54 protein-coding genes, 2 tRNA genes and 2 pseudogenes (1 of these 58 cut by a window edge) are annotated in these 56874 nt (G+C 61.6%); 30 read left to right on the forward strand and 28 right to left on the reverse strand.

Annotated features, from left to right (window positions below; all coding sequences use genetic code 11):
* The 6 genes and pseudogenes from mobB to moaA all read right to left on the reverse strand — a co-directional run.
* Window positions 1–26: the 5' end (the start) of a molybdopterin-guanine dinucleotide biosynthesis protein B gene (gene mobB, locus FJ973_RS18995; RefSeq protein WP_140557185.1), read on the reverse strand. 484 nt of this gene lie to the left of the window's left edge; only the first 26 of its 510 coding nucleotides appear in the window; its start codon is at window positions 24–26; its stop codon lies off the left edge, out of view.
* Window positions 27–102: 76 nt separating this feature from the next.
* A pseudogene (locus FJ973_RS31770) lies at window positions 103–195 on the reverse strand (molybdenum cofactor guanylyltransferase MobA); the annotation flags it as partial.
* 42 nt (window positions 196–237) lie between these two features.
* On the reverse strand, window positions 238–1158 hold the full coding sequence (locus tag FJ973_RS19005; protein WP_140557186.1) for a DMT family transporter: 921 nt from the start codon (window positions 1156–1158) through the stop codon (window positions 238–240).
* Window positions 1159–1277: 119 nt separating this feature from the next.
* Window positions 1278–1637 (reverse strand): hypothetical protein, encoded by a 360-nt coding sequence (locus tag FJ973_RS19010; RefSeq protein WP_140498628.1) that lies wholly within the window; start codon window positions 1635–1637, stop codon window positions 1278–1280.
* A gap of 117 nt (window positions 1638–1754) precedes the next feature.
* Complete coding sequence (locus tag FJ973_RS19015; RefSeq protein WP_140557188.1) at window positions 1755–2228, reverse strand: hypothetical protein; 474 nt, start codon at window positions 2226–2228, stop codon at window positions 1755–1757.
* A 54-nt stretch (window positions 2229–2282) separates the two neighbouring features.
* Window positions 2283–3278 carry a GTP 3',8-cyclase MoaA gene (gene moaA / locus FJ973_RS19020; protein ID WP_140557190.1) on the reverse strand — a complete coding sequence of 332 codons (996 nt, stop codon included), beginning with the start codon at window positions 3276–3278 and terminating at the stop codon, window positions 2283–2285.
* 197 nt (window positions 3279–3475) lie between these two features.
* Between moaA and FJ973_RS19025 the strand changes: the two genes are divergently transcribed.
* Together FJ973_RS19025 and FJ973_RS19030 are read left to right on the forward strand one after the other, a co-directional pair.
* A complete protein-coding gene (locus tag FJ973_RS19025; protein WP_140557192.1) occupies window positions 3476–3829 on the forward strand; it encodes a DUF971 domain-containing protein in 354 nt (117 codons plus the stop codon).
* 63 nt (window positions 3830–3892) lie between these two features.
* Window positions 3893–4504 (forward strand): pyridoxamine 5'-phosphate oxidase family protein, encoded by a 612-nt coding sequence (locus FJ973_RS19030; RefSeq protein WP_140498624.1) that lies wholly within the window; start codon window positions 3893–3895, stop codon window positions 4502–4504.
* A 21-nt stretch (window positions 4505–4525) separates the two neighbouring features.
* On the opposite strand, the gene FJ973_RS19035 is transcribed toward FJ973_RS19030, so the two are convergent.
* On the reverse strand, window positions 4526–4978 hold the full coding sequence (locus FJ973_RS19035; RefSeq protein ID WP_140548466.1) for a MarR family transcriptional regulator: 453 nt from the start codon (window positions 4976–4978) through the stop codon (window positions 4526–4528).
* 47 nt (window positions 4979–5025) lie between these two features.
* Here FJ973_RS19035 and FJ973_RS19040 point away from each other — a divergent pair, with 47 nt between their 5' ends.
* Window positions 5026–5937 carry an alpha/beta fold hydrolase gene (locus tag FJ973_RS19040; protein ID WP_140557193.1) on the forward strand — a complete coding sequence of 304 codons (912 nt, stop codon included), beginning with the start codon at window positions 5026–5028 and terminating at the stop codon, window positions 5935–5937.
* 7 nt (window positions 5938–5944) lie between these two features.
* Here FJ973_RS19040 and FJ973_RS19045 read toward each other — a convergent pair whose 3' ends face one another.
* A complete protein-coding gene (locus FJ973_RS19045; RefSeq protein ID WP_140498621.1) occupies window positions 5945–6346 on the reverse strand; it encodes a rhodanese-like domain-containing protein in 402 nt (133 codons plus the stop codon).
* Window positions 6347–6418: 72 nt separating this feature from the next.
* Window positions 6419–6598: pseudogene (locus tag FJ973_RS19050) on the reverse strand (TetR/AcrR family transcriptional regulator); the annotation flags it as partial.
* A gap of 224 nt (window positions 6599–6822) precedes the next feature.
* On the opposite strand from FJ973_RS19050, the gene FJ973_RS19055 reads away from it, so the two are divergent.
* The gene (locus FJ973_RS19055) at window positions 6823–8718 is read left to right on the forward strand and encodes a murein L,D-transpeptidase (RefSeq protein ID WP_140557195.1); all 1896 of its coding nucleotides are present in this window, start codon (window positions 6823–6825) and stop codon (window positions 8716–8718) included.
* A gap of 4 nt (window positions 8719–8722) precedes the next feature.
* Here FJ973_RS19055 and FJ973_RS19060 read toward each other — a convergent pair whose 3' ends face one another.
* The 4 genes from FJ973_RS19060 to FJ973_RS19075 form a co-directional block, all read right to left on the reverse strand.
* Window positions 8723–9199, reverse strand: coding sequence for a hypothetical protein (locus FJ973_RS19060; protein ID WP_140557197.1), 477 nt, complete (start codon window positions 9197–9199; stop codon window positions 8723–8725).
* 166 nt (window positions 9200–9365) lie between these two features.
* Window positions 9366–9623, reverse strand: coding sequence for a PepSY domain-containing protein (locus FJ973_RS19065; RefSeq protein ID WP_140557198.1), 258 nt, complete (start codon window positions 9621–9623; stop codon window positions 9366–9368).
* Between the two features lie 153 nt (window positions 9624–9776).
* Window positions 9777–9851, reverse strand: a tRNA-Val gene (locus FJ973_RS19070).
* Window positions 9852–10102: 251 nt separating this feature from the next.
* The gene (locus FJ973_RS19075) at window positions 10103–10786 is read right to left on the reverse strand and encodes a phosphoglycolate phosphatase (protein WP_140557200.1); all 684 of its coding nucleotides are present in this window, start codon (window positions 10784–10786) and stop codon (window positions 10103–10105) included.
* A 387-nt stretch (window positions 10787–11173) separates the two neighbouring features.
* Between FJ973_RS19075 and rpiA the strand changes: the two genes are divergently transcribed.
* From rpiA to gor, 3 genes are all read left to right on the forward strand, one after another.
* Entirely contained in the window at window positions 11174–11869 is a 696-nt protein-coding gene (gene rpiA, locus FJ973_RS19080) for a ribose-5-phosphate isomerase RpiA (RefSeq protein ID WP_140498616.1), read from the forward strand.
* A gap of 21 nt (window positions 11870–11890) precedes the next feature.
* Entirely contained in the window at window positions 11891–12487 is a 597-nt protein-coding gene (locus tag FJ973_RS19085) for a DUF2059 domain-containing protein (protein ID WP_140525199.1), read from the forward strand.
* A gap of 118 nt (window positions 12488–12605) precedes the next feature.
* Window positions 12606–13997 carry a glutathione-disulfide reductase gene (gene gor / locus FJ973_RS19090; protein ID WP_140557202.1) on the forward strand — a complete coding sequence of 464 codons (1392 nt, stop codon included), beginning with the start codon at window positions 12606–12608 and terminating at the stop codon, window positions 13995–13997.
* A gap of 52 nt (window positions 13998–14049) precedes the next feature.
* Here gor and mgtE read toward each other — a convergent pair whose 3' ends face one another.
* From mgtE to FJ973_RS19115, 5 genes are all read right to left on the reverse strand, one after another.
* Window positions 14050–15414 (reverse strand): magnesium transporter, encoded by a 1365-nt coding sequence (gene mgtE, locus FJ973_RS19095; RefSeq protein WP_140557203.1) that lies wholly within the window; start codon window positions 15412–15414, stop codon window positions 14050–14052.
* A gap of 290 nt (window positions 15415–15704) precedes the next feature.
* Window positions 15705–17609, reverse strand: a complete 1905-nt coding sequence (locus FJ973_RS19100; protein ID WP_181170926.1) for an ABC transporter ATP-binding protein/permease — start codon at window positions 17607–17609, stop codon at window positions 15705–15707.
* Between the two features lie 372 nt (window positions 17610–17981).
* A complete protein-coding gene (locus FJ973_RS19105) occupies window positions 17982–18251 on the reverse strand; it encodes a hypothetical protein (protein WP_140498611.1) in 270 nt (89 codons plus the stop codon).
* Entirely contained in the window at window positions 18226–18906 is a 681-nt protein-coding gene (locus FJ973_RS19110; RefSeq protein WP_140498610.1) for a DsbA family protein, read from the reverse strand. The genes FJ973_RS19105 and FJ973_RS19110 overlap by 26 nt, the downstream gene beginning before the upstream one ends.
* 61 nt (window positions 18907–18967) lie before the next feature.
* Window positions 18968–20788, reverse strand: a complete 1821-nt coding sequence (locus tag FJ973_RS19115; protein ID WP_140557207.1) for an extracellular solute-binding protein — start codon at window positions 20786–20788, stop codon at window positions 18968–18970.
* A 225-nt stretch (window positions 20789–21013) separates the two neighbouring features.
* Between FJ973_RS19115 and FJ973_RS19120 the strand changes: the two genes are divergently transcribed.
* The gene (locus FJ973_RS19120) at window positions 21014–21643 is read left to right on the forward strand and encodes an invasion associated locus B family protein (protein WP_140498608.1); all 630 of its coding nucleotides are present in this window, start codon (window positions 21014–21016) and stop codon (window positions 21641–21643) included.
* Window positions 21644–21735: 92 nt separating this feature from the next.
* Here FJ973_RS19120 and hspQ read toward each other — a convergent pair whose 3' ends face one another.
* Entirely contained in the window at window positions 21736–22059 is a 324-nt protein-coding gene (gene hspQ, locus FJ973_RS19125; protein ID WP_181165343.1) for a heat shock protein HspQ, read from the reverse strand.
* A gap of 159 nt (window positions 22060–22218) precedes the next feature.
* A complete protein-coding gene (locus FJ973_RS19130) occupies window positions 22219–23433 on the reverse strand; it encodes a UbiH/UbiF family hydroxylase (protein WP_140557209.1) in 1215 nt (404 codons plus the stop codon).
* A gap of 112 nt (window positions 23434–23545) precedes the next feature.
* On the opposite strand from FJ973_RS19130, the gene FJ973_RS19135 reads away from it, so the two are divergent.
* From FJ973_RS19135 to FJ973_RS19170, 8 genes are all read left to right on the forward strand, one after another.
* Entirely contained in the window at window positions 23546–24442 is an 897-nt protein-coding gene (locus FJ973_RS19135; protein WP_181165344.1) for a DUF2182 domain-containing protein, read from the forward strand.
* A gap of 14 nt (window positions 24443–24456) precedes the next feature.
* The gene (locus tag FJ973_RS19140; RefSeq protein WP_140498606.1) at window positions 24457–25071 is read left to right on the forward strand and encodes a DUF1326 domain-containing protein; all 615 of its coding nucleotides are present in this window, start codon (window positions 24457–24459) and stop codon (window positions 25069–25071) included.
* Window positions 25068–25886, forward strand: coding sequence for a phosphatidylcholine synthase (gene pcsA / locus FJ973_RS19145; RefSeq protein WP_140498605.1), 819 nt, complete (start codon window positions 25068–25070; stop codon window positions 25884–25886). The genes FJ973_RS19140 and pcsA overlap by 4 nt, the downstream gene beginning before the upstream one ends.
* Window positions 25887–25913: 27 nt before the next feature.
* Window positions 25914–26891 carry a quinone oxidoreductase gene (locus FJ973_RS19150; protein ID WP_140557210.1) on the forward strand — a complete coding sequence of 326 codons (978 nt, stop codon included), beginning with the start codon at window positions 25914–25916 and terminating at the stop codon, window positions 26889–26891.
* Window positions 26892–27106: 215 nt separating this feature from the next.
* A complete protein-coding gene (locus tag FJ973_RS19155) occupies window positions 27107–28684 on the forward strand; it encodes an ABC transporter ATP-binding protein (protein WP_181165345.1) in 1578 nt (525 codons plus the stop codon).
* Window positions 28681–29811, forward strand: coding sequence for an ABC transporter permease (locus FJ973_RS19160; protein ID WP_140498602.1), 1131 nt, complete (start codon window positions 28681–28683; stop codon window positions 29809–29811). Before FJ973_RS19155 ends, FJ973_RS19160 begins: the two co-directional genes overlap by 4 nt.
* A complete protein-coding gene (locus FJ973_RS19165) occupies window positions 29811–30731 on the forward strand; it encodes an ABC transporter permease (RefSeq protein ID WP_140498601.1) in 921 nt (306 codons plus the stop codon). The genes FJ973_RS19160 and FJ973_RS19165 overlap by 1 nt, the downstream gene beginning before the upstream one ends.
* 51 nt (window positions 30732–30782) lie before the next feature.
* Window positions 30783–31850 carry a BMP family ABC transporter substrate-binding protein gene (locus tag FJ973_RS19170; protein ID WP_140498600.1) on the forward strand — a complete coding sequence of 356 codons (1068 nt, stop codon included), beginning with the start codon at window positions 30783–30785 and terminating at the stop codon, window positions 31848–31850.
* A gap of 45 nt (window positions 31851–31895) precedes the next feature.
* Here the strand turns inward: FJ973_RS19170 and FJ973_RS19175 are convergent, their stop codons facing one another.
* Both FJ973_RS19175 and rimO read right to left on the reverse strand, forming a co-directional pair.
* Window positions 31896–33002, reverse strand: coding sequence for an acyltransferase (locus FJ973_RS19175; protein ID WP_140557212.1), 1107 nt, complete (start codon window positions 33000–33002; stop codon window positions 31896–31898).
* A 98-nt stretch (window positions 33003–33100) separates the two neighbouring features.
* Window positions 33101–34414: a 30S ribosomal protein S12 methylthiotransferase RimO gene (gene rimO, locus FJ973_RS19180; protein ID WP_140557214.1), complete on the reverse strand. Its 1314-nt coding sequence runs from the start codon at window positions 34412–34414 to the stop codon at window positions 33101–33103.
* A gap of 311 nt (window positions 34415–34725) precedes the next feature.
* On the opposite strand from rimO, the gene FJ973_RS19185 reads away from it, so the two are divergent.
* On the forward strand, window positions 34726–35151 hold the full coding sequence (locus tag FJ973_RS19185) for a hypothetical protein (RefSeq protein WP_140498597.1): 426 nt from the start codon (window positions 34726–34728) through the stop codon (window positions 35149–35151).
* A gap of 29 nt (window positions 35152–35180) precedes the next feature.
* Here FJ973_RS19185 and FJ973_RS19190 read toward each other — a convergent pair whose 3' ends face one another.
* From FJ973_RS19190 to FJ973_RS19205, 4 genes are all read right to left on the reverse strand, one after another.
* Window positions 35181–35867 carry a TerC family protein gene (locus tag FJ973_RS19190; RefSeq protein WP_140498596.1) on the reverse strand — a complete coding sequence of 229 codons (687 nt, stop codon included), beginning with the start codon at window positions 35865–35867 and terminating at the stop codon, window positions 35181–35183.
* A 185-nt stretch (window positions 35868–36052) separates the two neighbouring features.
* Entirely contained in the window at window positions 36053–36460 is a 408-nt protein-coding gene (locus tag FJ973_RS19195) for a DUF930 domain-containing protein (protein WP_140498595.1), read from the reverse strand.
* A gap of 45 nt (window positions 36461–36505) precedes the next feature.
* Window positions 36506–37204 carry a DUF2161 family putative PD-(D/E)XK-type phosphodiesterase gene (locus tag FJ973_RS19200; RefSeq protein ID WP_140557216.1) on the reverse strand — a complete coding sequence of 233 codons (699 nt, stop codon included), beginning with the start codon at window positions 37202–37204 and terminating at the stop codon, window positions 36506–36508.
* 48 nt (window positions 37205–37252) lie between these two features.
* A complete protein-coding gene (locus FJ973_RS19205; protein ID WP_140557218.1) occupies window positions 37253–38809 on the reverse strand; it encodes an FAD-dependent monooxygenase in 1557 nt (518 codons plus the stop codon).
* Between the two features lie 794 nt (window positions 38810–39603).
* Here FJ973_RS19205 and FJ973_RS19210 point away from each other — a divergent pair.
* From FJ973_RS19210 to FJ973_RS19225, 5 genes are all read left to right on the forward strand, one after another.
* Window positions 39604–40839 (forward strand): glycosyltransferase family 4 protein, encoded by a 1236-nt coding sequence (locus FJ973_RS19210; RefSeq protein ID WP_140498592.1) that lies wholly within the window; start codon window positions 39604–39606, stop codon window positions 40837–40839.
* Complete coding sequence (locus tag FJ973_RS19215; RefSeq protein WP_140498591.1) at window positions 40836–42413, forward strand: glycosyltransferase; 1578 nt, start codon at window positions 40836–40838, stop codon at window positions 42411–42413. Before FJ973_RS19210 ends, FJ973_RS19215 begins: the two co-directional genes overlap by 4 nt.
* Window positions 42414–42501: 88 nt before the next feature.
* Window positions 42502–42648: a hypothetical protein gene (locus tag FJ973_RS30975; RefSeq protein ID WP_181170927.1), complete on the forward strand. Its 147-nt coding sequence runs from the start codon at window positions 42502–42504 to the stop codon at window positions 42646–42648.
* A gap of 169 nt (window positions 42649–42817) precedes the next feature.
* Window positions 42818–43966 carry an acyltransferase gene (locus FJ973_RS19220; protein ID WP_140557220.1) on the forward strand — a complete coding sequence of 383 codons (1149 nt, stop codon included), beginning with the start codon at window positions 42818–42820 and terminating at the stop codon, window positions 43964–43966.
* Between the two features lie 303 nt (window positions 43967–44269).
* Window positions 44270–45388 (forward strand): acyltransferase, encoded by a 1119-nt coding sequence (locus FJ973_RS19225; RefSeq protein WP_181169988.1) that lies wholly within the window; start codon window positions 44270–44272, stop codon window positions 45386–45388.
* Window positions 45389–45722: 334 nt separating this feature from the next.
* Here FJ973_RS19225 and FJ973_RS19230 read toward each other — a convergent pair whose 3' ends face one another.
* Both FJ973_RS19230 and FJ973_RS19235 read right to left on the reverse strand, forming a co-directional pair.
* On the reverse strand, window positions 45723–47507 hold the full coding sequence (locus tag FJ973_RS19230) for an FkbM family methyltransferase (protein ID WP_140557223.1): 1785 nt from the start codon (window positions 47505–47507) through the stop codon (window positions 45723–45725).
* Window positions 47508–47964: 457 nt separating this feature from the next.
* A tRNA-Ser gene (locus tag FJ973_RS19235) sits at window positions 47965–48054 on the reverse strand.
* A gap of 328 nt (window positions 48055–48382) precedes the next feature.
* On the opposite strand from FJ973_RS19235, the gene FJ973_RS19240 reads away from it, so the two are divergent.
* From FJ973_RS19240 to FJ973_RS19275, 8 genes are all read left to right on the forward strand, one after another.
* Window positions 48383–49600, forward strand: coding sequence for a septal ring lytic transglycosylase RlpA family protein (locus tag FJ973_RS19240; RefSeq protein WP_140557224.1), 1218 nt, complete (start codon window positions 48383–48385; stop codon window positions 49598–49600).
* 83 nt (window positions 49601–49683) lie between these two features.
* Window positions 49684–50850, forward strand: coding sequence for a D-alanyl-D-alanine carboxypeptidase family protein (locus FJ973_RS19245; RefSeq protein WP_140557226.1), 1167 nt, complete (start codon window positions 49684–49686; stop codon window positions 50848–50850).
* A gap of 183 nt (window positions 50851–51033) precedes the next feature.
* Window positions 51034–51708, forward strand: a complete 675-nt coding sequence (gene tmk / locus FJ973_RS19250) for a dTMP kinase (protein WP_140557228.1) — start codon at window positions 51034–51036, stop codon at window positions 51706–51708.
* Window positions 51705–52760 carry a DNA polymerase III subunit delta' gene (locus FJ973_RS19255; RefSeq protein ID WP_140557229.1) on the forward strand — a complete coding sequence of 352 codons (1056 nt, stop codon included), beginning with the start codon at window positions 51705–51707 and terminating at the stop codon, window positions 52758–52760. Before tmk ends, FJ973_RS19255 begins: the two co-directional genes overlap by 4 nt.
* 83 nt (window positions 52761–52843) lie before the next feature.
* Window positions 52844–54397, forward strand: coding sequence for a methionine--tRNA ligase (gene metG / locus FJ973_RS19260; RefSeq protein WP_140557231.1), 1554 nt, complete (start codon window positions 52844–52846; stop codon window positions 54395–54397).
* A complete protein-coding gene (locus tag FJ973_RS19265) occupies window positions 54397–55191 on the forward strand; it encodes a TatD family hydrolase (RefSeq protein ID WP_140557232.1) in 795 nt (264 codons plus the stop codon). Before metG ends, FJ973_RS19265 begins: the two co-directional genes overlap by 1 nt.
* 3 nt (window positions 55192–55194) lie before the next feature.
* Complete coding sequence (locus FJ973_RS19270; RefSeq protein ID WP_140557234.1) at window positions 55195–56016, forward strand: MBL fold metallo-hydrolase; 822 nt, start codon at window positions 55195–55197, stop codon at window positions 56014–56016.
* A 277-nt stretch (window positions 56017–56293) separates the two neighbouring features.
* Window positions 56294–56779: a heme-binding protein gene (locus FJ973_RS19275; RefSeq protein ID WP_140498580.1), complete on the forward strand. Its 486-nt coding sequence runs from the start codon at window positions 56294–56296 to the stop codon at window positions 56777–56779.
* The last annotated feature ends 95 nt before the right edge of the window (window positions 56780–56874 follow it).

Genomic DNA, 56874 nt, shown 5'->3' on the forward strand with positions numbered 1-56874 from the left:
GTGATGCCGAAGAGGCGCTTGTTCATCTCAGATGCTCTGCAGCAACCGCGCCGCCTTGGCAAGATCGTCGGGCATGTTGATGTTGATCGGCCGCCGTGGCCAGCCGCTTTCGAGCCGCAGCAAGGTCTTGTCGCCGCCGCCCCTGCATCTGGATTGAACGCCGGCCAGCATCAATCCCGCAATATCTCTCACCATCATCGAGCCCGTGCGCCTTCGCGAAAATTCCCCGCGAGCCTCTTATATGCCGTCCGGGGCCATGGCAGGACCAGTGCTTTCCGCGACGATCCTGCGCCGGCCGACGACGCGCTCACGATAAAGCGCGTAAAGGCCGGAGCCGACGATTGTGCTGGCGCCGATGATCATTGTCATGTCGGGGACATCGCCGAAGACCAGCAGGCCGAGCACAATGGACCAGAGCAGCGCCGTATAGCGGAACGGTGCTATGAAGGAAATCTCGCCCGAGCGCATCGCCATGATGATGAATTGGTAGCCGATGAGCACCAGCACTGCTGCGAGCGCCAGCAGCGCAGTGGCTTTTCCCGTCATCGGTGTCCAGCCGCCCATCGGCGACAGCAGCAGCGCGCCGACCACCGTCATGGCCAATGCCGTTGCGGTGGAGACCAGCAGCGTGGGGATAGCCTGCGGAATCCGCTTGGTGGCGAGGTCGCGCACTGCGCAGCAGGCGACGCTGGCCAGCGCCACGAGCGAAAACATGCTGAACCCCTCGAAGCCCGGGCGCACCACGACCAGCACGCCGGCAAATCCAACGGCGATCGCCAGCCAGCGGCGCCAGCCGACCGCCTCGCCGAAGACAAGGGCCGCGCCCATTGTCACGGCCAGCGGCAGTGCCTGCAGGACGGCCGAGACGCTGGCGATCGGCAAATGGGCAAGCGCGACTAGGAAGGTCACCGTCGCGCCGGCCTCGGCAAGGACGCGCAGCGCCACCAGTGGCTGCAGCATCGAGCGCGGCCGGACCAGCGCGCCGCGCTGCCAGGCAAGCAGGCCGACGAAGAGCGAGGCAAATGCGCCTCTGATCAGCATGACCTGCGCCATGTTCATCGACTGCGACGAATATTTGGTGATCGCGTCATTGAGGGTGAAGCCGGCCATCGCCACCACCATGAACAACGCACCGCGAAGATTGGGAGAAAGGGGCAAGATCTCTACCGGTTCTGCTTTGAAAAAAGCCTGTAGCAGCCGGGACCGAAACAGCAACGACAAAGGGCTGGGCCACGGCCTTGATCGCGGCCCAGAATTTCAACCGCGGATGACCGGCCTTACTTCTTCGGCGTTAGCACCTCGGTGCCGCTGCCGTCTTTGCCGGCGATCGTCCACAGGCCGTGCAGCGAGCCGTCGTCATCCATCTTGTAGACGACAAGGCCGATCTCCTTGCCCAGGACATAGCCGGCCGAGAAGGCGTTGTCGTTGCGCATGCAGATGCCGTCCGAGGACGAGCCGCCGGTTTCCCAATGGATCGTGCAGGTCGTGCCGCTTGTCAGCGTGATGGTTGCTTCGCCGCCATAGGCCGAACCATCGAAATTGGTGCCGGCGACATCGTAAGTGCCGCCGATGGATTGCGCCGCCGCCGGCATGGCGGCGAGGCCGAGCAAGGCAACAGAAAAGATGAATTTGCGCATAATGTTTTCCCCACGGAGCGAAAGCCGCTACCGGATGGAAGGCTAGGCGCGAAAACGGCTGGGGTAAATCAGGCGGGCATCCGCCGGCGGAGATTTATTGCGGCATGGCCGCAATAGTCACGGTCCCTCGAGGCTGGCGGCGATGGCGCTGACCAGCGGGTCGTATTTCGACTTCACGGCCGGCGGATATTCGATCCAGACGGTGCGGATGACGCCGTCCTTGCCGAACAGGCGGCGCTCATAAAAGATGTTCCCGGCCTTCAGCCCCGAAAGCACGGCCCAGTTCTTTCCCGTCCTGCTGTAGGTGACCTTGTAACCCGCCTCCGTGCTGGCTTTCTCGGTCGCGACGAAGTGTCTCGGCGTGTCGTTGTCGATATTCAGGATGCCGGAACAGATCAGGCTGGCGCCGTCGGGCGCGAGCCATTGCTGGCCGTCACCGTTGTCCGGTTCGGGCTGGCGGTCGGTGAAAACATCATCGGGAAAGGTGCAGACCGTGCCGAATCGCTCGTTGGTGTAGGTGAAAGGAGCGGCGGCCGAGGGGATTGCCGCGATCGCCGCAACGAATGCCAATACCGAGCGCGCGCACTTCATTCCATTCCTCCAGCAGTCAGCCGGAAGCGATCCTGCACCAGATCCGTGGGAAAATCAGCCGCCGGTGACGCTCATATGCCGCGACACGGAGGGGCGGCTGGTGCGGCGGTCGATGATGAAATCATGCCCTTTCGGCTTGCGCCCGATCGCCTCGTCGATCGCCGCGCCGACCAGATCGTTGCCTTCGGACGCACGCAACGGCTCCCTGAGATCGGCGGCATCCTCCTGGCCCAGGCACATATAGAGCGTGCCGGTGCAGGTCAGCCGGACGCGGTTGCAGCTCTCGCAAAAATTATGGGTCATCGGCGTGATGAAGCCGAGCCGGCCACCGGTTTCCGCGACATGGACATAGCGGGCCGGACCGCCGGTCTTGAACGGGACGTCTGTCAGCGTGAACTGGCGCTCCAGCGAGGCGCGCAGCAGCGACAGCGGCAGGTACTGGTCGGTGCGGTCGGCGTCGATCTCGCCCATCGGCATGGTTTCGATGACGGTCAGGTCCATGCCGCGGCCATGCGCCCAGCGCATCATCTCAGGCAATTCGGCGTCGTTGAAATCCTTCAGCGCCACGGCGTTGAGCTTTAGCTTCAGCCCCGCCGCCTGCGCCGCATCGATGCCGGCCATGACCTTGCCGAGATGGCCCCAGCGGGTGATTGCGTGGAACTTGTCGGCATCAAGCGTGTCGAGCGAAACATTGATGCGCTTGACGCCGCAATCGGCGAGCTCGGCAGCAAAACGCGAAAGCTGCGAGCCGTTGGTGGTCAGCGTCAGTTCTTCCAGCGCGCCGCTTTCGAGATGACGCGACAGCTGACGGACCAGGTGCATGATGTTCTTGCGCACCAGCGGCTCGCCGCCGGTGAGACGCAATTTGCGCACGCCCTTTGCGATGAAGACGCTGCACAGCCGGTCGAGTTCCTCGAGCGACAGCAGGTCCTTCTTGGGCAGGAAAGCCATGTCCTCGGCCATGCAATAGGTGCAGCGGAAATCGCAGCGGTCGGTGACCGACACGCGCAGGTAGCTGATCGTGCGGCCGAAAGGATCGATCATGTCCATGCGTGAAGCGTTTCCCGTGGCTGTGAACGACGGCGTTATATATCGCTATGTGATACGATCCGGCCTGTCGTTCAAGATAGCCGCTCTCGATCTTTGGTAACATTCCCCGACCGACACCGGATGTCGGCTGCCTGGTACGGGCTTTTCCAATCCGGCGAAGCGGCGTAGGGAAGGGCGGTTCGAAACGGAAAAACACCATGACGGCGCCGAAGGAACTGCGGGTCTCCAAAGACCGCAAACTGCTCTCCGTGACCTTTCCCGGCCACCAGCCATTCGAGCTGCCGGCCGAGCTGCTGCGCGTCGCCTCGCCGTCGGCCGAGGTGCAGGGCCATTCGCCGGACCAGCGGGTGACCGTTCCGGGCAAGCGCGATGTCGCCATCCTCAAAATTGAACCGGTCGGCAACTACGCGGTGCGCATCACCTTCGATGATTTCCATAACACCGGTATCTTCACCTGGAATTACCTGCACACGCTGGGCCACGAGAAGGATGCGCGCTGGAATGCCTATCTTGCCGAGCTGGCACAAAAGGGTCTCAGCCGCGACCGTTAGCCGGCGGGCGTCGTCAAGATGTCATGGAGCGGGAGTAGGGGCGGCGGATCGGGAGACAAGACAATGTCCATCATAACCACCGTCGAACAGCTTGAAGCGTTCTATGGCCTGCCCGGCGAAGCCTCGGTGGTCAAGGAACTCGACCACGTCATTCCCGAATACGCCGCCTTCATCGAGGCCTCGCCCTTCGTCGCGCTGGCGACCAGCGGGCCGGAAGGGCTGGATTGCTCGCCGCGCGGCGATCTCGCCGGCTTCGTGCGCATCGTCGATCCGAAAACCCTGATGATGCCGGACCGGCGCGGCAACAACCGCGCCGATTCGCTGAAAAACATCATTCGCGATCCCCGCGTCGGGCTGCTGTTCCTGGTGCCGGGCTCCGGAACGACGCTGCGCATCAACGGCCGCGCGCGCATCACCACGGATGCCGCGCTTTGCGCGTCGTTCACGGTCGACAGCAGGCCGGCACGCTCGGTGAGCGTCATCGATGTCGATACGGTCTATTTCCAATGCGCCCGCGCCATCGTGCGGTCGGAACTGTGGAACCCGGAAAGGCATGTCGATCCGAAGTCCCTGCCGACGCCAGGAAAGATCCTGGAGATCACCAGCCGCAGGAACATCGACGGCGAAACCTATGACAAGGAATGGCCGGAGCGGGCAAAAAAGACGATGTGGTGATCCGCTGGACCGCAATGGCGGTCAGGCGTCCTTCAACACCTCGTAGATCTTGCGCATCTGCTCGCCGATCATGTCGCACTGCTCCGGCGTCGACTGGCTCATCGCTTTCTCGATCAGCGCCATGTGCACCTTCAGCGCCTGCATCAGCAGCGCCTCGCCAGCTTCGGTGAGGGCCAGCCGCAGGATGCGCTTGTCCTTCTCGTCGCCTTCGCGGCGCAGCAGGCCGCGTGCCTCGAGCTGCGGCAACAGCATGGTGATGTTGGAGCGGCCGACGAGCAGCTTGCGGGCGAGATCGTGCTGCGACATGCCGGGATGGCGATAGAGATTCATCAAAACATCGAGCTGCGCGGGCTTCAGATCGAGCGGCGCGAGCTTCACGGCAAGCGTGCGCTCCAGCACATGGCAGGCGCGCGCAACCGCGACCCAGTTGCGAAACCGCGGGTTGTCCCAGGGCAGCTCTTGTTTATTGTTCATCTTTGAACTATTATGTTCATGCTTGAACGTATGGATGGAGTCCCACTATGGCATCATTCGGACTGAAGGTCATCCGGGGTGTATTCGGGGCCGCCGAACACGTCGCCCCGCGCCTTACGGGGCGCGCCGCATTCGAGCTGTTCTGCCGTACGCCGAACGCCAGGGTGCTGAGCGAGGGCGAACGTCGCGCCGTCGACCGCGCGGCCGATTTCATGGCCGAAGCGCGGCATCACCGGCTGAAGGCCGGATCCGGCTGCATCATGGCGCATGAATTCCGTCCGGAGCCGGGCAGGGCGTCCGCCGGAACGGTTCTCGTCGTCCATGGCTGGCGCTCGCGCACCGAATATATGCGCATGCTGATCGAGGGCTACCGCGCCGCCGGCTACAGGGTCGTCTCGCTCGACCTTCCCGGCCACGGCCAATCGCATGGCCGGCGATTGAACATGGTCAATGCCGTGGATGCGGTGCGAATCGCGGGCGAATGGTTCGGCCCGTTCGCGGCGGTGGTCGGTCATTCCTTCGGCGGCGCCGTCGCCGCCAATGCAATCGCCGGATCGATCAGGAACATTGCGCCGCTGGCGGCCGGGCGCCTGGTGCTGATCGCCGCGCCCAGTTCATTGCCGGCCATCTTCGCCGACTTCAGTCGCATGCTCAATGTCGGTCCGCGCTCGCAGGCCGCCATGGCGGACCGTGTCGAACATCTTTCCGGCCGGCCGCTGCACGAATTCACCGGCGATCGCCAGCTTGCCCAGGCGCCGGTGCCGACGCTGGTCATCCACGCACCCGACGATCGCGAAGTCTCGGCCGATCATGCCTGGCGTTATGCCGGCGCCGGTGACCATGTGTTGCTCCACTGGGCCGAAGGGCTCGGCCATCGCCGCATCCTGGCGGACAAGGGCGTGGTGGAACGCGCCGTCAGCTTCGTGGCCGCGCAACGGGAGCCGTCGCTGCTCCATTGAACCGCAATCAGGGCTGTTTCTTCTTCTCGCCGGGTTCCACCGGCAGTCCGGCCGCCTTCCAGGCGGTGTAGCCGCCAAGGATATGCTTGACCCGCGACAGCCCCATGTCCTGCGCGGTCTTGGTGGCGAGCGCCGAACGCCAGCCGCCGGCGCAGAAGAACACGAAGCTCTTTCCCGAAGCGAAGAACGGCTTGTGATAAGGGCTCTCGGGATCGATCCAGAATTCCAGCATGCCACGGGTGACATGTTTGGCGCCGGGAATCCTGCCGTCGCGTTCAATCTCGCGAGGATCTCGCAGGTCAACAAAGATGGTGCCTTCGTCCTCGATCAGGGCTGCCGCTTCCTCGGGCGAAAGCACTTCGATCTCGGCATTCGCCTCGTCCAGAAGTTCGCGATAACCCTTTTTCACCGTTCGATCCTCCCGGCCCGTTTAGACTGGCGCTCCGTCCGTTCGGATTTCGAGCACAACGCCCGGCGTTTGTCATCCCGCGTCGGGACCGGCTATCGTCTTCCAGGCCGCCAATGCCCCCTCCGCGGTCGCCAGCAGGGCCGCATGCGAAGCACCGTCGCGCGCCTGGATCGACATGCCGTGTTGAGCCGTCGCGAAAAAGGTCGCAGCGGCTTCGCAGTCGAAACTCCTCGGCAATTCGCCCACGGCCATGCGCCGAGGTCTGACGACGCCCCTGGGCTTCGACGGCCGGAGCGGATTGTGTCCGCTCCGGCCGTCACGATGTTGTGAAACCGTTCTGCCACAGCCGCCCCAAAATTTATGAAAGCTTAACGAAATCGGTATGAATCGGTATAGTCGCGTCTTACATCCGCCATGCGGTGGGCAAGACGCACGAGCGTGCGGAACGGAGCCGGTTGCGGCTGGAGCGGGTGACCATGAAATTGCCGGGAAACAAAGCTACCGCGTTGCCGCTTGCAGCGCTCGTGGCGACGCTGGCCCTGGGAACGCCGCAAGCAGGCGCGCAGGGGCTTTTCGACATGCTTTTCGGCGGCGGCGTAAGGCACGAGCCGCGAGGTGAGTTTCCTCCTCCGCCACCAAGGCGCAAGCCGAACCCCAACGTATCCGCCGGCGGTGGTGGCGGCGGCAGCGTGAAGATCAGCAGCCCTTCCTACTACACCTACAAAGCCGACAAGCTCGTGCGCGTCGACTTCTCGGCGCTTACGGCAGCGCCGCAGCCGGCGACGCCGCAGGACGCCGCCTTCGTGCCCTCAGCCACCGGCAACGCCTTTCGCGAGGCAATCGCCGGACTGAGCGACTACGAGCTCTATGCGGAGCCGGATATCGCCAAGGCGCTGATCGCCTATTATTTGGCCAATCCGGATTTCATCTGGGTGACCGGAGCCAACGCCAACAGCCGCGCGCAGGACGCGGTGCGGGTGCTTGGCGAGGCGGCGAGCTACGGCCTGGCACCGTCCGACTACACGGTCGACGTGCCGACCGCCGCTGCGTCGACTGGTGACGCCGCTGCACGTTTGAAGGAGTTCGTGCGCTTCGAAATGGCGCTGTCGGCCCGCGTGCTTCGCTATGTCCATGATGCCCAAAGCGGCCGCGTCGAACCCAACCGCATGACCGGCTACTATGATTTCCCCGCCAAGCCGCTCGACATGGAAGGCGTTTTGAAGACGCTGGCGCATACCCAGGAAGTGCGCACCTATCTCGAATCGCGGCATCCGCAGAACCCGGAGTACCAGGCGCTGCGCGTCGAGCTGGAGTCGCTGCAAGCGAGCGCCGAAAACGAGATCGTCGTCGATCCCAAGCTGTTGCTGAAGCCGGGCGAAACCAGTCCCGAGCTTCCCAAGCTGCTGAGCCTGATCGCGCGCGATCTCGACGACGAGATGGGCGGCGCCTACGGCGAAGTGCTGTCGCGGCTCGCCACCAGCGACGTCTACCTCCCTGAGCTGGTTCCGGTCATCAAGGCGGTGCAGCAAAAAGCAGGCATGAAGGGCGACGGCGTCATCGGACCGCGCACCGTCGCGTCGCTGGCCGGAACGTCCAAGGCCGACCGGTTGCTCAAGGTACAGGTGGCGCTGGAAGAACTGCGCTGGCTGCCATCCGACCTCGGCAGCCCGCGTGTGTTCATCAACCAGCCAGCCTTCACGGCGAGCTACATCGACAATGGCGAGGAAAAGCTGAAAACCCGTGCGGTCATCGGCAGGACCACCAACCAGACCGCCTTCTTCTACGACCAGATCAAGCAGGTCGACTTCCATCCCTATTGGGGGGTGCCGCAGTCGATCATCGTCAACGAAATGCTGCCGAGATTGCGAAGCGATCCGGGTTATCTCGACCGGGCCGGCTATGAGGTGACCGATTCGCGCGGCAAGCGCATTCCGTCCTCGGCGGTCAACTGGGGCGGCTATGGCGCGAACATCCCCTACAGCGTGCGCCAACTCCCGAGCGAGGCCAATGCGCTGGGCGAATTGAAGATCCTGTTCCCCAACAAGCACGCCATCTACATGCACGACACACCGCAGAAGTCGTTCTTCCAGCGCGATATGCGCGCGCTCAGCCATGGTTGCGTGCGGCTGCAGGATCCGCGGGGCATGGCGGCTGCGGTGCTGGGCACCTCGGTCGACGATATCGCCGAGAAGCTGAAGCACGGCCATTCGACCGAGAGCGTGACGCGCACAATCCCGGTCTACGTCGCCTATTTCACTGCATGGCCCGACATGTCCGGCAAGGTCGAATACTTCAACGACGTCTACGGCCGGGACACGCGGTTGAAGCAGGCCCTGGACGCCACCGAAGCGGCACGCTCGCCGTCGAGCTGAGAATTCAGCGGGCCGAGAGCGGTCGCCGGAAACCGGCGTCGCGCCCTGCGATCAGCCAGTAGACAAGCCCGGCGACCAGGCCGGCAGCGGCGATGATGCCTATATCGGCCCAGCGCTCCGACGCCATGTCCTCGAGCGCGCTCGGCCAGATCAGGGCAAAGCCGCCGACCGCCGCCGCACCGCCGAAGAGCATGTGTAGCCAGAAGCCGCGCAACGAGAAGCATTCGGCGATCAATGCGAACACCAATGTCTGCACCCCGGTCAGCACGATCGTCAGGAAATAGATGAACATGCCGAGCGGCGGCACCACCAGCGCCGCGATCGGCGAGACGCCCATGAGGTCGAAATACCGGGGCGCATTGGGTAGGGAGCTCAGCACGGCATAGATCGCGACAACGGCGATCAGGCCGACCAGCACGGCGACGAGATAGCCGGCAAGCACCATCAAGATACGTTTCAACACATGCCTGGCCGTCGCCATGCATACCCCCCGTGAAGCTCCGCTGTAATCAGCCATCAAAGGTGCATTGGCGCAAGGGCGGGCACATCTCACGCCGCAGGCTCGGCATTTTCAGATGGGACCGGTGATCATTGCCGGGAGGGATCGTAGAACGGGTTGCCCGTCCCGCAGGTTTCCCCTGACGAAGCTATCTGGGTTCGGCTGTCACCGGATCATAGGTGATTTCGACCTTCGCCTTGTCGGCGGTGTAGTAGGTGACGGTATAGGCGCCATCATCCCAGTCGACCTCCTTGACATAGCGGAAGCCATCGCGCTGCTCGACCTTGGCGATGATGTCAGACAATTTCTTGGCATTGGGCGGCGGCAAAGGCTTGTCGTCCACGGCGAAGGCCGGCCCGGCGCCGAGGAGAATGGCGACGCTGGTCGCCAGAAGAAGTCTGGACATGGTTTTCCCTCAAGTTTCCACGCACAGAAACTCACTTGTGTGCAGGTTTGTTCCGCGACCGCGCAATGCCGTACCGTTCCTGCCTGGCGCGTTGCGAGGCGCCGTGCTGTCGTCATCAGAACCGGAGGATGGAGGTATTGCCGAGAAAGGAGATGGTGGGCGATGCAGGGATTGAACCTGCGACCCCACCCGTGTGAAGGGTGTGCTCTCCCGCTGAGCTAATCGCCCGCTCGTTGCCCGAAGGCCAAGCGAGCCGCGATATAAGGGAGGCCGGTGCGGGAAGTCAAGGCGGTGTCCGGCGTTCTCACAGAGGGCAGGTGCTTCCGGTTTCGTCACCCTCTTTCAAGCGCCGGCGCCATCTTCGATGTTGGAGGCATCCGCCGCAAATCGGAAATCGTCATTTCGTCGGGCGATTGCCTTGCGACGTTCTCAGAAGGATCGGTTTTTGCCCTTTCGCCTCTATCCCGCCTTGCGGCCGCTCAATGTTGCGCCGCGGCGATCAGCCGTTCGACCAAATCCAGCGTCAGCGCGTCGAAATGCGAGATCACCGCCGAGGGCTCGAACTCGCGCACGTGGCGGTCGGTGTAGCCGAAGTCGACGGCCACCACTGGGATGCCGGCGGCTTTCGCGGTGTCGATGTCGGTCTGCGAATCGCCGACCATCAAAGCGCGGTGCGGGTCGCCGCCGGCGCGCTTGATGGTTTCGGTGAGGTGGCGCGGATCGGGTTTGCGGAAGGCGAAGGTATCCTGTCCGGCAATCGCCGCGAAGTGTTTGGTCAGGCCGAGCGCCTCGATCAGCGCCAGCGAGTTGGCCTCGTATTTGTTGGTGCAGACGGCCAGGAGGTAGCCGGCCTTCTCGAAGCGGGCGATCGCCTCGAGGACGCCGGGGTAGGGGCGGGACTTGCCGGGAATGTTGAGGGTGTAGTGGTCGAGGAACAGTTTCAGCAGCCGGTCATGTTCGGCGACATCGAGCGACCGTTGCTGCGCGGCGTGCGCCCGTTCGATCATCACGCGGCCGCCATGGCCGACGAAGCGCCTGAAGCCGGCTTCGTCGACGGCCGCGAGCGCGCTGGCGGCAAGGCTGTGGTTCAGGCTGTCGAGCAAATCCGGTGCTGTGTCGATCAGCGTACCGTCGAGGTCAAACACGATGATCGGGCGGGTCATGATCCATCCTGGGCAGTTTATGCAATGGGCAGGCGATAAAGGCTGCGGCGCGTCAAGGCAAGCGCCGGGCAGGCTCGTTCAGGCAAGCAAGCTCCCCGGACCGGGCATTCGCGACGAACCGCCAGCCATGAAAAAACCCGCCAGTGCGGCGGGTCCCGGCGCAAATCTGCACCATAGGCAAATATGTAGCATAACTGCCTTCACCCAGTCAATGGCATATAAGAAAAAATTCCTATGAACGTTACTCGCGCATCGCTCGCTGGCCGCGCGGGCACACCATTGACGGGAGGCCGAACGTCATCAACCTACGCCGCTGCAAGGGCTTTGACCGGACCGGCAAAAATGGTAGGAGCCGCAAACACCAGGTTCCGGGGCGGTAAAAGCGGCATGGATGCAAGACAGTTGAAGGTCGAAGCCGCGCGGGCGGCCCTTGCCCATGTCACCGACGGCATGCGGCTCGGCATCGGCACCGGCACCACCGCCGACGAGTTCGTGCGGCTGCTTGCCGACAAGGTGGCCACGGGCCTGACCATCATCGGCGTGCCAACGTCCGAGCGCACCGCCTCGCTGTGCCGCGAACTTGGCGTGCCGCTGTCGACGCTGGAAGAGACGCCGGAACTCGATCTCACCGTGGACGGCGCCGACGAAGTCGACCCCGCGCTGACGCTGATCAAGGGCGGCGGCGGCGCATTGCTGCGCGAGAAGATCGTCGCGGCGGCTTCCGCTCGCATGATCGTCATCGCCGACCGGTCCAAGATGGTCGAGACGCTCGGCCGTTTCCCATTGCCCATCGAGGTCAACCCATTCGGTCTGCGCGCAACCGAAATCGCGATCGGCAAGGCGGCTGCAAGGCTCGGCCTTTCCGGTCCGGTTACATTGAGGATGACGGGCGGCCAGGCTTTTGTTACAGACGGCGGCCACTTTATCCTCGATGCATCTTTTGGCCGCATTCCGGATACAAGAGCGCTATCGAATGCTCTCCACGCCATTCCTGGCGTGGTCGAGCACGGTCTTTTCATCGGGCTGGCGTCAGCGGCCATCATCGCCGGGGGCGATGGCATCCAAACCGTCCATGCCGCCTGAAAACAGGGAGTTCTATCGACCATGATGTTGCATAACCGGGTTCGCCGCTTTTCCGTCCTTCTGGCGGCATCGGCCGTTTTGGCCTTCTCTTCGCCGGCGTTCTCGCAGGACGTCACGGAAGCGCACCTGAAGGCGGCGCGTGCCGCGGTCACCGCAATCCATGCGACCGACCCGTTCGACAACATCCTGCCGCAAGCCGCCGCCGCCCTCGAATCGCAGCTCATCCAGAAGAACCCCGACATGCAGGAGCTGATCGCCAAGACGATCAGCGAGAAGGCCCTGGCGCTGGCCTCGCGCCGGGCCGACCTGGAGAAGGAAGCAGCCCTTGCCTATGCGAAGGTGTTTTCCGAACAGGAACTCAACGACATCGCGACCTTCTACAATTCGGACTCCGGCAAGAAGCTCCTCGAGAGCGGCCCGGCCGTGACGCGCGACCTGGTGAAAGCGGCCGATATCTGGCAGAACGGGCTTGCTCGTGACCTCGCCCAGCAGGTCGGCGAAACGTTGGCCGCGGCGGCCAAGGCGAAAGCGCCGGCAGCGCCTGCCGATGCGGCTGCGCCTGCGAATGGCGCCGCCCCCGCCGACGGGTCGGCCCCTGCCGACGACACGCAGAACTGATCCTGCCATTTCAAACGGCCCTGCGGCCATCTGTGAAGCCCGGCTTGTCCGGGCTTTTCTTTTTATGCTTTGCGGCCTACCTGTCACTCACATTTTCCGAAGCTCAAGGAGCCGCGCAATGGCCGCTTACGACTACGATCTTTTCGTCATCGGCGGCGGTTCGGGCGGGGTGAGGGCGGCGCGCGTCGCCGCAGCGCTCGGCAAGCGCGTGGGCATCGCCGAGGAATACCGCTTCGGCGGCACCTGCGTCATCAGAGGCTGCGTACCGAAGAAGCTCTATGTCTATGCTTCGCAATTTCCTGAGCATTTCGCCGATGCCGCCGGCTATGGCTGGACGGTGCCGGAAGCCAGTTTCGACTGGCCCACACTGGTCGCCAACAAGGACCGCGAGATCAGCCGGCTGGAGGCGATCTACAAGAGGAACGTCGAGGGCGCCGGCGGCGAGGCCTTTCACACGCGCGCCATGATCGTCGACCCGCATGTGGTACGTCTTCTGGACGAGGACCGTACCGTCACCGCCGACCAGATCCTGATCGCCACCGGCGGCCGTCCGGCGCCGCACCCGGCATTGCCCGGCCACGAACACTGCATCTTCTCCAACGAGGCCTTCGACCTCAAGCAGTTGCCCAAGTCGATCATGATCGAAGGCGGCGGCTATATCGCGGTCGAATTCGCCAACATCTTCCATGGCCTGGGCGTCGACACCACGCTGGTCTATCGCGGCAAGGAGATCCTCAGCCGCTTCGATATGGACCTGCGGCGCATGCTGCACGAAACGATGGAGAAGAAGGGGATCAAGATCCTTTGCCATGCCGTCTCGGAATGGATCCGCAAACGGCCGGACGGCCGGCTCGACGCGTTGCTCACCGGCGGCCAGACGCTGACGGTCGACCAGGTGATGCTCGCCATCGGCCGCATCCCCAACACCGAGAATATGGGACTGGAAGGCATCGGCATCGAGATGACCGCGACCGGCGCGATCCAGGTCGACGCGTACTCCCGCACCAACGTCGAAAACATCTGGGCGATCGGCGACGTCACCAATCGCGTGCAACTGACGCCGGTGGCGATCCACGAGGCGATGTGCTTCGTCGAGACCGCCTTCAAGGGCAACCCGACCGCGCCCGACCACGACACGATCGCCACCGCCGTGTTCTCGCAGCCGGAGATCGGCACGGTCGGCCTGTCGGAAGACGAGGCGGTCAAGCGCTTCCCCGACATCGAGATCTATCGCGCGGCATTCCGTCCGATGCGGCACACCTTGTCCGGCCGCGACGAAAAGATGCTGATGAAGCTGGTGGTCGATGGCGCGTCTAAGAAGGTACTCGGCGCGCACATATTGGGGCCGGATGCCGGCGAGATGGCGCAGCTTCTCGCCATTCCGCTGAAGGCCGGGCTGGTCAAGGATGATTTCGACCGCACCATGGCCGTGCATCCGACGGCCGCGGAAGAGCTTGTGACCATGTACAAGCCGACTTACCGAGTGAAGGATGGCGAGCGCGTAGACTGACGGACAAACGCGCCGCGGCAAGGTACTTGCCGCGACGCAGCTAGGAGAGCTGCTACAGCAACGTGCCGCGCAGGATCACCTGCGCCACCGAGAAATAGATGACAAGCCCGGTGACATCGACCAGCGTGGCGACAAACGGCGCCGACGCGCTGGCCGGGTCGAAGCCGACGCGTTTCAAGGCGAACGGCAACATCGAACCCGACAGCGAGCCGAAGGTGACGATGCCGACCAATGCCGCTCCGACCGTCGCGGCGATCAACGGCCAGTGCGGGCCGTAGTCGTAGAAGTCGAAATACTGCCAGAGCGCGATGCGGCAGATGCCGACGACGCCGAGTATCGCCCCGAGCAGGAGGCCGGTGGGCAATTCGCGCAACGCCACCCGCCACCAGTCGCGCAGGCCGATCTCGCGCAATGCCAGCGCGCGTATGACCAGCGAGGTCGCCTGCGAGCCGGAATTGCCGCCGGAACTCATGATCAGCGGAATGAAGAGCGTCAGCACGATCGCTTTTTCCAGCTCGCTCTCGTAGCTTTGCATCGCGTTGGCCGTCAGCATCTCGCTGATGAACAGCGCGCACAGCCAGCCGGCACGCTTCTGGATCATGGCGAGGAAGCTCATCTTCATGTAGGGCTCGTCGAGAGCCTCCATGCCGCCGAAGCGATGCACGTCCTCCGTCGTCTCCTCGATCATCGTGTCGATGATATCGTCGATGGTGACGATGCCGAGGATCTTGCCGTGATCGACGACGGGAACGGCGAGCAGATCGTATTTGGAAATCGTCTGCGCCAGGGTTTCGCGATCGGTCAAAGGCGTGACGGTCACCGGCACGCGGTCCGGCGCCACCGACAGGATCGAATCGTCAGGCTCGCCGGTGATAAGCCGGCGCAGGCCGGTCGAGCGCATGAGCAGATACGTCTCGGGATCGACGATGTAGATGGCGTAGACGGTTTCGCGCGTCCGCTCGACCTTTCGGATGTAGTCGAGCGTGCGGCCGACGGTCCAGTCCGAGGGCACGCTGACGAACTCCGTCGTCATGATCGAAGCGGCACTGCCTTCGGGGTAACCGAGAATCGAGAGCAGGGTTGCGCGCAGCGGGGGCGCCAGCACGCCGAGCAGCTCGGAACGGGCGGGTTCGTCAAGATCGCGCAGGATGTCGGCAGCGCGATCGACCGACATGGCGGTAAGCAGCTTGCCCGCCTTGGCGCGAGGCAAGGCCTCCGCCAGCTCTGGCGCGCCCTCGAGCTCCGGCTGGTCGAAGATATCGACCAGCCGTTCGAACGGCACTTCGCAAAGCAGCTCGGTCGCCGTTTCGCGCGACTCGCGGTTGAGCGCTTCGACCACGTCTGCGACATGGTCGTTTGCAAGGATGCGGGCGATGGCGACGGCCTCGTCGTCCGCTACGGGGGAAAAATCGTTCATGGTTCACTCCTTGCCGTCCGGCAAGACGTGAACCGTCGAGGTCACGTCAGGGCGGACGGCGGTTGCGTTCGACTGTGACTGTCGCCAGGCATGGCGCGGTGACCTTTCCGCTCGCGGGTTCGAGTTTGATGTCTGCGAGCGGGCGCAACATAGGAGCTCGCCTTGCCCTGTCAATCGAAGTGATCGAGGAAAATGCGGGCAACATGCCCCAGTCGCAAGACTGTGATCGCTGAAGCGTATCGCGCCGAAACGGTAAAATGGCTGGACGGCCTATGCCGCGGCGAGTCCGGCTACTTCTGCTTCAGCCGGCGCGGAAAACGCAGCCATTTGTCGTCGACCGGCCTTGGCACCGGCCCTGGCTGTGCGAGAATGGTGGTGAGCTCGGGAGGCAGGCTCGGCACCAGCGGCTTCTTGGTGGCGACGCCGTCCGCGATCGCGACGATCGAGTGGTAGAACTCGGCGCCGGTGACCGATCGCGGCGCCACCGCTTCATGCATGACGCTGATCACCGTTACATCCGGGCAGTTGTCCTTGATCGCCTGGTGGAAGGCAACCTTGCCCTCCGGATCGAGTGCGCCGGTCGCCTCGTCCAGGAATAGTAGCCCGGGTTGATGGAGCACGATGCGGGCCACCACCAGCTTCTGTTTCTGACCGCCGGACAGGACCTGATCCCAGCTTTTGCCTTCGCGGCTTTCGTCGCCCATATTCTCGATGAAGTCGCCCAGACCCGCCTTGTGCAGCGCGGACGCGACCTGCGCGTCGCCATGGTCGTGCTCGGAGCCCGGCAGGCAGACCAGCTGCTTCAGGGTCACCTGCTGCAGCTTGACCTCCTGGGCTGCATAGAAACTCTTTACCCCTTCGGGGAAGACGATGGTGCCGCGGCCGTAGGGCCACAGGCCGTTGATGGCCTTGATCAGCGAGGTCTTGCCGCAGCCAGATTCGCCTTTCAGGAAGGTCCATTCGCCGCGCCGGAAGCGCAGGTTCGCCGCAACGAGGAAAGGCGTTGCGTCCTCACCCTGATGCGCCAGTTCAAGCTTCTGGATGGTCAAGCCAAAAACCGGGTTCTGGCTGGCGTAGCGGAAGTCGGAACGGCCGCTCTGGCTGTAGAATTCCTGGGGATGCTGAACGTTCTCGATCGCATTGGCCAACTCGGTGACACGCTGGCTGTTGGCGCGCAGGGTGGCGATGGCGGGCATGACATGGATGAACCACGAACATTGGCCGATCAGCGAATTGACCAGTTCGGAGCCGGTTATGTAGCCCTTCAGGTCGAAGCCGTTGTGGATGAACGGCACAAGGCCCGGTCCATAGGCGACAATGCGGGCGCCGATGAAATTGTAGATCAGCTCGAACGACATGTAGACGGTGTTGACGATGTTGAGCCGCGTCCATGTGCCGTCAATATCGCCATAGAGGCGGCCATGCATGGTCCTCTGAACGCTTTCGCCCCGCGAGGCCGCGACATGGAAGCTGCGGCGCAGGAATGTCGTCAGCTCGCCACGGTAACTGCCTTCGGCCTGCTGCATCCTGACATTGAGACGCTCGAGCATGCCACCGAGCTTTACCGCGATCCAAGTGTTGAGCGGCACATAGATGGCGACGGCAAGGAGGGCGAGGATGGCGCTGCCATAGCTGCCGAGGAATTCGAGCCCCTTTACCTCGACGGAGGTCTCGAGCAGCTTCTGGCCGACGAAATAGAGCGAGGTGGCGACACCCAGCACGCCCATGGCTAGGCCGATGGCGCCGCCGGTCATGTCCTTGATCGATTCCTGGACGCGCTGATCGATGTTGTCGGGGGCCGGCGCGCCATTGCCGGTCGAGGCATGCTGGGCGTGGAAATGGGTGTGGTTGCCGTCCAGCAGCGCCTCGTTGAAACGGCTGTCGAGCCAACCGCGCCATTTGCGGTGCAAGGTTGCCGAGACAAGATTGCGGATGCCCGTGAAGCCGGCGTCCTTGAGCACGACCAGCAGCACCAAAATAGCGGCATTGGCCAAAAGCGTCTGGAGAGGGGTGGTGTTGGCGGCGTCGTGGAAGAAGGCGATCGAGTTGACCAGTTCTCCGGATGCTTCTGCGAACCAGACGCCGGCCTTGCTGGACAGAGCGGTGAGCAGCGCGATCACCAGCGTCAGCGTCCAGGCCTCCTTCCACCGGTCCGAGACCCAGTAGGCCCGCATCAGGCCCCAGAAGCTGCGCATCGAGGAAACCGGGGTCAGAAGCGACCGCCTTGCGGCATCGCTGTGTAGTCCATCTGTTCCTGACAGTTGCGGTGGTCTGTCGACCCGAATCACAATCCCGCCCAAACCTTTTTTGTATTGTTACGGATGGTAACACCAATTGATCATTTTCCATTAATTTTTATAGGGGGGCAGCGGGATTGAGGTGGATGCCGTGGCTGCAGGGCAACAGGTTCGGCTTCCCGAGCGTCGCGCCAAAGCCGACGAAAAGCCGGTTTAAGCTAGTGATGTCAGGTAATTACGCGGCATCAGAGCGCGACGTTTCTACCTTCCCCTAGGGAAGGCGTTCGCACGAATTTGTGACCCGCTTGGGCTGCCCGGCAAGCCGGCTTTTCATTGCAGGCTAATCAAAATTCCGGAAAACACGTCGCCCTGGACGCCTGATTCCTCGCCGGCATGTCCCCGCCGGAAGTCCGGAAATGACCTGAGACGCTGGGCAAGCCAGCGATCGACCGGACCGGCGGCATCAAGGCAGGCCGCGACGCCGGCAAAGCCAATGATCGCGGAACCCACCGGGGCCAGGCGTTGCCTCACGCCCGGGGAGGGCTGCTTGAAAATCCTGCGTTGAAGATCGGGTTCAGTCGACTTTTTCCAGTTCGCCACGCGCCTTGGCGGCGGCTACCTGGCGGATGGCGTCGGCGAGCGTGTCGACGTCCTGCGCGCCCATCACCGCATATTTGCCCTCCAGCAGGAAGCATGGCACGCCTGATATGCCCATGCGCGACGCGGTGGCGATCTCGGTGCGAACCGCCTCGACATCGGCATCGGTCGGCAAGAGCGTCTCGACAACGGATGCGTCCATTCCGGTCTCGCGCGCCGCCTCGACCAGCACGGCGTGATCGCCGATGTTGGCGCCTTCTTCGAAGTTCAGCTGGAACAGGCGGCGCACCAGCCGGTTCTGCACGTCTTCGCCGGCCGCACCGGCCCAGCGAATGACGCGATGGGCATCAAGCGTGTTGGGCGCGACCTTGATGGCGCCGAAAGCGAAGGAAATGCCTTCAGCTTCACCGAGCGGCTCGATACGGGCGTGGATCTGGCGAATGTGTTCGTCGCTGCCGAATTTGGCCAGCATGTACTCGCGGCGATCCTTGCCTTCCGGCGGAATGGTCGGATCGAGCTGGAACGGCCGCCAGCGTATATGCACATCCACCTCGCCGGCGGCGGCGACCGCCTTATCCAGCCGCTTCTGGCCGATGAAGCACCATGGGCACACGACGTCGGACACCACGTCTATGGTGATCGTATTCGCTTGGCTCATCTCGATCTCCTGAACGTTCGGGCGCCGTGCACTTACCGGGCTTCCACTCCTGGGCCTATGCTCAGTTCGGCTTTCGCCACCAGGTCGGCAACTGGTAACCGAATATGGGCGTCTTTTGCGGATGGTCCAGATAATTCCAGTAAGCGATCCATTGCTGCGTGTTGTGCTGCATCGGCACCATGTAGTTGCCGGAGATCAGCAACCGGTCGAGAACGCGCACGGCGGCGACGTAATCCTCCTTGGTGCGGGCGCGCAACATGGCCTCGATCGCAGCGTCCACCGCGGGATCGGCGACGCCGGCGAGGTTGAACGAACCTTCAGCCTTGGCGGCGAAGGATGACCAACGCCCGATCTGCTCGATGCCGGGCGAGAGCGAATTGTTGAAGCCGCTCGAGCCGATCAGCACCTCGAAATCGAAACGCTGCTTGCGCGACTGTATCTGGTCGCCGTCGAGGCTGCGGATGGAGACATCGATGCCGATCTTTTCCAGCGTGCGCTGGTAGATGCCGGCGAGACGCTCCTCGTCCTGCGAGGCGGTCAGGATCTCGAAGCCGAAGGGCTTGCCCTCGGGGTCGAGCATCGTGCCGCCCTGCAGGTGGTAGCCGATGCTTTTCAGGAGATCGAAAGCCGCTTTCAGCACCTTTCGGTCCTGGCCCGAGCCATCGGTCACCGGCGGCCGCCAGGTTCCGTCCATGACGTCGGCCGGCACGCGGCCGGGGTAGGGCGCCAGCAACGCTTTTTCCCTGTCGTCGGCCGGATGGCCGAGCGCCGAAAGCTCGGAATTCTGCCAGTAGCTCATCGTTCGCGCGTATTTGCCGCCAAACAGGTTCTTGTTGGCCCATTCGAAGTCGTAGAGCATGCCGAGCGCCTGACGCACCACGGGGTTCGAGAATTTCGGCAGCCTCGTGTTGAACAGGAAACCGGTCACGACGGGTGGAATACCGGTGTCGAAAGTTTCGGCAACCACCTCTCCCCTATGGAAAGCGGGAAAATCCAGATCGCGTTCGCGCTTCACCGGATCGCTGTCGTCGTCGATGGCGCAAAGGCCTTTCTTGAACGCCTCGAGCTTGGCATTGGCGTTGAGGAAATATTCGATGGTGATCTGGTCGTAATTGTCGAAGCCGCGCTTGGCCGGAATATCCCTGCCCCAATAGTCCGGGTTGCGCTTGAAAACGATGCGCTGGCCGGGCGTCACCTGTGCGATCCTGTAGGGGCCGCTGCCGATCAACGGCTTCAGCGTCGTCCTGTCGAAAGTCTCGATGTCGAAGGCGTGCTTGGGGATGATCGGCGTCAGCGCGATGATCAGCGGAAATTCGCGATCGGCCTTGTCGTTGAAGGTGAACCGCACGCTGTGGTCGCCGGTCTTCTCAAGCTTGGCAATCCTGGCCATGCGGTCGCTGTAGGGCGGACGGCCTTTCTGCGTATAGGCATCGTAGGTGAACAGCACGTCCTCCGGCGTCACCGGCTGGCCGTCCGACCATTTGGCATTCGGGTTGAGATGGAATTCGATGCTCTTGCGCTCGGAATCCATGTCGGCCGACTCGGCAAGCAAGCCATAGAGCGTGAAGGCCTCGTCGGCATTGCGCTGCATCAGCGGCTCGAAGACCAGATTGCCGAAGATCGTGTCCATCATGCCGCGCGCCGTGGTGCGCAGGCTCTTCAGGATGAAGGGGTTGAGATTGTCGAAACTGCCGACGACGCAATAGGTAATGCTGCCGCCCTTCGGCGCGTCGGGATTGACGTAGTCGAAATGCGCATAGTCGGGCGGCAGGGCCGGCTCACCCTGCATGGCAATTGCATATCTGGGTTCCGACGCCGCCGGCAGGGGCGAAAGGGCGAAAAATGATGTCGCGGTGATCAGCCAAACGAGAACGCGGCCCATGACCGTCTCCTTACCGGGTCGGCTTGATGATTCGGTGCGCACACTAGCATGGGGCACCGCCAATGTTCGTTGCCAAGAATCGCAGATTGCGGGCTGGATTCGGCACCGCTTGCAGTGTAACACGCCGTCCGAAGTCATTCTGTTGCCTCATTTCGGCAACAGGTAGCTGGACCACACGGCGCGAAGAAGCGGGTCCCCGGGATCATTTGAGAGGAAGTGCACGACATGACGAGCCTGAACAGCAATGCGTACCGCCTGTCGGTCATGGCCGCTGGTGTGATCGGCTTTCTGGGCGCGGCAATTCCCGTTGCTTCCGCACAGCAGCAACAACAGATCCCGCAGGGCTGGTTCAAGGCTTGCACAAAGCAGGAAGACGTCGACATCTGCAACGTGCAGAACATCACCACCGCCGGCAACGGCCAGTTGGTCACCGGCGTGAGCCTGATCGAGCTGAAAGGCAAGGTGAACCGCAAGGTCTTCCAGGTGACGGTTCCGACCGGTCGTCTGGTTGGTGCCGGCATTGGCCTCCAGATCGATACCGGCAAAACGCAGAAGCTTGAATATGTGGTCTGCTTCCCCGACCGCTGCGTGGCGGAAGTGCCGCTGACCGACCAGCTCGTCGCCTCCTTCAAGAAGGGCCAGGCGCTCACCTTGACCTCGATCAATTTCCAGAACCAGCCCAATCCGATCAAGGTCGCGCTGCAGGGCTTCAGCGGCGCCTATGACGGCCCGCCGCTGCAGCAGTCGGACATCGAGGACCGGCAGAAGAAGCTCCAGGATTTCGTCGCCAAGAACAACCAGGACTTCGCCAAGAAGCTCAAGGAAGAGCAGGACAAGGCGAAGACCGCGAACTGATCGGTTCGGGCATTCTCAAAGCCACAAAAAAGCGGGGTCATGCCCCGCTTTTTTGCTTCTGCACCTGACTCACTGATCAGTGCCTGAGGTGATCAATGCCTGGACTGCCGTTTCGGTTCGTAGCGTCCGTCCGGCTTTTTGTCGAACATTTCCTTGATCTGCGGGTGGCGGACCGGTTCTCCCGATTGGTCCTCGAGCAGATTCTGCTCGGACACATAGGCGATGTACTCGGTTTCCGAATTCTCGGCGAGCAGATGGTAGAACGGCTGGTCCTTGCGCGGGCGCACGTCGACGGGGATCGCCTCGTACCATTCCTCCGTATTGGCGAATTGCGGATCGACATCGAAAATAATGCCCCGGAACGGAAACAGCCGATGGCGAACCACCTGTCCGATCGCGAATTTGGCTGTTCTCATCGTACTCACCACTGAATTCCTTGGCTTTATTTGGCGCAGACTCCGAATCAATTCAATCCCGAAGCTTTGAGCGTCCTCAAGCTGCGTGTGATACGTAGCAAAGATTGTGGGCGAGTTGCCGGCCATCGATGCCTGCCGGCAGCAAATGTGTTCGCAAGCTCACTGCTGGCGCGCTTGCTTTCCCAAGCCACCGCCAAGCGCCGCAAACCCGCTGCCGGGACGGAGCCCTTCGCGCATGAAGAAAGCGCGAAGCGGTGCAAAACCACCAAGCACGCCGAGCCCGGCACCGCGCGCCATCTGCGCCGGCAGCAGGTCGGAAAGCAGCGACATGTTCAGTAGATTGACCGCGCTGCTGCGCGCCAGAATATCGGGCCGGCGCTTGAAGTCATAGATGGCGAGGGCTTTCGCGGCCCCTGGGTCCTCATAATTTTCTTTCGCGATTCCAATAAGATCGTCGATATCCCTGATGCCAAGGTTGAGCCCTTGCGCGCCAATCGGCGGAAACACATGGGCGGCTTCGCCGACAAGTGCCACCCGGTCGCGCGCAAAACGCAGCGGCGTCGCCGTTGCGAGTGGGTAGACCTGCCGGCCTGGCTCGACCATCACCCGGCCCAGCATGGACTGCATCCGCTGCTCGACCCGCAGCGACAACGTCGCATCATCCAGCGCGGCGAGTTCCGTGGCGGTTTCCGGCTTGACCACCCAGACCAGGCTCGAGCGGTTGCCGGGCAGCGGAACCTGCGTGAACGGACCGGTTTCGGTATGGAACTCGGTCGAGGTGAAGGCATGATCGCGGCTGTGGGAGAAGTTGAGCACCAGCGCTGCCTGAGGATAAGTCCGCGCGGCGGTCGAGATTCCCGCCGCCTGGCGCGCCGGCGACAGGCGTCCGTCGGCGGCAACCGCCAGGGATGCTTCGATCACGCTGCCGTCGGCAAGGGCCGCGCGAGCCTTATCGGCGCCGAGATGCCAGGCATCGACCATGGATGTCAGCCACGCGATCCCGGAATGCGCGGCAACCCTGCCGGCGAGCGCGGGAATGAGGACGCTATTGGGCAGGTTGAGCCCGAACTGATCCTCGTCGATCTCGCTGGCGCGGAAGGTGACGACCGGACTGCGGATCAATCGGTTGGTCGCGTCGACGATGCGCATCACCTTGAGGGGCGCGGCCTGCGGCTTGATGTCGGCGAGGACGCCCAGCCGCTCAAGCACCTTCAAGGCAGGGTTCATCAGTGCCGTCGTGCGGCCATCGGGAGCGGATGCCTCCGGCCCGACGAGCGTCACCGGAAAGCCGGCATCGGCGAAACCGAGCGCGGCGATCAGCCCTGCCGGCCCCGTGCCGGCGATGAGTATCCGTGTTGTTTTCTGATGCTCCAAGATCGGCTTCCGGCTTGCGATGCGGGGCAGCGCACGCGCCCCGCCACTCGATGAGCATATAGGTCAGGTCATACGGCTTGATCAACGGGGCGATTCGGCCCATTCGAAGGTCATGACCGGCCGCCAGGACGACTTCAGCCATCTCGACAGCGCAGGCCGTGCGACGGCCGATATCGCACGCAACCCGCGTTTGACGGTGAACCTCGTTGTCGGCGCCGGCATCCTGCTTGCCTGGCTGTCCCTGGCCGCAATGGCGGTCCGCGCCGCGGAGGGACGCGCCGCGGGTATCGGCGCGCCCGGCGACGCCTTGTTGAAAACCCTGCCGCAGCTGCCGTTGCCCGATTCCGTGGCCCGGTTCTTCGCCCTCTGCCTCTCGGCCGCGCCCCTGGACGGAGATATCGGCCCGCGCGCCGGTGCGCTGACGGCAATGTGGTTCCTGATGGCGACCGCGACGATGCTGCCCTCGGCGGCGCCGATGATCCGAACCTATTGCGAGATCGCCGATACGGCCAGGATCAGGCATGAGCCGGTCGTCCATCCGCTGGTGCTGGTCGCCGGCTATCTCTCGACATGGCTGGCCGCGTCGGCTGGGTTTGCGGCGCTGACGCTCGCCATCGATGCGTTCGCCTCGTCAGGCCAGATGTTCGATCCGGTTCTGGGCATTGCCGGCGCTGTCGCCTTGCTGGTCGCCGGCCTCTACCAGTTTAGTGGCCTGAAGGAGGGCTGCCTGAAGAAATGCAGGAACCCCTTCGCGATCCTGTTTGCCAACTGGAGCGCGCGGCCTGCAGCCATTTTCCGGCTCGGCGTCGCGCAAGGCATCTGGTGCCTTGGCTGTTGCTGGGCACTGATGCTGGTGATGTTCGCCGTGGGCGTGATGAACGTCTTCTGGATGGCGCTGATCGGCCTGTTCACCCTGATCGAAAAACAAGCCGCGGGCAGGCTTCCAACCCGGCTGGCCGGTGCGATACTGCTTGTCTGGGCAGCCGCGCTGCTAGTAGTCTCGCTATGAGTGGGGGAAACTCGATGACGGATCCGAGCTGGGCAATGAAGGGGGAGCTCGTACTCTCCTGCAATTGCACGGTTTTTTGCCCTTGCGTGCTGTCGCTGGGCAGCCATCCTCCGACCGAAGGCTATTGCCAGACCTGGGCGGGTTTCCGTATCGATGCCGGTCATTTCGGAGAGGTCGACCTGTCAGGGCTTAATCTCGGGCTGATCATGGAAATCCCCGGCTATATGAGCCGCGGCAACTGGACCGCCGGCCTGTTCATCGACGTCAGAGCCTCGATCTATGCGGTCAAGGCGTTGACGAAGATTTTCACCGGCAAGGCGGGCGGGACGACGTCGCTGCTTTCGATCCTCGTCGGCAAATTCCTCGGTGTCGAACAAGTGCCGATTACCTATGAGACACGCGACAAGACGCGTATCTTCCAGATACCGAAGATCATCGATGGGGCGGTCACGCCAATTGTCGGCAAGGACCGCGACAAGGACACGGTGATCAGCAATTCGGAATATTGGATCGCGCCGGAGATCATCGTGGCCAAGTCCGACAAGAGCAAGATGCGAGCCTTTGGTCGCAACTGGAATTTCGGCGGCCGTTCAGCCGAAATCTGCAAGCTGGACTGGCAGGGCCCGTGAGCAAGAACACAACGGCCAGGAAAGCCGCCAAGAAAATCGCCGACCGGATTCCGCGGCCGAAGAAGAAAGTCACCTGGCCGCAGGCGCGCGCTTTTTCGGTGCATCTCCTGACCGCCTCGGGTTCGTTCCTGGCCTTCCTGTCGCTGGTGGCGGCGAGCGAGGAGCGCTGGACGGCCATGTTCTGGTGGCTGGGGCTGGCGCTGTTCGTCGACGGCATAGACGGGCCGATCGCGCGCAAGCTCGAGGTCAAGGAAATCCTGCCAACATGGTCGGGCGAGCTCCTCGACAACATCATCGACTATGTCACCTATGTTCTGATCCCGGCCTTCGCGCTCTATCAGCGCGGCTTCATGGGCGAGGGCCTGTCGTTCCTGTCGGCGGCCATCATCGTGGTGTCCAGCGCGATCTACTATGCAGACACCGGCATGAAGACGAAGGAGAATTTCTTCAAGGGATTCCCCGTTGTCTGGAACATGGTGGTGTTCACGCTCTTCGTCATCGAGCCGGGACAATGGGTCTCGTTCGCGGTGGTCGTGGTGGCGGGCATCCTGACATTCGTTCCGATCAACTTCATCCATCCGGTTAGGGTGGTGCGGCTGCGGCGCATCAATCTCGCAATGACTCTTTTGTGGTGCGCTTTCGGCGCGCTTGCGCTTGCGCAAGCGGCACTCGCCGCCTTCTATGACCAGATCGGCGTGCTGGGCGCGCAGGTCAGCACCTTCATAAAGATTGGCATTACCGTTACCGGGCTCTATCTCGCCTGTATCGGCGGCATCATGCAGTTCTTTCCAAATCTCGGTGCCAAAAAAGCCTGATCGGCAAATTTCTCAAGGAAGCCCACCATGCCCAAAGCAGTCCGCATCCACGCCCATGGCGGTCCGGAAGTCCTGACCTATGAGGACACCGATCCCGGCCAACCGGGATCAGGGCAGATCCTGGTCAGGCACACGGCAATCGGCCTCAATTTCATCGACGTCTATCATCGCTCCGGTCTCTATCCGCCGCCCGGCGGGTTTCCGCTTATTCCCGGCAGCGAGGCCGCCGGTTTGGTCCTGACTGTGGGCGAGGGCGTTGACTGGCTGAAGCCCGGCGACCGGATCGCCTATGCCGTCACCACAGGCGCCTATGCGCAGGAGCGCGTCATCGATGCCAGCAAGGTCGTCAAGGTGCCGGACGGCATCAGCGACGAGCAGGCGGCAGCAATGATGCTGAAAGGCATGACCGCCGAATATCTCTTGCGCCGGACCTTCAAAGTCAAGGCAGGCGACACCATCCTGTTCCATGCGGCAGCCGGCGGCGTCGGGCTCATTCTCGGCCAATGGGCGAAGCATCTGGGCGCGACCGTCATCGGCACGGCAAGTTCGAGCGACAAGATCGAACTCGCAAAGGCACACGGCTTCGACCATGTCATCAACTACAAGGAGCAGGATTTCGTTGCCGGCGTCGCGGCCATCACCGGCGGCAAAAAATGCGACGTCGTCTACGACTCCGTCGGCAACGACACATTCCCGGCCTCGCTCGACTGCCTGAAGCCGCTCGGCATGTTCGTCAGCTTCGGCCAGTCGTCGGGACCGATCCCGCCATTCTCGATGTCGCTGCTGGCGCAGAAAGGCTCCTTGTTCGCTACAAGGCCGACGTTGTTCGTCTACAATGCAAAACGCGAGGATCTGGACGCCTCGGCCGCGGCCTTGTTCGAAGTCGTGCTTAGCGGCGCCGTCGAGATCAAGATCAACCAGCGTTATGCACTCAAGGACGCGGGCAAAGCCCATGCGGATCTTGAAGGCCGCCGGACCACGGGCACGACCATACTGGTTCCCTGACGGGAACTGCCCTGGTTTTGAGCTCTCTGCCGCAGGTGCGGGCACGGTTTGCGCGAAAAGGCGGCCCGCCGCGTGGTTGCGCGAAGAAGACTGATCTTTGCCCTTGAGTTTCCGCTGAAATTCTTGAAGCTCTTTCAAGTCGAGTGCTGCTTTCGCATGAGAGCTGGCCGCGCATACGATGCTTGCGGGAACACAGAACATATCCGGGAACCCGGATGGGAGGCACTGTGAGTGCAAATCATAACGGAGCGAATCTGCTTGAGGTTCGCGGCCTGACCAAGATTTTCGGCACGCTGACGGCGTGCGATCATGTCGACCTCGACATAGCCAAGGGTGAGATCCACGCGCTGCTCGGCGAGAACGGCGCCGGCAAATCGACGCTGGTCAAGATGCTGTTCGGCTCGCTGGAGCCCAATTCCGGCGAAATATTCTGGAATGGCCAGGCCGTCAGAATTACCAGCCCGGGCGTCGCGAAAAAGCTCGGCATCGGCATGGTGTTCCAGCACTTCTCGCTGTTCGAGGCGCTGACGGCGGCCGAGAACATCGCGCTTTCCCTGGATGACGGCTCGCCGATCAGCAGCATCGCGGCCAAGGCGAGGGCGCTTTCCTACAGCTACGGCCTGCCGCTCGATCCTGAATCGCTGGTAGGGGACCTGTCGGTGGGCGAGCGCCAGCGCATCGAGATCATCCGCTGCCTGCTGCAGACGCCGCAACTCATCATCCTGGACGAGCCGACCTCGGTGCTGACGCCGCAGGAGGCCGACAAGCTGTTCGAGACGCTCGAACGTCTGCGCTCGGAAGGCAAATCGATCCTGTACATCTCGCACCGGCTGGAGGAGGTCAAACGCATCTGCGACCGCGCCACCGTGCTGCGGCACGGCAAGGTGGTCGGCCACTGCAATCCGCGCGAGGAGACCGCCGCGTCCTTGGCCCGCATGATGGTCGGCAACGAAGTGCAGGCCGTGGTGCGCGCGCCGGTCGCGGGCATCGAAACGGCACAGTCCCTGCTCGAAATCCGCGGCCTCAGCCGCAAGCCGGCGACGCCGTTTTCGATCCCGCTCAAGAATATCAATCTCACCGTCCGCGCCGGCGAGGTGATCGGCATCGCCGGTGTCGCGGGCAACGGCCAGGGCGAGTTCTTCGAATCCGTTTCCGGTGAAGTCCTGCAGCCGGATGCCGCCTCGGTGCGCATTCGCGGCAAGGATGCGGGCAGCCTCAGCATCACCGGGCGCCGGCTGCTGGGTGCAGCCTTCGTGCCGGAGGAGCGCCTCGGCCATGGTGCCGCCCCGCGCATGCGGCTTTCGGAAAACCTGCTCCTGTCGCGCCATGCCACCGACGGCAAGACCTTCGTCGGGACGGGCGGAATGGTCAAGAGCGGCACCGTCTATGCCGCCGCCCAGCGCATCATCGAGGCGATGGACGTGCGCAAGAGCGCGCCCGATCCGGAGGCGGCAGCGCTGTCCGGCGGCAATCTGCAGAAATTCATCGTCGGCCGCGAACTCGACCGCAGGCCTGACGTCATGGTGGTCAACCAGCCGACCTGGGGTGTCGATGCAGGCGCAGCCGCCCATATCCGCCAGGCACTCATCGAACTGTCCCGCAGCGGATCGGCGGTGTTGGTCATCAGCCAGGATCTCGACGAGCTGTTCGAGATATCGGATGCGATCGCGGTGATGCACAATGGCGAACTGTCCAGGCCGCTGGCGATCGCCGAGGCGACCTTCGAAAAAATCGGCCTGCTGATGGGCGGCGCCGAACCAGGCCACGCCGAACACACGCTGGAGACGGCATGATGCGCCTCGAACTCGTCAAACGGCCGCAGCGCTCGGCGCTGTTTTCCATGCTGTCGCCATTCATCGCCTTCGCGCTGACGATCATCGCGGGCGGCATCATGTTCGCGCTGCTCGGGGTCAATCCGTTCAGCGCGTTCAACATCTATTTCATCGAGCCGGTCAGCCAGGTCTGGCAGTTGCACGAGCTGGCGATCAAGGCGGCGCCGCTGATCCTGATCGCGGTCGGCCTGTCGGTCTGCTACAAGGCCAACATCTGGAACATCGGCGCCGAAGGCCAGTTCATCTTCGGCGCCATCTTCGGCTCGGCCGTTCCGGTGCTGTTTCCTGGGTTCGAGGGCCCATTGGTGCTGCCGCTGATGCTTCTGCTGGGCATGGTCGGCGGTGCCGCCTACGCGGCTATCCCCGCATTTCTGAAAACCCGCTTCAGCACCAACGAGATCCTGACCAGCCTAATGCTGGTTTACGTCGCACAGCTCTTCCTCGACTGGCTGGTGCGCGGACCCTGGCGCGACCCGCAGGGCCATGGCTTCCCGCAGACCATCCAATTCGGCGATTCCGCCATCCTGCCGGAACTGATGCCGGATGCCGGCCGCGCCAATTGGGGCTTCGTGTTCGCGCTGGTCGCGGCGGTGCTGGTGTGGCTGATGATGAGCCGCATGCTCAAGGGTTTCGAGGTTCGCGTGCTCGGCTCCAGCCCGAGGGCAGGGCGCTTCGCCGGCTTCGGCCTCAACCGCATGGTCTTCTTCGCCTTCCTGTTGTCGGGCGCCCTGGCCGGGCTTGCCGGGATATCGGAAGTTTCCGGCGCCATCGGGCAACTTCAGCCCGTCATTTCGCCCGGCTACGGCTTCACCGCCATCATCGTGGCGTTCCTTGGCCGGCTCAATCCGCTCGGCATCGTCGCGGCGGGCCTGGTCCTGGCCCTGACCTATCTCGGCGGCGAGGCGGTGCAAAGCGCGCTCGGCATCTCCGACAAGGTGGCGCGCGTGTTCCAGGGCATGCTGCTGTTCTTCGTGCTCGGCTGCGACACGCTCATCCATTACCGCATCCGGTTGATCGGTCTGGCGCTGACCAAATCGGAGAGTGCCGCGAAGCTCGAGGCCGCGCCAAAGTTGAAGGAAGCCCGCTGATGGACATCACCGTCAACATCCTCCTGACCATCGCCACGGCGGCGACGCCGCTGCTCATTGCGGCGATCGGGGAACTGGTGGTCGAACGCTCCGGCGTGCTCAACCTTGGCGTCGAAGGCATGATGATCATGGGCGCCGTCGGCGGTTTCGGCGCAGGCTATCTGACCGGCTCGCCCTGGATCGGGCTCTTGGCGGCCATCGCCATGGGCGCGCTGTTCTCGCTGCTGTTTGCCGTCATGACGCTGTCGCTGGCCACCAACCAGGTGGCGACCGGCCTGTCGCTGACACTGCTCGGCCTCGGCCTCTCCGGCATGATGGGAACCAGTTTCGTCGGCCAGCCCGGCGTCAGGTTGCCCAATCTCGATATTCCCGGGCTCAGCTCCATCCCGGTGGTGGGCAGACTGCTGTTCGGCCAGGATCCGTTGTTCTACATCTCGATCGCGCTGACGGCGGCGGTGATGTGGTTCCTGTTCCGGACGCGCACCGGGCTGACGCTGCGCTCGATCGGCGACAGCCACGCCTCGGCGCATGCGCTCGGCATCAGGGTCATCCGCTACCGCTATCTCTCGGTGATCTTCGGCGGCGCCTGCGCCGGTCTTGCCGGCGGCCATCTCTCGCTGGTCTACACCCCGCAATGGGTCGAGAACATGAGCGCGGGCCGCGGCTGGATCGCGCTTGCGTTGGTGGTGTTCGCGTCCTGGCGGCCGTGGCGGGTGCTGGCGGGCGCCTATATCTTCGGCGCGGTGTGGATCGGCCAGCTTCATGCACAGGCTTTTGGCATTCCGGTGCCTTCGCAACTGCTTTCTTCGTTGCCCTATCTGGCGACGGTCGTGGTTCTCGTTCTAATCTCGCGCAACAAGCGTCTGACGATGATGAACACACCGGCTTCCTTGGGGCAGCCATTCGTTCCGGATCGTTGACAACAATAACAAGACGGGAAGCTCCAAGGCTTAACTCAGAGAGGTAACACGATGAAAAAACTGCTTATTGCCCTTATGACGACGACAGCGGCATTTTCGCTGGTCGCGTCCGCGGAGGCCGCCGACAAGCTGAAGGCATGCTGGGTCTATACCGGCCCTATCGGCGACTTCGGCTATTCCTACCAGCACGACCAGGGCCGCCTCGAAGTCGAAAAGGCGCTCGGCGACAAGGTCGAGACCGCCTATCTTGAAAACGTCTCCGAAGGCCCCGATGCCGACCGTGCTTTCGAGCGCTTGGCGCGCGAAGGCTGCAAGATCATCTTCGGCACGTCCTTCGGCTTCATGGACGCCGAAGTGAAGGTCGCCAAGAAGTTCCCCAAGGTGATGTTTGAGCACGCCACCGGCTACAAGACGGCGGACAATCTCGGCATCTACAATGCGCGCTTCTATGAAGGCCGCTATGTGCTCGGTCAGATCGCGGCCAAGGAATCGAAGTCCGGCGTCGCCGGCTACATCGTCTCCTTCCCGATCCCGGAAGTGGTGATGGGCATCAACTCCTTCATGCTCGGCGCGCAGTCGATCAATCCGAATTTCAAGGCCAAGATCGTCTGGGTGAATTCCTGGTTCGATCCGGGCAAGGAAGCCGATGCGGCCAAGGCCCTGTTCGACCAGGGAGCCGATATCATCGTCCAGCACACGGATTCGACCGCGGCCCTGCAGGTGGCCGAGGAGCGCAAGCTGCACGGCTTCGGCCAGTCCTCCGACATGATCAAGTTCGCGCCGAACGCGCAGTTGACCTCGCTGACCGACGAATGGGGACCTTATTACATCAGCCGGGTTCAGGCAGCGATCGACGGCACCTGGAAGCCCGACAATGTCTGGCTCGGCATCAAGGACGGCGCGGTGAAGCTCGCGCCCTACACCAATATGCCCGACGACGTGAAGGCGATGGCCGAGGCGACCGAGAAGAAGATCGCCGGCGGCTGGAACCCCTTCACCGGACCGATCGCCAAGCAGGACGGCTCGCCATGGCTGAAGGACGGCGAGGTCGCCGATGACGGCACGCTGCTCGGCATGAATTTCTACGTCAAGGGCGTCGACGACAAGCTGCCGCAATAAGCTCTACGTACGTTCGTCAGGGAAGGGCGCCGCGAGGCGCCCTTTTCATTCGGCGGCTTGCACTACCGCCGGGACATGGCGAAACCGCACCAGGCCGGCGTCCACCACGAGGCTGAGCCGGATCCTGAGCCAACGCTGCACCGGCCGCTCGAAATAGCGCCAGATCGCCCACGACACCAAAACCATGAGCGCCACGCAGGTCCACGCTGCAACCCATTTGCCGGCCAGCGGCGTCAAGGCGCTGATGAAGAGATAGCCGGCATTCTGGTGAATGAGATAAAGCGGGTAAGTCAGCCCGCCGAGAGCCAGCGTGAACGCCGACGGCCTGATCCGGTGGCGCAGCAGGACAGCGCCGATCAGCGCCGCGTGCATCGCGAGGTTGGCGGCCACGAGATGGGCGGACGAGACCGCAATGCCATAATGCCCGATCATCCACTGTTGCGTCACCGATAGCGTATAGCTGGAGAGCACGAAGGCGGCCGCCAGCAACAGCAAGGCCGGCACTGAGCGACCATGCGCGTGGAGATGATGGACCAGCATGCCGGCGGCGAAGAACGGCCCGAACTCGGTGAGAAACAGAAGCCGCGCCGCGCCGCTGCCGAGGAAGAGTTCGTTGATGGCCGAGATCGCCAGCCAGCCGAGGATCAGCCCCAATTTCCATCGCTGGAAAACGCCGGCAATCAGGGCCAGCGTCACCCAGCCGTAGAAAACCACTTCAAGCACGACCGACCAGTAGACGCCGTCCATGAAAGGCTGACCGAAGGCCGGCGCGAACATTGTGAGATTGGCGAGATATTGGCTGAGAGAGGCCGGGAGCAGCGGCGTGCCGGAAAAGGCGATAACCGCGAAGCTTATCGTCATGCAGAGCAGAAAGCCCGGATATAGACGCGCGAAACGTGCGACGGCGAATTCTTCCCAGCCGCCGCCTTCCGCCGACCATGCGATGACGAAACCGCTGATCAGAAAGAAAAGATTGACGCCGAGATAGCCGTACAGAGCGAGTGGCGCGGCATGAGGATAGCCCGTCGTGAGAAAGCCGTCGGCAGCCGCGCCGCGGAAGAAATAGTGAGACAGCACAACGGCCAGCGCCGCCGCCAGCCTCAACAGGTCGAGCGTCGCGATATAATCCTGGCGGACAGGTCTGGGGTCCATCCTGAGTTCCTGCGTTTACGGTCCGGAAACCATAAGGCAGGCGGCGGCCAAACAGGGTAAATGGCCGGAACTATCGCGAAATGTGGTAAATCGCAGTCTCAGACGGCCGAGCCGTAGAGGTCATAGGCGTCGGCGCGATCGACCTTGACGGTGACGATGTCGCCGGCGCGCAGCGGGCGGCGCGACTGGATGTGGACGGAGCCATCAATCTCCGGCGCATCGTATTTGGTGCGGCCCTTGGCTGATGTGCCATGCGCTTCGTCGATCAGCACCGGCAGGCGCTTGCCGACCTTCTTGGCCAATTGCGTCGCCGAGATCTTCTGCTGGCGCTGCATGAAGCGGTGCCAGCGCGCCTCCTTGATTTCCTGCGGCACCTGCTCAAGGCCGAGTTCGTTGGAGCGCGCGCGCCGTACAGGTTCATATTTGAAGCAGCCGGCGCGATCGATCTTCGCTTCGTCCAGCCAGTCGAGCAGCATCTCGAAATCCTCGTCGGTCTCGCCGGGAAAGCCGACGATGAAGGTCGAGCGGATGGCGAGGTCGGGACACACATCGCGCCAGCCGCGAATGCGCTCGAGCGTCTTTTCGCCATGTGCCGGTCGGCGCATGTTCTTCAACACCTGCGGCGACGCATGCTGGAAGGGGATGTCGAGGTAGGGAAGGATTTTTCCCTCGGCCATCAGCGGGATGACGTCGGCCACGTGCGGGTAGGGGTAGACATAGTGCATGCGCACCCAGATGCCGAGCTTGCCCAGTTCCTCGGATAGATCGAGGAATTTCGCCCGCACTTCACGATCACCGAACATGCTGGCCTGGTATTTGATGTCGATGCCGTAGGCGCTGGTGTCCTGCGAGATGACGAGGAGTTCCTTGACGCCGGCCTTGGCCAGTTTCTCGGCTTCACGCAGCACATCGGCCGCCGGCCGCGAGACAAGGTCGCCGCGCAGCGCCGGGATGATGCAGAAGGTGCAGCGATTGTTGCAGCCTTCCGAAATCTTGAGATAGGCATAGTGGCGCGGCGTGAGCTTGACGCCTTGAGGCGGCAGCAGATCGATATAGGGATCATGGCTCGGCGGCGCAGCCTCGTGCACGGCCGCCATGACGCTCTCATAGGCCTGCGGACCGGTGATGGCGAGAACGTTGGGATGCTTCTCGCGAATGACATCGGGCTCGGCGCCCAGGCAGCCGGTGACGATGACCCTGCCGTTCTCCGAAAGCGCCGAACCAATGGCGTTGAGCGATTCATCACGGGCGGAATCGAGGAAGCCGCAGGTGTTGACCACGACGAGATCGGCACCGTCATGCTTGCGCGCGATCTCATAGCCCTCGGCGCGCAGGCGCGTGATGATGCGTTCGGAATCCACCAGGGCTTTGGGGCATCCGAGACTGACGAAGCTGACGCGCGGGGCGGACATGGGCAAGGTTCCAATGGACATGAACCGGAAACGCTGATCCGGCTCGAAGTCTCGACATATAACGGTTTGCACGGCTCTGGCGGGAGCTCAATTCGGGCGGCGCAATAGCACGGCTCGCCCGAACAGGCAAACAGGCAAGCTCTGCGACATCGGCGATCTCGTTGTGCAGATCGAAGCGAAGAAGCCGAAAGCCGTTGGTTCGCGGCTCTTAAAGCGAATTGCCGGGTAATGGCAGCCAGTCAACGCGACTTTCAGCGCTATGATTAGGACTCACTAATATGCTATAGGCAGAATGGTGAGGGGCTAGTCCCATGAAACAGTTGCTAGGACATATTGCATTGGCGTGGCTTGTGCTGCCCGGCGATGCGGACGCACACGGTTGGTATACGGGCAAGACCGATCCCGTTCTTCACTATGACTGCTGCGGAAACAAGGATTGCCGCCCCATCGATTCCAACGATGTCAGGATGACCAAAGACGGCTATTTTGTCAGGCTGCACCCTACCTACTTGAATGAGCCACAAGAAGCAGAGTGGTTTATCCCGAGAGAACGTGTCCAGGCTGCGCCCGATGATCGATACCACATCTGCGAGCGTCTAATGACGTTTTATCGAACGATCATTCCCCATATGAAGTTTGATCCTTACCAGCGATATAGGTGGACGTGCTTCTTCGCGCCGATGGGCACCGGTTCAATTCCAATTAGAATGAACCACTATGCTGCAATTTCAAACTGACCAACATCGGCGGGCGCAAGGGCTCCAGCTCAGTGGCCGCTCGACCCGAACCACGGCGCCAGGAAAGCGAATTGGTCGGGAAACTGCTGCACGGCGCCATCGAGAAGCATCTTCACGGCGACGTAAAGGATGATCAGCAGGCCGATATAGGCGATCCAACGGTATTTGTGCAGCAGGCGCGCCACGAAGGACGCGGCGAAGCCCATCAGCGCAATCGACAGAGCGAGGCCGATGATCAGCACCGTCGGATGGTTCATGGCCGCTCCCGCCACGGCCAGGACATTGTCGAGCGACATGGAGACGTCGGCAATGACGATCTGCCAGGCGGCCTGCGAGAAGGTCTTGCGCGGCGACTTGCCGGCGATGGTCCCATCCTTGTCGAAATCGCCATTCGACAGCGCTTCGGTCGCGTCGCGCTCCTGCTCGTGGCTGACACCCAGCTCCCGCCACATCTTCCAGCATACCCAAAGCAGCAGCAGGCCGCCGGCGATGAGGAGCATGGGGCCAATTGTCAGCAGCCATTGCGTGATCAGGGCGAAGAAAATGCGAAGGACGGTGGCCGCGATGATGCCGACCAGAATGGCCCGTTTGCGCTGACTGGCCGGCAAGCCGGCCGCCGCAAGGCCGATGACGATGGCGTTGTCCCCAGCCAGCGCAAGATCGATCGCGATTACCTGAAAAAGGGCCGATAAGCCTGCGGCAGTAAATATTTCCATCGACCTGGAAGCCCTTGCCTGTTCGCCGAGTGTTCGTTGTCGATCGCCCAGCCCGCCCTAAAGGCATGGTTCCTTGCCGTCAAGACATCGCTTCGGGCAACGCCGCAAAACCGCTTTCGTTGCAGCGGCGCCATTGAGGGGATTCGACAATCGCGGCCGAGCGAGTCGAAACGGCAGTGAAAAACCTAATCGTAGAGATTGTATTTTGCCCAGTCGGTCTCTGGAATCTCGTCGCCGATGCGGTAGCGGAGCTGTAAAACCTCCATATGGTCCGGCGCCGTCTCGCACTTGAATTTCAGCCGGTACCATTGCCCCTTGCTGCGGAAGGCGGCTCCTGGGCTCTTAATGGCGTCGTCGCTCATGACCGGCGTGGCAAAGGCGTAAGCGACCACCCGATCCGCCTTGTACTTGCGGTCGTCATGGGTGATCCGGTCGAGGACTTCAGCATCACAGCGCTGTTCGAGGCGGGTTTGCGGGTCGAGTTTCAGGAGGCCTGCGCGCAAGGCGCTGTCCATGGCGTTGGCCGGAAAAGCCAGGGTCAAGAACGCCATGACCGTCGTGCAGAGTGTCTTCATGGGCGGGACAAGCAGCATATTTTGTCTGAAAAATCAACCAAAGGGCCGGGCGTTGTCCCGCGCTCAGCCACTCGGCGCGTTCAAAATCCCGTGTCGGGATTCATCGTGCGACGGCTGCGGCCAACGCATCAGCGAGGCACGGCCGGCGTCGGTCAGATCGTAGACGCCGCGGTCGACGCGCGCGAACCAGCCATAGACATTGTGCAGCAGGATTTTCGGCGCAAGCGGCGTCAGCGCCTTGAGATCGCGCGGGCGCTTGGGCCCGTCGGCCAATGCCGCGGCGCAGGCGAGGGCGCTTTGGCGGTATGCTGTCATGATGGGATTGCGCGATCCCCCGCCCGCGACCGGATCGCCGCGGCGCCGGCGATGTTCGTCGACCAGCCGCGAGCGGCGCCGTGGGTTCTTGCGCGGCGTGACGGTGACCGGGCTCAGAAGCACCTCGACCCGGTCGCTCGCCGTTACGCCGAGCAGGCCGAAGCCAAGCCGGCGGCAAAGATTGCGGAACCGGGCGTCGCTCTCGCGTCCCTTGCCCCTGGCCGACATGCGCGCGGCCAGCCACACCTCGTCGCAGGCGGTCGCGCGGTCGACGCCTTGCAGCACCAGTTCGAGATTGAACGCCAGCTTCAACTCGCAAATGACGACGACGGGCGGCTCCCCCTCACGCAGCGCGACAATGTCGCAGCCGCCGATCTCGCCCTTCACGGCAAAATCCAGGCTTTCGAGAAACCGCTTCACCGGCGCGTAGAGTGAGGTTTCGTTCATAGGCCCCAAGGCTTAGCCGATTCGGCACGAAAAGCCTCGGGAGCAGGCCTACATGCCTTTCCGGGGTCCGCCGAACCATCGTGATGCGGCTTGAGCGGCTTCCTCCGGGTTGGGGTCATCCCCAGCGGCCCAGGCCACGAAGCCATCGGGGCGCACGAGCACGGCGCTCAGGCCCAGTTGATCCTTGGCCTTACCGGCGACGTAGGTGATCCGGTCGCCCCAGCGGCCTGCAAGCGCTTCAAGCGATGGGCGAGCGTCAAAGTCAAGGAACAGGCCCTTGCCCGGGCTGAGGAGCCCGCCGATTTTTCTTCCTTGGATCAGCTCGAAATCGGGAACACTGCGCCCGACCAGCCGGTGGCCGCTGCCAGGATCGTAGCGAAGAGAAATACCCCATACCCGTTCGGCGAAGTATGTCGCGCCGTCGCGCGTGTCGATCAGGTCACGGATGATGGTTTCGAGCGCGCGCGTTGCCGGGCTTGGCCGCATGAGCGCGACCTGGGCGCGCGACCAGTCGAGGATTTGCGCCCCGACCGGATGGCGTTCGCTGACATAGCTGTCGAGCAGACCGTCCGGCGCGTCGCCGCGGATGGTGGCGGCCAGCTTCCAGCCAAGGTTCATCGCGTCGCCGAGCCCGAGGTTGAGACCCTGGCCGCCCAAGGGAGAATGGATATGCGCGGCGTCGCCGGCAAGCAGCACTCGTCCCTTGCGGTAGGTCGTTGCCTGGTGGGCGCGATCCGTCCAGGTGGCGGCGAGTTTGAGGGCCGTCAGCGTGAGGTCCGCGCCGGATACTCGGCGCAAAACCGCCTGCACGTGGTCGCAGGTGATTGGCTGGGTTCGGTGGAAAGCCCCACCATCGAACTCGACCATCGCGACAGTACCGGGTCTTTGATAAGTGTACATGCCGGTCGGCGTGTAGTGGCGGCCGGGCGTGAGCCTGTCCGGGTCGGCCATTTCGATCTGAACGGAATAGCCTGTGAATTCCGGATCGGTACCGACGAACGCGAAGTCGCCGGCCTTGCGCACCGTGCTGCGCCCGCCGTCACAGCCGACGAGCCAAAATCCCCGAAAAATCTCACCGCCGGCGCGAACGGTCACGCCTTCATGCGTCTGATCGAAATCCTCGACACCGAAGCCGCGCCTGATCTCGACTCCCATTGCGATTGCGCGCGCGGCCAAGACTGATTCGAGATGCGCCATCTCGACTGCGATTGCGGCGGTGGCCGAACCTGGGAGCCGGTAGGGCCATTTCGCGGCGTCGATGGCATCGTGGAAGAACTGGATACCTGCGAAATGGCCACCCGGACGGCGCGGTTGATTCAGCCAGTGCGCACCAGTCGCAGCGCCACCGTTGCCCGTCCCATCCCTCGCACTTTGTGGAGCGGCGATGTCGTCCCGCAGACCGCGACGGTAGAGGGCTTCGATGGTGGGCACCGAGAGGCCGCGCAGCCCGAACGGAAGCTGCTTCAACGGGGAGTGCGGGTCTTCGGCTTGCTCCAGCACCAGCACCGAGAGGCCGGCGACGCGCAACTCACAAGCGAGGAACAGGCCGACAGGGCCTGCACCAGCGATTATTACGTCATGGGAATCGAGATGGCGGTTGTGCATGAACTGCTCCTTTGTCGATGTTCGACCGGAGCATTCCTCGGATTTGAGAACACGGACGAACGATTGGACGCGAGAGAAGCGTCCGATGTTCGTCGTGGGGATCTCCTGCAGGAGGCCAAAGACCAGAACTTTCGTTACCGAAAGGACTTGGGCTTACCAAACCAAGTCTGCCTTTTCCGACACCGGCTCTATAGCGTTGCGGTGAGCAATCCGCAACAGACGGGGTTGCGGCCGACGCCGAACGGAATCATGGCCGCTCAGGCTTGAACCGATGAAGCGCCGCCCGATGCCTTATTCGATTCGCTCGTCTCGTGGCAATTTCGCTGTCGGTCGGCTTGAATGGAATGGTATTCCAGGGCGCCATTCCCGTGGTACAACCCTAAGGGCTTCCTGACGGCGGATGCGTTCATAAAGCGTTATGTTTGGCACGTCGGCTCGCAGGGCTCCAGGTCGCCGCACGTCACAGGCGATGCGGCCCAACGATCTATGGTGCGCCGACTTCAAGGGCGAGTTCAGGCTTGGCCAATCAGCTCTCATCCTCGGAGGCACACCGGATACGGCAAGCCCCACACAGATACCGGGCGGCGTGGCTGTCGGTGCGCCTACTGATGGCACGCCATCAGCCGGACTGATAAACGTGTCAGCCGGCTGAGAAGCAACACTGCCTATACAAATCCGTAAGAGCGATTGCCGTCATGTGGCGCGTTGCGTCATTGCAAACAGCAATACAGGTTGTCTGTGCAATCTTCCCCGCGCTATAGAGCCACATCTTTTCAGGGGCGAGACGGCAGACATTGCTCAAGCACATCACCATCATCTTACCTTTCCCGTATCGGGGGGGCTCGCTACGGGTCACCAAAACCATAGCGCGTATGATCCGAGCGGGCAGCCAGCGTGCCGGTGAGCCGTGCAAAGTGAGGATTGGTGTTCTCGCCGGGGTGTACGACCTGGCGGCCAATTTCACCGATGCCCTAGAGGACGGCGTCGATATTGTGGAGTTCGAGTGGTCCGATGTCTCACCAGAGGCAATCCACATCGCTAATGCTAACCAGGGCCGAACGGTGGATTTGCCGTTTGACATCTACCAGATGCCCATCGACGGCATTAAGAACTTCGCGGATTCCGATCTCTGGCTCGTTGTTTCTGATCGCACCAATAAACCACTTGCCCCGATTCGTCCCTATGTCGTCTTTGCCACGGACTACATCCAGCGCTATGTGCCTGAGATTTTCGAAGGCAATGCGAGCGGAAGCTACGACCTACCGTTCTTGCAGACAGTTAGGCAGGCAAGCGCGGTAATTACTACGACGCCGCAAACAGCTGAAGATGTGATTTCTTATGTCGGGGTTCCGCGGACCAGGGTCCATCTCGCGCCGATGGATTTCGATCCCACGCCCCTTTCCGGAAAAGCTCCATCAAAGAAAAAGGGAGAGGGCTACTTCGTGTGGCCCACCAACACTACCAAGCACAAGAATCATTTACGGGCGTTCGATGCGCTCATGGAATATTACGACCTGCTTGGGGGCAAACTGCGCTTGAAGGTCATGGGGCCATTCTCCGATTATATGAACCCGGACAATGAGGACGCTCCGGACTGGTTCCGGAATATCCCCTATATTCAGGAAATTCAGAAAAAGATCCGCTCGTCTTCATCGATCAGACGGAATGTCGAATTCGTTGGGGAGCTTTCCGACGCCGCATACGCCGCGACTGTGACCGGCGCGGCGTTTCTTTGGCATCCGACCATATACGACAACGGGACTTTCGCAGTCGCAGAAGCCGCATGGCTGGGGACACCCTCTCTCTCAAGCGGCTATCCACAAATGCGATACATCGGTGAGCGGTTCGCAATTCCGATAGAGTTTTTCAATGCCCGCTCAGCGCCGAAAATGGCCGCGTCTCTAAAGGCGATGGAACGCGCGGCCGGGCCTCTGCGTGCCAAGCTACCCAGTCGAGAGGCGCTGTCGAAGCACACCTGGCAGCACTACGCGTCGGACTATTGGCGTATGCTCAAGGGGATCTCGGCATGAAGAAAATGGGGATCTTTCTCGGATACACACCGAGGCAACTCGTGCCGCATGAGGGCATTACCAGGCTGCTCGGGTTCATCATCCGGGGCGCTGTGAATTCAGGGGAAATAGCAGTCACCGTTGCGGGGCCGGGATGGCTGAAGACAGACATCATCAACCTTCTCGATGACGCAGGAGTGCCGCCCGGGTCTGTCGATATAGTTACGACAAAAGGCGAGCCGTATCTGATAAAATTGTGGAGGATCAAAACCTGGTTTTCCCCAGGGGCGATCAAGCGGCCGGCCAAATTAAAACGAAAGCGGGTGTTCAATCTTTTGGTTGATGGGGTCAGCCTCGTGGTGCGCTGGCTGTCGAATTCTTCCATATTCGTATTTCTGCTCGGCGTCGTTTTGCTGGCTTTTCTCATTGTGATCATGGCGTTGCCAGTGCTGCTTTCCGCAGTCATCGTGGCTGGCCTCTACGCGGCAAAACGATTGCTGCGGAGGGTAAGGAGCGGTCGGTTTTACAGGGCCAAGAACTGGTTGCTGATCAGGTGGGGTTACCTGCTCAATGCTGTCGGCCCGCTCGACACCGTTCGGGCAGCGGAACTAAACAGGCTGGTCAGGCTGCTCAACCGCCGCCGCGACATCGACGTCTGGTATGTGCCTTCGATGTTCTGGCCGGAGACGTCAAAGCTTCAGGGCAAGGTCGTCATGGCCGCACCGGACATCGTTTTCTATGAGCACCCGGCACAGTTCATCAGCCCCTCCGATCTGAGAGCGCACCATCGAATCTCGCAGAGTATCGCTGGCGCGGATCGCCTTATCACCTATAGCGATCACGTAAAGGCGACTCATATCGTCAATCGGCATGGTGTTGATCCCGATCATGTATCGGTCATTCGCCACGGTTTCGTAGATATGGCTTCGATCGAGCGCGGAGACAAAACAAGGCGAGGCGCCTTGGACATCCTGCACCAATATATGAAGAAGAAAGAAGACAGCCTACCCAGCTATTTGAATGGCTTCAAATTCGATGATGTGAAATTTCTTTTCTATTCGTCTCAAGTCCGGCCGCACAAGAACATTGAAGGCTTGATCTCAGTCTTTGAAAGGGTTCTCCGGGAGCACTATAGGCCGGTGAAGCTCGTGCTCACGGGCAGAGTTGGCCAGGTCCAGAGGATCCGCGACATGATCGATAATCGCGGCTTGCAACGGGATGTCATTTCCTTGCCCGCCGTCCCCAACCATGTGCTGGCCGCGCTGTACAGATTGTCGGCCCTTTCCGTAACACCAACCCAATTCGAGGGTGGCTTTCCGTTTACTTTCTCCGAGGCTTATTCGGTGGGAACACCATCCGTGATGAGCCGTATCCCAGTTGTGACGGAGCTTTTGAAGGACCGGAAGCTGCTCGATATCATGACTTTCGACCCGCAGGACCGGGAGGACATGCTGCGCAAAGTCCTTTGGGGTCTAGACAACAGGGAAACGCTTTTCCAGGCGCAGCGCCCGTTATTTGAAGTCCTGTCAGCCCGAACCTGGTCGAAGGTGGCCGACGAGTATTTGGACCTGATGCGGTCTGTCGAGGCAAAATGAAGAGCGACGGCAAGGGTCCGAAAGCGACAAGGTCGGGGCTGCGCTCAACGCGTACCATGAGCAGATGGTCAGTATGCAAGCGGAATTAATGGCTATTCAGCTGGTAATGGCCGGCCAGTTGAGGAAGCTGAAAACGGGAGAAGATGGGAAACAGGCACTTTCCGCTGCATTCAACTTTGCCGCCGATGTCGCCGTTGCCCCAAAAACCCGTCACCCAAAAATGTACTTGCTTTAAAGATGCTGGATCACTGGCGAAAGATGTTCCAAGTTTAGGCCATTCTCTGTGATTTCACAAAAAACGTCCTTTTCCCATGGCCTGTGAACATTTTGACAGGATGCGGTCGCAACTTTGCATTCGGTCCCGTTTGGCATGTGGAAGCAGTGTCGGGGGCAACGAGGCTATTATGGACAGGAGCACATCGCGGGTCGACTTCGCAAACACGTTGCGAGGCATTGCGGCCCTCTGTGTCCTGATCGCGCATTATACCTACAATTTCTGGACGTTGCGCGATGCTGTCGCAAGCCTGGCCCACGCGCCCGTGCTGCCGGAGCACTTTGCATTTCCGACGTACCTGCGCTGGCTTCATACGACAGTGCCTCAGTTCAATTGGGGTGCGTTCGGCGTCGCGCTCTTCTTTCTGGTGAGTGGCTTCGTCATCCCTTTTTCGCTTCGCAATATGACCTGGCAGGGATTTCTCGTCGGGCGCCTTTTTCGAATCATCCCGCTGTACATGACCGGGTTTTCGATCACCATTCTGTCGATCTGGCTGGTCGGGCGATATTTCGGTGTTCAATGGCCGTTCAGCATCAGCGAAGTCTCCATTCTTTATCTGCCGGGGCTTCGTGAGTTCTTCGGGATGCCGAGCATCGACGGGGTCGTCTGGACGCTAGAGATCGAGATTAAGTTCTATCTGGTCTGTGCTCTTGGCATTGCGCTGTTTCGGCGCGGCTCGATCTGGGTTTTCGCGATCCCCGCGGCGCTAGCCTTGGGTGAGTTTTACATGATCAGGAACGGTTACGGCCAGATCGCGGTCCTGCCGATTCCATTCCTGATCTTCATGTTCATCGGAGTTGTTTTTCACTATCTGCACGTTGGCGCGCTCACCGCCGAACGGTCATTGTTTCTCAGTGCAAGCTTGTTTTTCGGGTTTTCGATTCTGCTCGGACAGGCGATGCCCGGCCTTGCTTCGATGGCGTGGACCTATGGTTTCGCTGTGCTGGTTTTCGCCTTTGCCGCCAGCTTCCCGCAACTTTTCCAACGGACCCGTGTCGGCGACTTCTTCGCCGACATCAGCTATCCGCTCTATGTGATTCATGGCGTCGCCGGTTATGCCGGCCTGCGCGTCTTGATCGATCTTGGCGTAAAGGCGTGGCTGAGCCTGATCATCATCACAGCCGGCGCAACCGGACTGGCGTGGGTGCTCCATGTAGTCGTTGAGACGCCCGGCCACAATCTCGGCAAGCGCCTGGCGGCCCGTTTGCGCCTGCCGATCGTTTCCCGGTTGCCAGACATCGAGCCGGTTCCCGCCAACTCTCTCCCTGCCGCTGCTTAGCTCGGCTGCGGAAGGCATTCAAGCTCCAGCGCCTCAGTACCCTATCAGGTGGCGCAGCTCGACGATCGGTAGGTAAAACCGTCCAGACCAAGCAGACCAAGATTGCGGCGACGGTACACATGGATGGTGCCTACTCCTGTCATGTTTTCAGAGCCGACCGCTCCAGGCTTTCAGTTAAGTTTCCATCGCCTTATCCTTGTATACGTGCCGTCGAAATAGGACGTCAGCTGCGCTAAATTAGTAAGTTGACATCAATAGTAGCAAATGTAAAAGTATTCCAGTTTTCCCGGGGGCATGATTTTCATGAGCGAGCGCAGTTCCGCGCTGGATGGCCTTCGTGGCGTGGCTGCGGTTGCTGTGGTTTTCTACCACGCCATTCTCGATCAAAGCGCCTCGACGATTGCCGTCCTTGACCCTCCCGCTCAAAGTCTGGGCTCTTTCAGAGACATAGCAACCAAGGTCGCGCTCACCGTCTCAAACGGGCAAAGCGCCGTGCTCCTGTTCTTCGTGCTGAGCGGCTTTGTCCTCAAGCTCTCACTTGCCCGGACGGCCGGGCCGGCGTGGTCGATCTGCTGCAAGTTCATCGTTCGACGGCTGTGCCGCCTGTATCCCGCGGTGATCTTCTGCATGGCGTTTTGCTTTGTATTGGGGGTGTCGCTGACCAATGTTCCGTGGTTTGCGGGCAGTCCTCACTTGGCAGCGGCGGCAGACCTCAGTTCCGTGTTGGTCAACGCCACCTTGGGACGTATCACGGTACAGGGAGCCACATGGACCTTGCAGGCGGAAGTGCTGGCAATTCCTTTTGTGTTGCTGGCGTTCTTTATTGGCGCAAGGTGGGGCATTATAGGTACAGCCGTTTGTTTGGCTATTTCGATCACAGCGATCGAAGCTCCATTTTTAACGCTGAGCCTACCCAATATGTCGGCGGTGCTGTTCGCGTTCATGGCGGGTGTGCTGTTGGCCGACACCAAGGCGTCGGCGCTCAACGAGCAAGCAATCTGGATCGCTGTGGCCTTCTTTCTGCTCGCCCGGTTGGTCGTTCCCCTGCATTCGACAACGGCCACCATAAGCCAAGTGATGCTAGCCTGCTGCTTGGTTTATTCGGCCTACCATGCGAAAGCCGGGCTGTTTTACGACGTCCTCAACACCCGAACCTCGCGGTTCCTTGGTCGCGTAAGCTTCAGCCTTTATCTCCTGAATGTCCCGGTGATGTGGGTTGTTGGCGCGCTCATCAAGGACATTGGTCTCAGTGAAACCCATCCCCTGGAGATGGGAATCATTCTTGGTCTTGCAACAACCTTGCTCACGCTGCCGCTCGCAAGCTTTTCGGAAACATGGTTCGAACAGGGCGGCATCAAGCTGGGGCGGTTGCTGACCGCATCGCGCGCGTCAGTGGCGCCCGCAGCAGTACCGGCAGCATAACAACCGATCCCGCCGTACAATCCGCTCCGCAAAAGGCCAGATCTCTTCCTGATGCTTGGACGGCGAGCGCTGCGCTACAGCCTAGAGCAGCCCCGGGCCCGGCCATAAACGAGAGAAGCGACCATGATCATCAATGACCACGCCAGCCGATCGCGACCTTCTGACCCGGCGACAGGTGCCCGCGAGAAATCGCACGGCCGCTGGCCCTGGAACTACCCTGTCCACGTTCGATGGCGACATCAGTGCCAGATAGATAAAGGGGGTTCTTGCCAGGATGCCGAGGTGCCTCGCTTTGGGAACATAGCGGACCTGTCCTTGTCCTGTCCCGTTCATTTCAAATCTTTTCGAATACAACATTGTTGTACTCACCATCCTTGACTCTGTCTGTGATGCGAAAACCTGTTCTCTCAGCTAATATGTCTGGTGATCGGCCGAGGAGAAATATCGTATGAAAACGTGTTATGGGATAAAGATATTCGTAGCAGGGAGACGAGTGTGCCATTTTGCCGCCTGGTGCGAGTACGCGCTGAAACTCGCGGAACTGAACGATTGGCTCCTTAAAATGTTCAATCACGTTATTAGAAAAAATACCTGCAAGATCGCTCCCTAAATCTGATCGATCAATTTTCACAAAAGGCGCTTCAGATGGCGCGTTGGGTTCAAAACTCCAAACGTCATACCCGTCGGCACGCAATACTTGAGTTGTGTCGTTCCAGACTCCTGCACCCCAATTTACGTAGGTAGCTCCCCGGACGGGTCGAAGCGACTGGAAAGTTCTCTTTTCGTTTTCTCCAGTGTTCCCTTCACGATAACGAGAATAGAGCAATCGATAGTCGAGATCGGTCATGGCCTCGTCGAGATCGAGAAACTTTTGACCGCCAAAGACACAATCGCAGTTTGGGCAGCGGTATCGCTCAAGCCGCCCCCCGTTGAAAATGCATTCTGATCTGAGAATCTCGAAGCCGTCTCTAAAGTCGTCATGGTCGCAGACTAAACACTTTAACTGGCGCGACGGTAGTGCCAGGTCGTCAATCTTGTCGAGCGTGTGCCAGAATCCACGTATATGATGAGTTTCGACAAGTTCTACCTGTTCCTCAAGCTTCCGAACTCTTTCCTGCAAACCTTTGGCCACCGATTCGGGCGCGGTGTTAATTCCGTGGCTTGGAGTTGCCGGATCTGTCCGGACTCGTTCCGAGGAGCTGTCATTGGTTGCGTGCAAAGACGTCCCAATCACATCTGGTTTGCGGTTGGTTCGCTTTAGATGCCGAAGGTTTCGCAACACCTCCAAGGCCCTCCAGCCCCTGGAATTCGTCATCGTCTCTACAAGTTCTACGAGTTCTTTCTCGCGCTCCTTAAGCCACTTCGCTTCATTGTTGAGTCGATCAATCTCGATCTGTTTGTCGGCGATTTCAGCACTTAGCTGTTCGACCTGATGTTGAGTTCCGCTATTTCCCGCCAATCGACGAAACGCCATGAGCGGTATCATGTCCGTTCGCACGAAATATGCGTTAGCAAAAGAGTGAATGTCATATTGGTAACCGAGTTCGCCCATGACTATTCGAAGCTGATCAAACCCCACGTGACCAAACTCGATGCACATGACGTGGGGCAACACAGGGCTATTTCTCATTCCGGACAACACTGATAATTCATGACCCTCGACGTCGAGAACCATCAGGTCGACGTCCGTAATTTTTTGGGTCGAAATAAGTTCCTGCCAGCTTATGGCTCTGATCTTGATCTCCTCAAACGTACAACCGCCGGCTATCAGCGCTTCCTTGAAGACCGGGTCATGATCGACGGATCCAATCGTTGTATCTCGCCCGTAGACTGGATGAATGACGCTTTGGAAATTCAACACGCCTGTCTTGTCGGACATGCCGACGTTGATGTTTTTACTGTTGGGACGATTAACGACCAATTTATCGTATATCCACGGAACCGGTTCAAGGTTGTATCCCTGCCATCCCATCGTTTCTTCAAAGAAACGACAGGAACATTCGGTCTGCCCGTCAAAAGCCCCGCATTCAATAAATACGCCCTTAATGTCGGGGTCGGGGAAATAGCGCTCGAAAATGAAACGATCGACAGGAACCTCGAATTGTCCGTAGAATTTCATTCTTAGTCTCACTTCCGAAGAATCTGAAGGATATTGCGGGCAGTTGATTCCTAATTGCACGCGGGCTCATTAGGCGACGCGATTAATGCCGAATTCACCACGATTGGCATCACCCTGAACAACGCTTCGTAACGGGTCCGGAGATCCCCTTGCAAGTGCGATTACTCCGGTCATGTGCGTCGCGGCTCGGCATCCATTGCAGGGGCATTATGACGAGCGGCACACGGCCTCACATTTAATGACCGGCGCCAAACAGGAGGCGGGTTGGGGCGGGTACCTGATGAGCGCCGGCCGTGCAGCCTTGGGTTGCCTTCCATCCGTTTCGCTGTTCACATCAACCATCCGAAGCAATGCTAACAAGTTGGGTATTTTCGGTGGTAGCCGCCCTCATTATTCGCAGGAGTTAGGCGCCAAGAGGAAAACAAAAACGACGCTATTTCGATTCGATAGCAAAAAATGGCGGAGGGAGTGGGATTCGAACCCACGGTGAACTTGCGCCCACGCCGGTTTTCAAGACCGGTGCCTTAAACCGCTCGGCCATCCCTCCAGCGACATCTCTTCGCCCAGCGTCACTCGATCAGATATTCGAGCCTGGCGGCGAATGAAGAGAGCCATCTTGCTGATGCTCTAGTGTGCCCGGCAAAGATCTGTCAACCGGCATGCGCGGACCGCATGTTTCCCGGCAGCCGACGCCGGGCAGGGTGGCGTCACAATCTTGCCCGGTTCCGGCCACAATCGATTAATAGCGTGATAAACAATTCCTGCGCACAAAGGACAGGGGTTCGAGGCGTCGTTGGTCTTAGTCAGGTAAGCTTTGGCTCCTGCGACGTTCAAGCCGCGGCGTTTTTGGTCGAGACTGTAGGGGACATCAGGAAATGCAAACTACGGCGCGCCCGCGTCTACGCCGTGCTTGCGCTTTCGCGCTATTCACCATGTCGGCAGCCTTGCTTGCCGCCTGCGCGTCGCAGCCTGAACCAAAAGGGATGGTCCACAAGAAGACCCGTTCCAAGGAATATTTCGCCGAAACCGAATATGGCGTGAAGGCCAGCCCTCGCGTCGCCTTCATGCGGCGTGGCGGCGGCCGCGACCAGCTCGGAAAACCCTACCAGGTTCGCGGCAAGTGGTACTATCCGAAGGAAGACAAGCACTATGCCAAGGTCGGCCTGGCGTCGTGGTACGGCGATGCCTTTCATGGACGGCTGACCGCCAACGGCGAAGTCTACGACATGAGCCATCTGACGGCGGCGCACCCGACCATGCCTCTGCCGAGCTACGCCCGCGTCACCAATCTCAAGACCGGCAGTTCGGTCATCGTGCGCGTCAACGATCGCGGTCCCTACCACCAGGGCCGCATCATCGATGTCTCGGAACGCGCCGCCCAGATGCTCGACTATGCCAATGTCGGCACGGCCGAGGTGAAGGTGGAATATGTTGGCCGCGCGCCGCTCGACGGCAATGACGACCAGTATCTGATGGCCTCCTACCATCCAGGCAACAGGATACCGGATCCGTCGGACGGCCTGCCGACCGGCGTCATGGTGGCCATGAACGGACCGTCGCCCAGCCTGCCGGTGGGCGCTGCCGCCGTGCCGTTTCCGGGTCAGCTGACGAATTCCGATATGATTCCGCAAGGGCAGGTGCCGGCACAATCGCCGGCCTTGGGTGACCTGGCGCTGCCCGACTTCGGTCCGATCGTGCCAGAGCGTCCGGATATCGGCCTGCCGCCGCAATCGCCGTTTTCGGTGGCCTCGCTCTCCTATGCCGACGAGCGCGTGCGGAGCGCCGATGTCTTTGCCGCACTTGACGACGACGGCATGTCGCCCGCCGACATCCTGCGCTCATGGAAGAGCGCCAATCCCCAGGCGCCGTCGCCGGCCTATGTCGCGGCCGGCACCTTCGATGACGCCACCGAGGCAAAACGCGTGGCCGCCGCGCTCGAGCCCTTCGGCAGGATCGAGATCCAGCGTTCCGAATTCGATGGCAAGGACTGGTATGCGGTGAACCTCTATCCGGACGGCCATGGCGGCGTCGACGATCTGCTGCAGGCGGCCTGGTCGCATGGTGCGCCGGACGCTCTGGCCGTGCGCAACTGATCTATTTTTCCCGCACGGTTGATCCTGCGGAAAAAACCCTGATAGCTTGGCTGCGCCAGAACCGGCAAACGGGTCGAGATTTCATGCAGTTGCGCGTCTTTCCGCCTTTGGCCGGATTTCTGGGATTGGCCCTGCTGCTGTTTTGCATCGCGCCCGCCAGCGCGCAGCTTTTCGAGACCAAGGCAGCCCAGGCCTTCATGATAGACGCCGACACAGGGACGGTGTTGTTTTCCAAGGACGCCGACAAGCCGATACAGCCGGCCTCGATGGCCAAGCTGATGACGATGGAAGTGGTGTTCAACGCCATCAAGTCCGGGCGCCTGACCCTCGACGACACGTTCGTGGTGAGTGAAAACGCCTGGCGCAAGGGCGGCGCCCCTTCGGGAACGTCGACGATGTTTGCCAAGCTCAAATCGGCGGTCCGGGTCGAGGACCTGATCCAGGGCGTGACGGTGCAGGCGGCCAATGACGGCTGTATCGTGCTGGCCGAAGGCTTGGCCGGGTCCGAGGACAATTTCGCCGCGCAGATGACCGAACGCGCCCGCCAGATCGGCCTGACCAAATCGACTTTCGTCAATTCGACCGGGCTGCCGGCGGAGGGCCAGCAGACGAGCGTGCGCGAGCTGGCAATGCTGGCTTTGCATCTGTGGCGCGAGTATCCGGACCTTTATCGCTACTACGGCCTGAAGGATTTTACCTGGAACAAGATTTCGCAGAGGAATCGCAACCCGCTGCTGGCGATGGACATCGGCGCCGACGGCCTGGCGGTCGGCAGCAGTGAGGTGTCCGGCTTTGGCATAGTCGGCTCGGTCGGCCACAATGGCGCGCGGGTGATCGCGGCGATGAGCGGGCTCGCCAGCGACAAGGAACGCGCCGAGGAGGCGCGCAAGCTGCTCGAATGGGGTGCCCGTTCCTTCGAGAAGACGCAAATCTTCGCCAAGGACGAGGTGGTGGGCCAAGCTCAGGTTTTCGGCGGCATTAAAGCCGGCGTGACGCTGAAGGCGAAAGGGCCGATCGCCATCTTCCTGCCGGTAGCCAACCGCGACAAACTGACGGCGAGCATCGTCTATGACGGACCGGTTGCCGCACCTGTGGAGGAGGGGCAGCCGGTAGGCGTGCTGCGGGTCTGGATCGGCGATACGCTGAGCCAGGAGACGCCGCTGTTCGCCGCCGAATCGATCGGCATCGGCACGCTGCCGCAACGCGCCCTCGACGCCGTCAAGGAACTGGCCGTCGGCTGGCTCCGCTAAAGCGCGTCGCGCTGAACCGGATTCACGCGATGCGCTTTAGCGTCTTTGTTTATGCATGTCGTTCTCTCAAAGCCGAGCTCACTTTTGAGCGACTGCGATAACGCCGGCGGCATGGACGTTTCCCCGAACGCGGACTATCTAGAGCGCTAGAATCCATTCAAATAAGGGACAAAGGCCTTTCGATTGGCACGCGGATTTTTCATCACCTTCGAAGGCGGCGAAGGAGCAGGCAAGTCGACGCAGATCGAGCGGCTGGCGGGAAAGATGCGCGCCAAGAAGTACGACGTCCTCGTCACCCGGGAACCGGGCGGCTCGCCGGGCGCGGAAGCGGTCCGGCATGTGCTGCTCTCGGGCGCCGCCGAGCCGTTTGGGCCGAAGATGGAAGCGCTGCTTTTCGCCGCGGCCCGCTCCGACCATGTCGAGCAGGTCATCCGCCCGGCGGTCGAGCGCGGCTCCGTTGTTCTGTGCGACCGCTTCCTGGATTCCTCGCGCGTCTACCAGGGCGTCACCGGCGGCCTCGACCCGGTGTTCATGGAGACGCTGGAGCAGGTGGCCATCAATGGCATGATGCCCGACATGACGCTGATCTTCGACATCGATCCCACCGAAGGCCTGAGACGCGCAACAGTACGTCGCGGCGCCGGCGCCGGCCCCGATCGCTTCGAAAAGGAAACGCTTGCCATCCACCAGGCGCGCCGCGAGGCGTTCCTGGCGATCGCCGCGGCCGAGCCGGAGCGCTGCGTTGTGATCGACGCATCCGCCGCTCCCGATGCGGTAGAAAATGTCGTCACCGCCACGGTGTTCGCGGCGCTGGAGGCGAGGGCGCCCATGCGCAACAGACAGACCGCACCCGCATGATCTTCGAACGCATCGCGCCGGAACAGCATGACACGCTGGACGGCGTCCCTGAACCGTCCGAAACGCCACGCCTGGTCGGGCACGGGCAGGCCGCCGCCATGCTCGCCGCCGCCTATCGCGCTGGAAAGCTGCCGCACGCGCTGATCTTCACCGGACCGCTCGGCATCGGCAAGGCGACGCTCGCGTTCCATCTGGCGCATCATCTCCTGAAGCATCCGGCTTTCGAGCAGGCGCCGGAGACGCTCGCCGTTCCCGATCCGGCGTCCTCGCTGTTTCGCCAGATCGCCACCGGCGCGCATCCCGGCGTGCTGCACCTGACGCGGCCGCTGAACGACAAGACGAAGAGCTTCAAGACGGTCGTCACCGTCGACGAGATCCGCAAGGTCAATCGCTTCCTGTCGATGACTTCGCATGACGGCAGCTACCGGGTGGTGATCGTGGACCCGGCCGACGACATGAACACCAATGCAGCCAATGCCTTGCTGAAGAATCTTGAGGAGCCGCCGGCGCGAACGCTGTTCATCCTCATCGTCCATGCACCGGGCAGCCTGTTGCCGACGATCCGCTCGCGCTGCCAATTGGTTCGGCTGTCGCCGCTCGATGCCGACGAGCTGATGGCGGTGCTGGAAACTGCCGAGCCGCCTCCGCCGGACGATCCGGCCGCGCGGACAGCCCTTGCCGCGCGGGCAGGGGGCAGCGCCCGCAATGCGATCCTCCTGACGCAGTATGGCGGGTTGGAGATCGCCGAAACGCTGGACGCCCTGGTGAGCGCCGGCAAGAGCGACATCGCCGGCGCCTATCGCCTTGCCGAAGTCGTGGCCGGGCGCGACCAGGCGATCCAGTTCGATATCTTCAACCGCCGCGCGCTCGATCTGTTGTCCGATGCGGCGAGCCGGGCGGCGCTGGCCGGCGATCTCGCACGAGCCAAAACGCTGTCGGACACTTGGCATGAGGCGCTGGACGCTATATCTGAGACTGATACCTACAATCTCGACAAGAAGCAGCACGCCTTGACCATGATCGACCGCCTGAAGTCTGCAATGCGAATGTGATGGTTCCCTCGGGATGGCAATCGCCACCCCGATGCGATATCCACCGCCACGCCTTCCATTCAGACATTCATGACGGTTCATTCATGTCACGCGATACATTCTACATCACGACCGCGATCTCTTACCCCAATGGCAAGCCGCATATCGGCCATGCCTACGAATTGATCGCCACCGATGCGCTGGCCCGCTTTCAGCGGCTCGACGGCAAGCAGGTCTTCTTTCTCACCGGCACCGACGAACACGGCATCAAGATGCTGCAGACGGCGAAGAAGGAAGACATTTCTGCGCGCGAACTGGCCGACCGCAATTCGGCTGAGTTCAAGCGCATGGCGACCGCGCTCAACGCCTCCAACGACGATTTCATCCGCACCACCGAAGAGCGGCACTACGCGGCCTCTCAGGCGATCTGGAAGGCGATGGCTGCCAATGGAGACATCTACAAGGGCGGCTATGCCGGCTGGTACTCGGTGCGTGACGAAGCTTATTACGGCGAGGAGGAAACCGAGGTTCGTCCCGACAATATCCGCTATGGCCCGCAAGGAACGCCGGTCGAATGGGTCGAGGAGGAAAGCTATTTCTTCCGGCTTTCGGCCTATCAGGACAAACTGCTGGCGCTCTACGAGGGCCAGCCGGATTTCATCGGCCCGGCCGAGCGGCGCAACGAAGTGATGAGCTTCGTCAGATCGGGACTGAAAGACCTGTCGATCTCGCGCACGACGTTCGACTGGGGCGTGCCGGTGCCCGGCGACGAAAAGCACGTGATGTATGTCTGGGTCGACGCGCTGACAAACTACATTACCGGCGTCGGCTATCCCGATGAAAACGCAGATGATTGGAAATTCTGGCCGGCCGATGCGCACATCATCGGCAAGGACATCGTGCGTTTTCACGCCGTCTACTGGCCGGCCTTCCTGATGTCGGCAGGCATTCCGCTGCCGAAGCGCGTCTTTGGCCACGGCTTCCTGTTCAACCGCGGCGAGAAGATGTCGAAATCGGTCGGCAACGTCATCGACCCCTTCACCATGGTAGAGCACTACGGGCTCGACCAGGTGCGCTATTTCTTCCTGCGCGAGGTGCCGTTCGGCCAGGACGGCAGCTACAGCCACGAAGCGATCGTCAACCGCACCAATGCCGACCTCGCCAACGGCATCGGCAATCTGGCGCAGCGCTCGCTGTCGATGATCGCCAAGAACTGCGGCGGCGTGGTGCCGACGCGCGGCGAGCTGACGGATGCCGACAAGGCAATCCTCGATCAGGCGGCGGCCGCTCTTGCCGCCGCGCGCAAGGCAATGGCCGAGCAGGGCATCCATCTGGCGCTGGCGTCGATCTTCGGCGTGGTGGCCGAAGCCGACCGGTATTTCGCCGGACAAGAACCCTGGGCACTGAAGAAGACCAACCCCGAGCGCATGCAAACGGTGCTGTGGACAACGGCCGAGGTGGTCCGGCGCGTGGCGATTCTGTGCCAACCCTTTATTCCAGGATCGGCCGCGAAGCTGCTTGACCTGCTGGCGGTGCCGGCAGACGAGCGCAATTTCGTGCATCTCCACGCCGATCATGCGCTTGTGCCGGGCAGAGCGTTGCCAGTACCAGAAGGCGTGTTTCCGCGTTATGTCGATCAGCCGGAAGCGAACGGCTGATGCTCGTCGACAGCCACTGCCATCTGGATTTTCCGGACTTCGCCGAGGAGCGGGCGGCCATCGTCGCCCGTGCCCTGGCCGCCGGGATCGGCCGCATGGTGACGATTTCGACGCGCGTGAAGCGATTTCAGCAAATACTTGAAATCGCTGACGCTTTCGACGAAGTGTACTGTTCCGTCGGAACCCATCCGCACAATGCCGCCGAAGAGCTTGACGTGACGACGGCGGATCTCGTGCGCCGGTCCGCCCATCCCAAGGTGGTGGCGATCGGCGAAGCCGGGCTCGACTATTTCTATGACAAAGCGCCCCGCGATGCGCAGGCGCAGGGTTTGCGCAACCACATCGCCGCGGCCCGCGAGACGGGCCTGCCGCTGGTCATCCATTCGCGCGACGCCGACGACGACATGGCTCATATCCTTGAGGAAGAAACGGGGAAGGGCGCCTTCCCGTTCGTCCTGCACTGTTTTTCGTCGGGACGCAGGCTGGCCGAGGTCGGCGTCTCGCTGGGCGGCTATGTTTCGTTTTCCGGCATCCTGACCTTCAAGAATTCGGCCGAAATACGCGCCATAGCCGCCGACCTGCCGCACGACCGGCTGCTGGTGGAGACCGATGCGCCATATCTCGCGCCGATCCCATTTCGCGGCAAGCGCAACGAACCCGCCTATGTCGCGCACACGGCCAGGGTTCTGGCCGAGACGATCGGCGTCAGCGAAGGTGAAATCGCAGCTTTGACGACCGATAATTTCTTCCGGCTGTTCGGCAAGATGCCGCGACCCGCCGAGCAAAGCGCCTGAACGATGACAGACCGGCTGCGCCTCACCATTCTCGGCTGTGGCTCGTCACCCGGAACGCCGCGCATCACCGGCGACTGGGGCAATTGCGATCCGCACAACCCGAAAAATCGGCGCATGCGCACGGCAGCCCTTGTCGAGCGGATTGCCGAGAGCGGCGCCCGCACCACCGTCGTCATCGACACAGGACCGGATTTCCGCCAGCAGATGCTGATGGCGTCGGTCAAACGCATCGATGCCGTCGTCTACACCCATCCACATGCCGACCACATCCACGGCATCGACGACCTGCGCGGCTTCGTGCTCGACCAGCGGCAGCGGATCGATATCCATGCCGACCAGCCAACGATGCTGCGGCTGCGCCAGGCCTTCGGCTACTGTTTCGAGACGCCGCCAGGCAGTTCCTATCCACCGATTGTCGACGCCCATATCATCGATCACACAAAGCCGGTCGTGATCGAAGGCGACGGCGGTGCCCTCACCCTCGAGCCGCTGCCGCAGGTTCATGGCGACATCATATCGCTCGGTTTCCGCATCGGCGGACTAGCCTATTGCCCCGACATCAGCGATTTTCCGGCTGCCACCGCCGAGCGGCTGCGTAATCTTGATGTCCTGATCGTGGACGCGCTTCAGTACAGGACGCACCCGAGCCATCTGTCGCTCGGCCAGGCGCTTGAATGGATCGAACGGCTGGCCCCGAAACAGGCTGTGCTGACCCATATGCATGGGCCGCTGGACTACGCTACCGTGATGGCTGAGACTCCGGCAAATGTCGAGCCGGCATTTGATGGCATGGCGCTTGAAATTCCTTATAGATCAGACAGATAGAATGTTCTCTTCATAGCTGGCATTGGTCGCCTGGCCATGAGCCGCGACTACAGGTGCGACGTCGAGATCTTGCACTTGGCATCGCCACACGGCCGCCGCCAGTTCGCTGTCGCTTCAAGATTGCAAAATGCCAAAAGAGGATTGCATTGTCAGGCCGGTGGATGCTTGTCGATCTGCATTGCAGGCCTGACAGGCAGTCTATGTGATGGCTTCCTAAAATATACATTGAGAGCAAGAGGCGCTAACCTTTGCCCGTTAGTTGGAAAGGAGAGGCCCGATGATTCGCAAACTCATACTTACAGTGACGCTTCTTGCTCCTATCGCTGCCACAGCGCAGGAATTGCCAACCGCCCCTTACTTGCCGCTTGAGCGGGCAACCAAGGCAGCACAAGCCGCGCTGGAGGCCTGCGCTGCCGAAGGCAGCAATGTCAGCGTCGCCATCGTGGCGCGGAGCGGCGCGACGCAAGTGCTGCTCAAGGCCGATAATTCCGGCGCACACACCGCATCCAGCGCCGAAGGCAAGGCCTTCACCGCGGCAGCCTTGGGTCGCGACACTGCGGGGCTCGCCGAATTCATAGCCTCCAAGCCGGCAAATGACGGCATGCGTGACATGGATCCTCGCATGGTGATCCAGGCTGGCGGCTTGCCGGTCAAGTTCGGCGATGCCTTGGTGGCCGGCATTGGCGTCGGCGGTGCTCCTTCGGGCGATATCGACGCCAAATGCGCCGCCGCCGGGCTCAAGGCGATCGGCGCCGCCGAGTAAACTTGCCTAGGATGTGCCAACGCAGCCCGCCCAAGGCGGGCTGCTCCGTTGAACGGGGTTCAGTCTGTGAACCCTGTCTCCACACCGGAACCGGC

Source organism: Mesorhizobium sp. B2-1-3 (genome assembly GCF_006442495.1).
In the GTDB taxonomy this organism is placed as follows: Bacteria; Pseudomonadota; Alphaproteobacteria; order Rhizobiales; family Rhizobiaceae; genus Mesorhizobium.

Bases quoted from the DNA above. Each gene is read 5' to 3' on its own strand.
- FJ973_RS19010 (WP_140498628.1), bottom strand. From the start codon at position 1,637: ATGCGCAAATTCATCTTTTCTGTTGCCTTGCTCGGCCTCGCCGCCATG.
- FJ973_RS19015 (WP_140557188.1), bottom strand. From the start codon at position 2,228: ATGAAGTGCGCGCGCTCGGTATTGGCATTCGTTGCGGCGATCGCGGCA.
- moaA (WP_140557190.1), bottom strand. From the start codon at position 3,278: ATGGACATGATCGATCCTTTCGGCCGCACGATCAGCTACCTGCGCGTG.
- FJ973_RS19025 (WP_140557192.1), top strand. From the start codon at position 3,476: ATGACGGCGCCGAAGGAACTGCGGGTCTCCAAAGACCGCAAACTGCTC.
- FJ973_RS19030 (WP_140498624.1), top strand. From the start codon at position 3,893: ATGTCCATCATAACCACCGTCGAACAGCTTGAAGCGTTCTATGGCCTG.
- FJ973_RS19035 (WP_140548466.1), bottom strand. From the start codon at position 4,978: ATGAACAATAAACAAGAGCTGCCCTGGGACAACCCGCGGTTTCGCAAC.
- FJ973_RS19040 (WP_140557193.1), top strand. From the start codon at position 5,026: ATGGCATCATTCGGACTGAAGGTCATCCGGGGTGTATTCGGGGCCGCC.
- FJ973_RS19055 (WP_140557195.1), top strand. From the start codon at position 6,823: ATGAAATTGCCGGGAAACAAAGCTACCGCGTTGCCGCTTGCAGCGCTC.
- FJ973_RS19060 (WP_140557197.1), bottom strand. From the start codon at position 9,199: ATGGCGACGGCCAGGCATGTGTTGAAACGTATCTTGATGGTGCTTGCC.
- FJ973_RS19065 (WP_140557198.1), bottom strand. From the start codon at position 9,623: ATGTCCAGACTTCTTCTGGCGACCAGCGTCGCCATTCTCCTCGGCGCC.
- FJ973_RS19075 (WP_140557200.1), bottom strand. From the start codon at position 10,786: ATGACCCGCCCGATCATCGTGTTTGACCTCGACGGTACGCTGATCGAC.
- rpiA (WP_140498616.1), top strand. From the start codon at position 11,174: ATGGATGCAAGACAGTTGAAGGTCGAAGCCGCGCGGGCGGCCCTTGCC.
- FJ973_RS19085 (WP_140525199.1), top strand. From the start codon at position 11,891: ATGATGTTGCATAACCGGGTTCGCCGCTTTTCCGTCCTTCTGGCGGCA.
- gor (WP_140557202.1), top strand. From the start codon at position 12,606: ATGGCCGCTTACGACTACGATCTTTTCGTCATCGGCGGCGGTTCGGGC.
- mgtE (WP_140557203.1), bottom strand. From the start codon at position 15,414: ATGAACGATTTTTCCCCCGTAGCGGACGACGAGGCCGTCGCCATCGCC.
- FJ973_RS19100 (WP_181170926.1), bottom strand. From the start codon at position 17,609: ATGCGCAGCTTCTGGGGCCTGATGCGGGCCTACTGGGTCTCGGACCGG.
- FJ973_RS19110 (WP_140498610.1), bottom strand. From the start codon at position 18,906: ATGAGCCAAGCGAATACGATCACCATAGACGTGGTGTCCGACGTCGTG.
- FJ973_RS19115 (WP_140557207.1), bottom strand. From the start codon at position 20,788: ATGGGCCGCGTTCTCGTTTGGCTGATCACCGCGACATCATTTTTCGCC.
- FJ973_RS19120 (WP_140498608.1), top strand. From the start codon at position 21,014: ATGACGAGCCTGAACAGCAATGCGTACCGCCTGTCGGTCATGGCCGCT.
- hspQ (WP_181165343.1), bottom strand. From the start codon at position 22,059: ATGAGAACAGCCAAATTCGCGATCGGACAGGTGGTTCGCCATCGGCTG.
- FJ973_RS19135 (WP_181165344.1), top strand. From the start codon at position 23,546: ATGACCGGCCGCCAGGACGACTTCAGCCATCTCGACAGCGCAGGCCGT.
- FJ973_RS19140 (WP_140498606.1), top strand. From the start codon at position 24,457: ATGACGGATCCGAGCTGGGCAATGAAGGGGGAGCTCGTACTCTCCTGC.
- FJ973_RS19150 (WP_140557210.1), top strand. From the start codon at position 25,914: ATGCCCAAAGCAGTCCGCATCCACGCCCATGGCGGTCCGGAAGTCCTG.
- FJ973_RS19155 (WP_181165345.1), top strand. From the start codon at position 27,107: ATGGGAGGCACTGTGAGTGCAAATCATAACGGAGCGAATCTGCTTGAG.
- FJ973_RS19160 (WP_140498602.1), top strand. From the start codon at position 28,681: ATGATGCGCCTCGAACTCGTCAAACGGCCGCAGCGCTCGGCGCTGTTT.
- FJ973_RS19165 (WP_140498601.1), top strand. From the start codon at position 29,811: ATGGACATCACCGTCAACATCCTCCTGACCATCGCCACGGCGGCGACG.
- FJ973_RS19170 (WP_140498600.1), top strand. From the start codon at position 30,783: ATGAAAAAACTGCTTATTGCCCTTATGACGACGACAGCGGCATTTTCG.
- FJ973_RS19175 (WP_140557212.1), bottom strand. From the start codon at position 33,002: ATGGACCCCAGACCTGTCCGCCAGGATTATATCGCGACGCTCGACCTG.
- rimO (WP_140557214.1), bottom strand. From the start codon at position 34,414: ATGTCCGCCCCGCGCGTCAGCTTCGTCAGTCTCGGATGCCCCAAAGCC.
- FJ973_RS19185 (WP_140498597.1), top strand. From the start codon at position 34,726: ATGAAACAGTTGCTAGGACATATTGCATTGGCGTGGCTTGTGCTGCCC.
- FJ973_RS19190 (WP_140498596.1), bottom strand. From the start codon at position 35,867: ATGGAAATATTTACTGCCGCAGGCTTATCGGCCCTTTTTCAGGTAATC.
- FJ973_RS19195 (WP_140498595.1), bottom strand. From the start codon at position 36,460: ATGCTGCTTGTCCCGCCCATGAAGACACTCTGCACGACGGTCATGGCG.
- FJ973_RS19200 (WP_140557216.1), bottom strand. From the start codon at position 37,204: ATGAACGAAACCTCACTCTACGCGCCGGTGAAGCGGTTTCTCGAAAGC.
- FJ973_RS19205 (WP_140557218.1), bottom strand. From the start codon at position 38,809: ATGCACAACCGCCATCTCGATTCCCATGACGTAATAATCGCTGGTGCA.
- FJ973_RS19215 (WP_140498591.1), top strand. From the start codon at position 40,836: ATGAAGAAAATGGGGATCTTTCTCGGATACACACCGAGGCAACTCGTG.
- FJ973_RS30975 (WP_181170927.1), top strand. From the start codon at position 42,502: ATGGCTATTCAGCTGGTAATGGCCGGCCAGTTGAGGAAGCTGAAAACG.
- FJ973_RS19220 (WP_140557220.1), top strand. From the start codon at position 42,818: ATGGACAGGAGCACATCGCGGGTCGACTTCGCAAACACGTTGCGAGGC.
- FJ973_RS19225 (WP_181169988.1), top strand. From the start codon at position 44,270: ATGAGCGAGCGCAGTTCCGCGCTGGATGGCCTTCGTGGCGTGGCTGCG.
- FJ973_RS19230 (WP_140557223.1), bottom strand. From the start codon at position 47,507: ATGAAATTCTACGGACAATTCGAGGTTCCTGTCGATCGTTTCATTTTC.
- FJ973_RS19240 (WP_140557224.1), top strand. From the start codon at position 48,383: ATGCAAACTACGGCGCGCCCGCGTCTACGCCGTGCTTGCGCTTTCGCG.
- FJ973_RS19245 (WP_140557226.1), top strand. From the start codon at position 49,684: ATGCAGTTGCGCGTCTTTCCGCCTTTGGCCGGATTTCTGGGATTGGCC.
- FJ973_RS19255 (WP_140557229.1), top strand. From the start codon at position 51,705: ATGATCTTCGAACGCATCGCGCCGGAACAGCATGACACGCTGGACGGC.
- metG (WP_140557231.1), top strand. From the start codon at position 52,844: ATGTCACGCGATACATTCTACATCACGACCGCGATCTCTTACCCCAAT.
- FJ973_RS19265 (WP_140557232.1), top strand. From the start codon at position 54,397: ATGCTCGTCGACAGCCACTGCCATCTGGATTTTCCGGACTTCGCCGAG.
- FJ973_RS19270 (WP_140557234.1), top strand. From the start codon at position 55,195: ATGACAGACCGGCTGCGCCTCACCATTCTCGGCTGTGGCTCGTCACCC.
- FJ973_RS19275 (WP_140498580.1), top strand. From the start codon at position 56,294: ATGATTCGCAAACTCATACTTACAGTGACGCTTCTTGCTCCTATCGCT.